This window comes from Maribacter aquivivus (assembly GCF_900142175.1).
Lineage (GTDB): Bacteria > Bacteroidota > Bacteroidia > Flavobacteriales > Flavobacteriaceae > Maribacter > Maribacter aquivivus.
In genome coordinates, this window is the sequence record NZ_FQZX01000005.1 from 1 (window position 1) to 57671 (window position 57671).

The 57671-nt window shown below is 35.2% G+C and carries 43 protein-coding genes and 1 pseudogene (1 of these 44 running past the window's edge); 17 read left to right on the forward strand and 27 right to left on the reverse strand.

Annotation, left to right across the window (positions count from 1 at the left end; translation table 11 throughout):
* The 3 genes and pseudogenes from BUC31_RS18850 to BUC31_RS18860 all read right to left on the reverse strand — a co-directional run.
* Positions 1 to 956 (reverse strand): annotated as a pseudogene (locus BUC31_RS18850) (hypothetical protein); the annotation flags it as partial.
* A 235-nt stretch (positions 957 to 1191) separates the two neighbouring features.
* On the reverse strand, positions 1192 to 2355 hold the full coding sequence (locus BUC31_RS18855) for a T9SS type B sorting domain-containing protein (protein ID WP_073247369.1): 1164 nt from the start codon (positions 2353 to 2355) through the stop codon (positions 1192 to 1194).
* Between the two features lies 1 nt (position 2356).
* Positions 2357 to 5737 (reverse strand): hypothetical protein, encoded by a 3381-nt coding sequence (locus BUC31_RS18860; protein ID WP_073247191.1) that lies wholly within the window; start codon positions 5735 to 5737, stop codon positions 2357 to 2359.
* A 293-nt stretch (positions 5738 to 6030) separates the two neighbouring features.
* Here BUC31_RS18860 and BUC31_RS18865 point away from each other — a divergent pair, with 293 nt between their 5' ends.
* The 6 genes from BUC31_RS18865 (at position 6031) to BUC31_RS18890 (ending at position 11473) form a co-directional block, all read left to right on the forward strand.
* Complete coding sequence (locus BUC31_RS18865; RefSeq protein WP_073247193.1) at positions 6031 to 6777, forward strand: peptidase associated/transthyretin-like domain-containing protein; 747 nt, start codon at positions 6031 to 6033, stop codon at positions 6775 to 6777.
* Positions 6767 to 7540, forward strand: a complete 774-nt coding sequence (locus tag BUC31_RS18870; RefSeq protein WP_073247195.1) for a hypothetical protein — start codon at positions 6767 to 6769, stop codon at positions 7538 to 7540. Before BUC31_RS18865 ends, BUC31_RS18870 begins: the two co-directional genes overlap by 11 nt.
* A gap of 51 nt (positions 7541 to 7591) precedes the next feature.
* A complete protein-coding gene (locus BUC31_RS18875) occupies positions 7592 to 8098 on the forward strand; it encodes a DUF6702 family protein (RefSeq protein ID WP_073247371.1) in 507 nt (168 codons plus the stop codon).
* 57 nt (positions 8099 to 8155) lie between these two features.
* Positions 8156 to 10468, forward strand: a complete 2313-nt coding sequence (locus BUC31_RS18880) for a M1 family metallopeptidase (RefSeq protein WP_073247197.1) — start codon at positions 8156 to 8158, stop codon at positions 10466 to 10468.
* A gap of 92 nt (positions 10469 to 10560) precedes the next feature.
* Positions 10561 to 10890: a Sec-independent protein translocase subunit TatA/TatB gene (locus BUC31_RS18885; protein WP_243834535.1), complete on the forward strand. Its 330-nt coding sequence runs from the start codon at positions 10561 to 10563 to the stop codon at positions 10888 to 10890.
* Between the two features lie 7 nt (positions 10891 to 10897).
* Positions 10898 to 11473: a phosphatase PAP2 family protein gene (locus BUC31_RS18890; protein ID WP_073247200.1), complete on the forward strand. Its 576-nt coding sequence runs from the start codon at positions 10898 to 10900 to the stop codon at positions 11471 to 11473.
* Here BUC31_RS18890 and BUC31_RS18895 read toward each other — a convergent pair.
* Complete coding sequence (locus tag BUC31_RS18895) at positions 11436 to 12077, reverse strand: O-methyltransferase (protein WP_073247202.1); 642 nt, start codon at positions 12075 to 12077, stop codon at positions 11436 to 11438. The two genes, BUC31_RS18890 and BUC31_RS18895, sit on opposite strands and share 38 nt — an antisense overlap.
* A gap of 63 nt (positions 12078 to 12140) precedes the next feature.
* Between BUC31_RS18895 and BUC31_RS18900 the strand changes: the two genes are divergently transcribed.
* The 3 genes from BUC31_RS18900 (at position 12141) to BUC31_RS18910 (ending at position 15210) form a co-directional block, all read left to right on the forward strand.
* Positions 12141 to 12611: a GNAT family N-acetyltransferase gene (locus tag BUC31_RS18900; RefSeq protein WP_073247204.1), complete on the forward strand. Its 471-nt coding sequence runs from the start codon at positions 12141 to 12143 to the stop codon at positions 12609 to 12611.
* A 65-nt stretch (positions 12612 to 12676) separates the two neighbouring features.
* Positions 12677 to 13945 (forward strand): kynureninase, encoded by a 1269-nt coding sequence (gene kynU / locus BUC31_RS18905; RefSeq protein ID WP_073247206.1) that lies wholly within the window; start codon positions 12677 to 12679, stop codon positions 13943 to 13945.
* Between the two features lie 122 nt (positions 13946 to 14067).
* Positions 14068 to 15210 carry an MFS transporter gene (locus tag BUC31_RS18910; RefSeq protein ID WP_073247208.1) on the forward strand — a complete coding sequence of 381 codons (1143 nt, stop codon included), beginning with the start codon at positions 14068 to 14070 and terminating at the stop codon, positions 15208 to 15210.
* 18 nt (positions 15211 to 15228) lie between these two features.
* Here the strand turns inward: BUC31_RS18910 and BUC31_RS18915 are convergent, their stop codons facing one another.
* Together BUC31_RS18915 and BUC31_RS18920 are read right to left on the reverse strand one after the other, a co-directional pair.
* Positions 15229 to 16389, reverse strand: a complete 1161-nt coding sequence (locus BUC31_RS18915; RefSeq protein ID WP_073247210.1) for a peptidase associated/transthyretin-like domain-containing protein — start codon at positions 16387 to 16389, stop codon at positions 15229 to 15231.
* Between the two features lie 43 nt (positions 16390 to 16432).
* Positions 16433 to 17113 carry a hypothetical protein gene (locus tag BUC31_RS18920; protein ID WP_073247212.1) on the reverse strand — a complete coding sequence of 227 codons (681 nt, stop codon included), beginning with the start codon at positions 17111 to 17113 and terminating at the stop codon, positions 16433 to 16435.
* A gap of 78 nt (positions 17114 to 17191) precedes the next feature.
* On the opposite strand from BUC31_RS18920, the gene BUC31_RS18925 reads away from it, so the two are divergent.
* From BUC31_RS18925 to BUC31_RS18940, 4 genes are all read left to right on the forward strand, one after another.
* Positions 17192 to 17818: an RNA polymerase sigma factor gene (locus BUC31_RS18925; RefSeq protein WP_244534078.1), complete on the forward strand. Its 627-nt coding sequence runs from the start codon at positions 17192 to 17194 to the stop codon at positions 17816 to 17818.
* On the forward strand, positions 17818 to 18009 hold the full coding sequence (locus BUC31_RS18930; RefSeq protein WP_073247214.1) for a hypothetical protein: 192 nt from the start codon (positions 17818 to 17820) through the stop codon (positions 18007 to 18009). Before BUC31_RS18925 ends, BUC31_RS18930 begins: the two co-directional genes overlap by 1 nt.
* 21 nt (positions 18010 to 18030) lie before the next feature.
* The gene (locus BUC31_RS18935; RefSeq protein ID WP_073247216.1) at positions 18031 to 18864 is read left to right on the forward strand and encodes a mechanosensitive ion channel family protein; all 834 of its coding nucleotides are present in this window, start codon (positions 18031 to 18033) and stop codon (positions 18862 to 18864) included.
* A gap of 118 nt (positions 18865 to 18982) precedes the next feature.
* Complete coding sequence (locus BUC31_RS18940; RefSeq protein ID WP_073247218.1) at positions 18983 to 19531, forward strand: ClpP family protease; 549 nt, start codon at positions 18983 to 18985, stop codon at positions 19529 to 19531.
* Between the two features lie 154 nt (positions 19532 to 19685).
* Here BUC31_RS18940 and BUC31_RS18945 read toward each other — a convergent pair whose 3' ends face one another.
* The 8 genes from BUC31_RS18945 to BUC31_RS18980 form a co-directional block, all read right to left on the reverse strand.
* Positions 19686 to 21632 carry an OmpA family protein gene (locus BUC31_RS18945; protein ID WP_073247220.1) on the reverse strand — a complete coding sequence of 649 codons (1947 nt, stop codon included), beginning with the start codon at positions 21630 to 21632 and terminating at the stop codon, positions 19686 to 19688.
* Between the two features lie 18 nt (positions 21633 to 21650).
* Positions 21651 to 22553 (reverse strand): PorP/SprF family type IX secretion system membrane protein, encoded by a 903-nt coding sequence (locus BUC31_RS18950; protein WP_073247222.1) that lies wholly within the window; start codon positions 22551 to 22553, stop codon positions 21651 to 21653.
* 289 nt (positions 22554 to 22842) lie between these two features.
* Positions 22843 to 36174, reverse strand: a complete 13332-nt coding sequence (locus tag BUC31_RS20180) for a Calx-beta domain-containing protein (protein WP_073247225.1) — start codon at positions 36172 to 36174, stop codon at positions 22843 to 22845.
* The gene (locus tag BUC31_RS18960; protein WP_073247227.1) at positions 36174 to 36455 is read right to left on the reverse strand and encodes a hypothetical protein; all 282 of its coding nucleotides are present in this window, start codon (positions 36453 to 36455) and stop codon (positions 36174 to 36176) included. Before BUC31_RS18960 ends, BUC31_RS20180 begins: the two co-directional genes overlap by 1 nt.
* 724 nt (positions 36456 to 37179) lie before the next feature.
* Positions 37180 to 38712 (reverse strand): cryptochrome/photolyase family protein, encoded by a 1533-nt coding sequence (locus BUC31_RS18965; protein ID WP_073247229.1) that lies wholly within the window; start codon positions 38710 to 38712, stop codon positions 37180 to 37182.
* A 27-nt stretch (positions 38713 to 38739) separates the two neighbouring features.
* A complete protein-coding gene (locus BUC31_RS18970) occupies positions 38740 to 40035 on the reverse strand; it encodes a DASH family cryptochrome (RefSeq protein ID WP_073247231.1) in 1296 nt (431 codons plus the stop codon).
* Positions 40028 to 40183, reverse strand: coding sequence for a DUF2256 domain-containing protein (locus tag BUC31_RS18975; protein ID WP_073247233.1), 156 nt, complete (start codon positions 40181 to 40183; stop codon positions 40028 to 40030). Before BUC31_RS18975 ends, BUC31_RS18970 begins: the two co-directional genes overlap by 8 nt.
* Positions 40183 to 40818 carry a flavin reductase family protein gene (locus BUC31_RS18980; protein WP_073247235.1) on the reverse strand — a complete coding sequence of 212 codons (636 nt, stop codon included), beginning with the start codon at positions 40816 to 40818 and terminating at the stop codon, positions 40183 to 40185. The genes BUC31_RS18975 and BUC31_RS18980 overlap by 1 nt, the downstream gene beginning before the upstream one ends.
* A 153-nt stretch (positions 40819 to 40971) precedes the next feature.
* Between BUC31_RS18980 and BUC31_RS18985 the strand changes: the two genes are divergently transcribed.
* A complete protein-coding gene (locus BUC31_RS18985; protein WP_073247237.1) occupies positions 40972 to 42315 on the forward strand; it encodes an FAD-dependent oxidoreductase in 1344 nt (447 codons plus the stop codon).
* On the opposite strand, the gene BUC31_RS18990 is transcribed toward BUC31_RS18985, so the two are convergent.
* The 3 genes from BUC31_RS18990 to BUC31_RS19000 all read right to left on the reverse strand — a co-directional run bounded on the left by BUC31_RS18990 (position 42316) and on the right by BUC31_RS19000 (position 44675).
* Positions 42316 to 42729 (reverse strand): DUF4174 domain-containing protein, encoded by a 414-nt coding sequence (locus BUC31_RS18990; protein ID WP_084135098.1) that lies wholly within the window; start codon positions 42727 to 42729, stop codon positions 42316 to 42318. It abuts the gene before it with no gap.
* A 70-nt stretch (positions 42730 to 42799) separates the two neighbouring features.
* Positions 42800 to 43579 (reverse strand): zinc ribbon domain-containing protein, encoded by a 780-nt coding sequence (locus BUC31_RS18995; RefSeq protein ID WP_073247240.1) that lies wholly within the window; start codon positions 43577 to 43579, stop codon positions 42800 to 42802.
* Position 43580: 1 nt separating this feature from the next.
* Positions 43581 to 44675: a Nif3-like dinuclear metal center hexameric protein gene (locus BUC31_RS19000; RefSeq protein ID WP_073247242.1), complete on the reverse strand. Its 1095-nt coding sequence runs from the start codon at positions 44673 to 44675 to the stop codon at positions 43581 to 43583.
* Between the two features lie 50 nt (positions 44676 to 44725).
* On the opposite strand from BUC31_RS19000, the gene lpxK reads away from it, so the two are divergent.
* Positions 44726 to 45727: a tetraacyldisaccharide 4'-kinase gene (gene lpxK / locus BUC31_RS19005; RefSeq protein WP_073247244.1), complete on the forward strand. Its 1002-nt coding sequence runs from the start codon at positions 44726 to 44728 to the stop codon at positions 45725 to 45727.
* On the opposite strand, the gene BUC31_RS19010 is transcribed toward lpxK, so the two are convergent.
* From BUC31_RS19010 to BUC31_RS19050, 9 genes are all read right to left on the reverse strand, one after another.
* Positions 45708 to 47927 carry a hybrid sensor histidine kinase/response regulator gene (locus tag BUC31_RS19010; protein ID WP_084135099.1) on the reverse strand — a complete coding sequence of 740 codons (2220 nt, stop codon included), beginning with the start codon at positions 47925 to 47927 and terminating at the stop codon, positions 45708 to 45710. The genes lpxK and BUC31_RS19010 overlap by 20 nt on opposite strands.
* On the reverse strand, positions 47924 to 48934 hold the full coding sequence (gene gap, locus BUC31_RS19015) for a type I glyceraldehyde-3-phosphate dehydrogenase (RefSeq protein WP_073247245.1): 1011 nt from the start codon (positions 48932 to 48934) through the stop codon (positions 47924 to 47926). Before gap ends, BUC31_RS19010 begins: the two co-directional genes overlap by 4 nt.
* Positions 48935 to 49043: 109 nt before the next feature.
* Positions 49044 to 49919 carry a lipoyl synthase gene (gene lipA / locus BUC31_RS19020; protein WP_073247247.1) on the reverse strand — a complete coding sequence of 292 codons (876 nt, stop codon included), beginning with the start codon at positions 49917 to 49919 and terminating at the stop codon, positions 49044 to 49046.
* 108 nt (positions 49920 to 50027) lie between these two features.
* The gene (locus BUC31_RS19025; RefSeq protein WP_073247249.1) at positions 50028 to 50585 is read right to left on the reverse strand and encodes an RNA polymerase sigma factor; all 558 of its coding nucleotides are present in this window, start codon (positions 50583 to 50585) and stop codon (positions 50028 to 50030) included.
* Positions 50586 to 50628: 43 nt separating this feature from the next.
* Positions 50629 to 50832, reverse strand: coding sequence for a membrane or secreted protein (locus tag BUC31_RS19030; protein WP_073247251.1), 204 nt, complete (start codon positions 50830 to 50832; stop codon positions 50629 to 50631).
* Positions 50833 to 50907: 75 nt separating this feature from the next.
* Positions 50908 to 51666 carry an anti-sigma factor domain-containing protein gene (locus tag BUC31_RS19035; protein ID WP_073247253.1) on the reverse strand — a complete coding sequence of 253 codons (759 nt, stop codon included), beginning with the start codon at positions 51664 to 51666 and terminating at the stop codon, positions 50908 to 50910.
* Positions 51663 to 52226 (reverse strand): RNA polymerase sigma factor, encoded by a 564-nt coding sequence (locus tag BUC31_RS19040; protein ID WP_073247254.1) that lies wholly within the window; start codon positions 52224 to 52226, stop codon positions 51663 to 51665. Before BUC31_RS19040 ends, BUC31_RS19035 begins: the two co-directional genes overlap by 4 nt.
* Before the next feature lie 203 nt (positions 52227 to 52429).
* Positions 52430 to 53446 (reverse strand): UDP-N-acetylmuramate dehydrogenase, encoded by a 1017-nt coding sequence (gene murB, locus BUC31_RS19045; RefSeq protein WP_073247256.1) that lies wholly within the window; start codon positions 53444 to 53446, stop codon positions 52430 to 52432.
* Complete coding sequence (locus tag BUC31_RS19050; protein WP_073247258.1) at positions 53446 to 54636, reverse strand: pyridoxal phosphate-dependent aminotransferase; 1191 nt, start codon at positions 54634 to 54636, stop codon at positions 53446 to 53448. The genes murB and BUC31_RS19050 overlap by 1 nt, the downstream gene beginning before the upstream one ends.
* 148 nt (positions 54637 to 54784) lie before the next feature.
* Between BUC31_RS19050 and BUC31_RS19055 the strand changes: the two genes are divergently transcribed.
* Positions 54785 to 56122, forward strand: coding sequence for an aspartyl protease family protein (locus BUC31_RS19055; RefSeq protein ID WP_073247260.1), 1338 nt, complete (start codon positions 54785 to 54787; stop codon positions 56120 to 56122).
* A gap of 56 nt (positions 56123 to 56178) precedes the next feature.
* Here the strand turns inward: BUC31_RS19055 and BUC31_RS19060 are convergent, their stop codons facing one another.
* Positions 56179 to 56571 carry a DUF1573 domain-containing protein gene (locus tag BUC31_RS19060; protein ID WP_084135100.1) on the reverse strand — a complete coding sequence of 131 codons (393 nt, stop codon included), beginning with the start codon at positions 56569 to 56571 and terminating at the stop codon, positions 56179 to 56181.
* Between the two features lie 194 nt (positions 56572 to 56765).
* Between BUC31_RS19060 and BUC31_RS19065 the strand changes: the two genes are divergently transcribed.
* Positions 56766 to 57671: the 5' portion of a valine--tRNA ligase gene (locus tag BUC31_RS19065; RefSeq protein WP_073247262.1), read on the forward strand. It continues 1725 nt past the right edge of the window; the window shows 906 of its 2631 coding nt (coding positions 1–906); its start codon is at positions 56766 to 56768; its stop codon lies off the right edge, out of view.

Sequence of the window (57671 nt, forward strand, 5' to 3'; positions counted from 1 at the left end):
TCTGAAAGTTCGTTAGTTGCAGAAGTATCCTCGTCCGCAATAATATGGTTATCTATTTTGGTATCTACCGCAGCTATTGCGTTATCGGCATCAAGTTCGTTCTGATCAACATCCGCTCTAATAGCAGTATCGTCATATGCAAGTCCGCTAATATTAGTGCTTACATCGCCACCGGCATCGGATACAGTTAAATTTGTTCCGTCAAAAGAGATTCCTGTATTGAAATCATCTGTAGCATCTGTATCTAAATTTGCAGGTAGGTCACTTAAATCGTTAAAGCTTCCAGAAAAGTCATCGGCAGCATTTTGGTCAAATGCAGATAAATCTACAGTTGTTGCATTTGGGTCATTAGATAAGGTAAGTACGCCCGAAGTATAATTTAAAGTCTGAATTTCATTTTGGTCATCTGCATCTGCATCATCTACATTGATTGCAATAGCGTTACCGTTATCAATACTAATATTCCCAGGTGTATTGTCTGTCTGTAAATTTTGATTGTCTGTACTAACAATAGAAATAATTGTTTCTATTCCGTTTTCGTTGGTATATGTATATGTTCCATCACCATTATCTGCAAGTGTAGATATGGTTTGTGAAGCACCATTAAAGGTTACGTTATTTCCGTTTCCGTCAGAAAGAGTAATGGTTCCATTGCCATTATCCGCAAAAGAGAATGAAGAAGAAGAATTACCATCGCAAAGGTTTGTCCAAATCAATCCGTTATAATAATGCACACATTGGGTGTCGGTATTATAAACCACTGCTCCGTTAAGCGGATTAATTGCTTGCATTTGTGCCGTAGTAAGTCTTGTAAGCACAAGTGCTTTGTCAGAACTTTCTAGCTCAACAATAGAAGCGGAATCGATAATATTTGGGTTTTCGCCAATTTTTACTTGGGCACTTACGCAGAAAGAAAATAGAACAAGAAAAAAGAGTAATTTAATTTTTGTAGACATCTAAATATTGGGGAATATGTTAACATCTGTAAAAATAAAACTAGTCTTGTAGGAAAAATAGAATATGTTGTGTAGCTAGCCAAATATGTTGTTAAACAAGAGAGGTCTTTTGATTTCGGTGTTTAGACGTGTGTTTTAGCGATATAAATTATATATAAATTTTGTAGGAATTCAATACATTAGAAAGATTATTCTTACTTAAATTGAATAATGCTTGATTAACCCTAATGCTTGTTTATCTAGATAAATACAAAAAGCCCTGATAATTTAAGTCTCCTTCAGGAATATAGACGGTATAAAAATAAACGCCCGTTGGTAGTCCTTTTTCTTCACCGAAAGGTACATTGTTCAGATTAGAAAATCCGACAAAATCATTTACGTAGTCTGTCTTTTCGAATACTTTTAATCCGTAGCGATCATAGATTTGAAGAAAGTTACTGTCATATTCTTCTAATTCTTCAATGTAAAAGTTGTCGTTAATACCGTCTCCATTTACAGAGACAAAGAAGTTATCTATAAAAAGTACATCTCTAGATAACGGTTCAAACGGACTTTTAGATGAGCCCAGCGTAATAACTTCATAATCATCTGGGGTAAAAGATTCTGTAGTAACAAAACCTTCGGTTAAAGTACCTACAGGAACACTACCAATTAAATTTACCCAACTTTGAGAGGTTTTGCTCCAACCCACAGGTATGACTTCATCAACGTTGTCTGTTAAACTTTCTAATGAGCTACGAATATTCCAACTTAGAGTTACGGTAGAAGGTATAGAACCTTCCAATCTCCAAAATTCAAATGTATTTACCGATTCAACATCAAGGGCGGTTGTTGCCGTATCATAGCTGCCTAAAGGCGCTGGCGCGTTATTCGGATTTTCAAAATAATAGGCACATTTGGCAAATAAGTTTACGCTCTCAGAATTTATAATCAAAGGTCTTAAATATTGCACATCACCAACCGGGAAACCAAAATTTTGCTGATTGGTAATAGCCGCATACCCTTCAATTTTACTAAAGTCGTTCTCACCACTATAGAATGAATTATCTACGAAATTGTAGAAAATATCCGGTTGGGTTAGGGGAGTAAGAATACTACCAAAGATGAAATTGGTATTATTGGTATTGTCCATACCAAGGTTCAGCTGCATATTGTTCTCTAAAGCAATTTCCATATCATAGAACTGCGGAGTAACATTACCCGAAACGGTCAATAGCTCAGACCCATAAAAACCTGCCAAACCAAGATTATTATCTAAAGGCGATTCATTAATAAGGTTGGTGTGAAATCCAATTTGCCCACCTTCATGTATACGTAAGTTGCCGTTATTGTATAATGCTGTTTGGGCAGAAATAGTTGCCGCAAACAGAAAGAAAAGTATGTGAGTGTATTTTTTCATTTTAATTAATTTGATGCCATAATGCGCCATCGCTTTGAAGCTTCAAAATACCCATTGGTAAAGTTGTTTGGGCTAGATTAGAGCCATCTGCGTTAACATATGAGTCAATGTTGATTGGTGTACCTGTAATATTTTTAAGTACATAAACTCTACCTTTATTATCAGCAGCAGCGGCTGGTAATTCTACGGTAGATGCACCTGGCTCAATAATTATTGTATAATCATTATCCGAAATTGTAACGAGATTTGTGTCATCATTTCTAATATTGGTACTTAAAGATCCTTTTACTTCTAATGTTGAGTTTGGGTTAGTATTTCCGGTTGGTGTAAAGTTACCGATACCAACATTCTGATTGAAACCAATTCTTAACGCTTCGGTTCCATCAGTTGATAAACCTATTTGATCTTGATACGGACTATAAAAACCAGTATTTAAATCATCCGAAAATCTATATGAAGGTGTGCCAGAAGTGCCATCTGAATTTAATAATCCAGAAGTTCTCGTTGAGCCATCAATAGATAATTTATTTACCAAAGGTCTAGTTACTTCCCCTATACTAAGTCTATTATTAGTATTATCCCAATATAAATGAGCATTATTTTCTGTCGGTTCGAAAGTGGTGGGTGCCGCAAAAAAAATTGAACCTTCTACTGTACCTGAATGCCCAGAAATATCTGCTTCCGAAACATAAACCCAATCTGTACCGTCCCATTGTAAAAGTTGTCCCGCAGTTGTCCCGTTGGCAAGCTTTGCAAGTGTTACAGCATCGTCAATAATTTCGTTATTAGTAATTCCATTTTCTGCTACTGCTATAGTATAAGGGTCAACATTAGTTCCTGTACCTGACCTTGTCAATGTTGTGTTGGTAGCTGTCACGTCTGTAATTTCATTACCTATGATTCCATCAATCTCTGTTATTGTTGCAGTAATATCAGCCTCTAAAATATAAACCCATTCAGTCCCATCCCATTGTAGAAGTTGCCCAGTTGCCGTTCCATCTGCCATTTTAGGCAATGTTACAGCACCTGCCGCAAGTTCAGCTGTATCGATTCCCAATGCGGATACGTCCAAGGTTAATGGGTCGGCATTTGTACCTGTCCCAGTAAGTTCTAGAGTTGCATCTGCGACAGCAGAAACTTCGTTACCTATAATACCATCGATTTCCGTTACTGCAATATCTGCCTCAGTTATATATACCCATTCAGTACCGTCCCATTGTAGAAGTTGCCCAGCTGTAGTTCCGTCTGCCATTTTAGGTAATGTTACTGCACCTGCCGCAAGTTCAGCTGTATCGATTCCCAATGCGGATACGTCCAAAGTTAATGGGTCTGCATTAGTTCCTGTTCCCGTAAGTTCTAGAGTTGCATCTGCGACAGCAGAAACTTCGTTACCGACAATTCCATCAATTTCTGTAACTGTTGCTGTGATATCTGCTTCTTGAATATATACCCATTCAGTTCCGTCCCATTGAAGAAGTTGTCCGGCTGCCGTTCCATCTGCCAATTTAGGCAAAGTCACCGCTCCAGCTGCAAGTTCGTCTGTGTCAATTCCAAGTGCAGCAACGTCTAATGTCAAAGGGTCTGCTGATGTTCCTGTTCCTGAAAGTTCTAGAGTTGCATCCGTTGCAGCTGTAACCTCGTTACCGATAATTCCATCAATTTCTGTTATTCCTGCAAGTTCATCAAGTGCAGCTTGCGTAGTGGTTGCTGTTAGACCTGAAGCAGTGCCATCGTAAGGTACTTCGCTAGCATCTTGTTCATCAGTATCCACAAGCCCGCTTCCAGCAAGTTCATCAATAGCAGCCTGTGTTGTTGTAGCAGTTAAACCAGATGTTGTATTGTCATAGTCAACTTCGCTAGCATCTTGGTCAGTACCTCCGCCTCCTCCAGGAGGGAAATTTGCCCATTCAACATCTCCGGCAATTGTTGTGATCAACACTTGGTCTTCGGTTAATACACCAGGTGCAGGCTCAATTTTTATAGGCGTTACTGCTTCATCTTCAATGGCGAATTCACCAATATTATTCATGGTAACATCACCACCTACGGCAACAGGTGTTGGCTCGCTTGCTGCGTTACCAACAAAAATGAATCCATCGTCTAAACTTAGATTTCCTTCTGGTATATCTACAAATCCACCATCGGTTAGCGAAATACGGTTTCCTGCTATAGATAATTGTTGTTCATCTGTATCAACTGTTCCGGCGGGTATGTCTACCCATCCAACCACTCCAGCTGTACTTGTCGTTAAAATTTGTGTATTTGCTGGTGCAGCTGCTGCAGGGGCAATATCGAGGGTAGAAATAGTACCATTTAAAATGTTTGCCGTTCTAACCGAGTTGTCTGCCAACTTAATATTGGTAACTGCATTATTGGCTAATTCTTCAGTGTCAATACCACCTGCGTTTACGTCTAAGGTATAAGGATTTGTATCCGTACCACCCCCAAAACGTACCAAGGTACCATCCGTAGCATTTAAAATTTCATTTCCAACAATACCATCAACCTCTACAGCTGCAGCAGGTAAAGTAATTGTATTGCCATTACTTAAAGTTATTTCGTTTGTGGCAGCATTAATACTTAATTCTTGCAAGTACGTGGATAAATCTAGTGTGTTCTCACCATTCTCAATACTAAGAATATTGTTAGTAAGGTCTAATTGCTGATCGTCAGAGCCAATTAAAGCACCTAAACTAATAGTAGAAACTCCAGCAATGGTAGATTTAGCAATTGTTAGTGTAGTATCTAATTTATTGAATGTTAGATCAAAAAGTCCGTCAGAGTCTTCCCATTGTACAATTCCGTTTTCATCGGTAGTTAACACTTGCCCTGGTGTAAAATTGGCTATATCTGCCGGTGCAATACTGGCATCTCTAATTTCTTCTGATCCAACCGAGTTTTGTCTAAGTTCACTAGAACCTACAGATTCGGCTGCTAGTTTTTCTTGGGTAATAGAATTATCTTGAATATCATCTGGTCCTATACCACCATCAATAATATTATCGCCCAAAATACTATTCTTGGCAACTTCTAAATTAATACTACCTGCAGTTTCGGTAATTTCAATAGTACTTCTGCCATTTATAATAGGGTCGTTGGTAATAGAAAAGTTTACGGCATCACATAAATTAACCCATTGTGTACCATCAAAATAATTAATACACTCGGTATCGGTGTTATAGACCATACCACCACGTTGCGGCGTAATAGCCTCCATTTCTAAGGTGGTTACACGGGTTATTACCAGCACTTTAGAAGTACTTTCAAGCTCTAAAACTGATGAAGCATCTATATTTTGTGGGTTGTCTCCTATTTTAATTTGTGCGAATGCGGTAGGTATCGCTAGTAGTGTAAATAAAATAAAGAAAATTATTGCTTTCATACTTAGTGTCTTAAGACGAGAAAATAGTGATAAACAAAAATAGAATTATCTTCTTAATCCGCTTTATTTATAAGTTGAAATAATAGGGTAATGGGTTAAAGAACATCTAAGGTCGTTGAATGGGATTGTTTTTATATAGAATTTGGGGTTTTGTTAGCCATGATAATTACTATCTACTATGAAGAAATTAACAAAAATTTATTGGCGGGTTTTTTTTTATGAAGATTACAAATCTTTTCTTTATCTTTTGATAGCCCTACGCTTAGGGTATTATTAGTTTTAATAAACACTAAATGACCAAAAAATTACTTTTCTTACTCGTATTATTTACAACAGTATCAGGCTTTTCACAAGATGATATTAGGCAACCATTAAGAGGTTCTGTAATCTATATGAACATTGGCGTACCCAATGAAAATGTGATCAATGCAACTTCTGAACACGCCACGATAACCAATGATCAAGGTTTGTTTCGAATTAATGTAAAGGTGGGTGACCAAATTGTTTTTTCTGCCATTAATTACAACATTAAAGTGGTAACGATTACCGAAGAGATTTTAGCCAACAATCGTTTGGTGGTAGAGGTGAACGAAAAAGTGACGGAGTTAGACGAGGTGGTAATTACCCCAGAACAACAAGAACGTTTTTTAGCGGTAAAGAACCAAGAGTTTAAAGAGTACGAGTACGAAATTGATCGTGGTACAGAGGTAGAAAATATAGCAATGTCTGAGGCAGATAGAGGTATGCAAGACGGTTTGAATTTTGTGAATATTTTTAGGGCTATTTTCAAAGCTCAAGATGAGAAAGCGACTGAAGAAGGGCCTAAATTAAAGGTTAGCGAAGTGCTTAGACAGGTATATGATGATTCTTTCTTTGTGGTAGATTTAAATATACCTCAAGATAAAATAAATGAGTTTTTATTCTATTGTGATGATCAAATGCCAACTAGATCTTTATTAAAAAAGGAAAATGAATTTCAGTTGATCGATTCTTTGGTGGATCACAGTAAGACATTTCTTAAAAATTTAAATGAGGAGTAGAATCCTTGTATTTTTTCTTTTTTCTAGTGCATTTGTATTTGCACAAATAGGTGATTCTAAAAGATTAGAGGGTAGAGTGTATAGTGATGACGGTGACGTTGCTGCAACACATGTACTTAACTTAACTTCACAAAGAGCCACTATTACAGATGAATATGGGTATTTTTCAATACCAGTGAGTGTATTGGATACTTTAGAATTTTCTGCTATTCAATACAAAAAGAAAATTGTAGTGGTCAGCACCACAATTTTTGAAAGTAAGTTGATCTCTGTAGGGCTAGAAGATGCTTTGACCGAATTGGATGAAGTAACCGTAACACCATATAACCTTAGTGGTAATTTGTTGGCTGACCTACCTACTTTAGATTTAGATCCAATAGTTACCGCATCTACTTTGGGGCTACCAAATGCATATGTAAAAATACCGACCAAAGCAGAGCGAGAGCTTAAAGCGGCCACAGGTAACCCAATTATGAGTTTTGATCCCTTAATTAATGCAATTTCTGGGCGTACAAAAATGTTGAAAAAACGGGTAGAACGAAATAAACTTTATGATCGTACAAAGCGTGTAAGAGACTTTTATGCGGATAGTGTATATGTAAAACAGCTATTCATCCCTGAAAGTAAAATAGACGATTTTTTGTATTACTGCGAGGTAGATCCAAGATTTCAACAAGTTGTAGATAACCATAGCGAATTGGAGATTTGGGAGTATCTACGACAGAAAAGTTTACTGTATAGAGAAAATAACGCTTTAGATTAGGCTCCTTAATTTTGGTATATACTTTGTATTAAGATAATGAAACAAAACACTATGAAATTTTTTAAACCGATTTTACTATTATTTATACTTCCCCTTTTTGCATTTACAGGAGCACATAAATTTTACATTAGTGTTACCAATTTAGATTACTCAGAAAAAGATGAAGCTGTACAAATAATTACACGTGTTTTTATAGATGATATGAATGCTGTACTAAAAGAAAGGTATGAGTTTTCTTCTTCATTAGGTACAGATAAAGAATCATCAGTAGATAAGGAGTATTTAGAAAGATACTTACGTACTAAATTCTTAGTAGAGATAAATGGCAAAACAGTGAAGTATGATTTCATAGGTCATAAATACGATTCTGATATGGTCATTTGTTACTTAGAAGTGCCAAATATTCCTCTTGAAACTTTAAAGCAAATTGGTATAACCAATGAGGTTCTGACAGATATATATGATGATCAGCAGAATGTGGTACATATGAAGGTGAATGGCAAGAAAAAGAGCCATGTACTCATAAAATCACGTATTAAAGGAATGTTAAATTTGTAACAAAGATTAAGATATCCCTATAAAAACTTTAATTTTCCCACACTAAATAACTAAGAAATGATAAGAGTAAAGTACGCATTTGCGTCTATTTTATTCCTTTTTGCCGCTGTAACTTTTGCACAAGAGGCGGTTACCAAAGAAAAGGAAGCTGGGCACACCAACCAGAGTAAGTTTAAACAATTATATGAAGAGTTCGCTACGCCGAATACTTATAGGTCGGCTTCGGGTGCTCCTGGTCCTGATTATTATCAGCAGCAGGCAGACTATGTAATGGATATTCGTTTAGATGACAAGGATGCCAAAATATTCGGTACAGAAACAATTACTTACACTAATAATTCGCCAGATGATTTAGAGTACTTATGGGTGCAGTTAGATCAGAATGTTAGAACAAAAGATTCCAAAGCAGCCTTAAAGAATGGTAGTGGTATTCCACTTGGCGATTCACCAGAGAAATTTGTTGGTAATTACATGACCGAGTCTTTTGATGGCGGTTTCAATATTGATTACGTAAAAGATAATTCAGGTAAAGCATTACCATTTACAGTGAACTTCACCATGATGCGTGTAGATTTACCTACACCGCTTAAAAGTGGAGATAAATTTTCTTTTGATATAAAGTGGAACTATAACATACCTGATCATACAGTAAACAGAGCTAGATCTGGATATGAGTTTTTTGAAGAAGACGGAAACAGAGCGTATGTAATTGCTCAGTTTTTTCCAAGAATGGCAGTTTATAATGATGTAGAAGGATGGCAGAACCACCAATTTTGGGGTAATGGCGAATTTGCATTGCCATTTGGTAATTATGAAGTAAACATTACAGTACCTGCAGATCACATTTTAGATGGTACAGGTGTTCTTCAGAACAGAAAAGAAGTTTATACCAAAGCAATGATGAGTCGTTATGAGCAGGCGAAGAAGTCATATGACAAACCTGTTATTATTGTAACACAAGCAGAAGCAGAAGCAGCTGAAAAAGGATTTTCAGAGAAAACAAAAACATGGAAGCTTAAGGCAGAAAATGTTCGTGATTTCGGTTTTGCAACATCAAGAAAGTTCATTTGGGACATGCAAGCTGTTAAGTTAGGTAACAGAGATGTAATGGCGGTTTCAATGTACCCAAAAGAAGGTAACCCGTTATGGGAAGAGTATTCTACAAAAGCGGTTGCACATACTTTAAAGTCTTACTCGTCGCATACTTTTGACTACCCTTACCCTAAAGCAATATCTGTTCATGCTAAGCAACAAGGTATGGAGTACCCAATGATCTGTTGGAACTATGGTAGACCAAATAAAGATGGTAGCTACTCAGATAGAACTAAATACGGAATGATCAGTGTAATTATTCATGAAGTAGGTCATAACTTTTTTCCAATGATCGTAAACTCAGACGAACGTCAATGGGGTTGGATGGATGAAGGTTTAGATACTTTTATGCAGTATATGGCAGAGCAAGAATTTGGTGAAGCATACCCAACTGCAATAGCACCAAATGATAAGTACCCATCTAGAAGAGGTGATCCTGCGAAGATTGTACCTTACATGAGTGGAGATCAAAGTACTATTTCTCCGATTATGTCTAATCCAGAGAATGTATTTCAGTTAGGTCCAAATGCATATGGTAAGCCGGCAACAGCTTTAAATATTTTGAGAGAAACCGTAATGGGGCGTGAGTTGTTTGATCATGCTTTTAAAACATATTCTCACCGTTGGAAGTTTAAGCACCCAACACCAGAAGATTTCTTTAGAACAATGGAAGATGCTTCTGCTGTAGATTTAGATTGGTACTGGAGAGGTTGGTTCTACACCACTGACTATGTAGATTTGGCTGTTAAGGATATTAAAAAATACTATGTAAGCGATACCCCTAACAAAAAAATGAAAGCTTATTTAGCTGAGCGTGGTATTCCAGAATCTAATTTAAGAGCAATGGTTTATTTAGAGGAGTTTGATGATGCAAGTATGATTGCTCCTGAACTTAAAGATAATTTACCATCAGAAACCTCAAAAACTTTAAAGGAGTTTATGATGGATAATATGACTGCAGCAGAAAGAGCAGCGGTTAAAGAGCCAAAGTATTTTTACGAAGTAACATATAACAGTCCTGGTGGTTTACCAATGCCATTGATTGTAGAATACACGTATGCAGATGGTTCTGTAGAGAATGTAACCTATCCTCCAGAAATATGGAGAAAAAATAGCAAAGAGGTAAGTATGGTAATTTCATCTACTTCTGAGTTAAAAGGTGTAAACATAGATCCTAAAATGGAAACGGCAGATATTGATACCACAAACAATAGCTGGCCGAAGAAAGAGCAAGAGAGCGATTTCGATAAAATGAAGGATGGAATTAAAGGAGAATAATTAACAAAATAATTATTAAAAAAAGCCTCGTATAACTACGGGGCTTTTTTAATTTCGATACTAAACTTGTTTATATTTGTAGTATGATTGCTATGTATTCGTTATTTATTAGTGGCGCAGAAATTTTCTTCATTATGTTTATCGTAGTGATGGTTTTTGGTGCCGACAAAATTCCTGATATTGCTAAGGGGTTGGGTAAGGGTATGCGTCAACTAAAAGATGCTACCGAAGATATTAAACAAGAAATTCAAAAGAGTGCAGACAAGCAGGGTATTGATACTAGTTTCGTTACCGATATTAAAAAAGATATCGATGATATGAAAAAAGATATTAGCTCGGGCTTAGGTAGTGATGTTAAGAAACAAATTACCGATGTCAGCAAAAACATCAATGATGTAACAGGCAGTATCAAGAGAAAGTAAATTAGCTATGTTAGATAAGATTTTACAATGGGATCGAGATGCCTTTGTCTATCTTAACAGCTTAGGTATAGAGCAATATGATACCTTTTGGTCAACGGTAACTAAATTTCCACCTTGGATTCCCTTATTTGCTCTTATCATAATCTTATTTTTTATTAAGTTTCCGAAAAGAGAAGCTATAGCTATGATTTTGACCTTATTGGTCATGGTATTATTTGTGGGTACATTAACAGATTTGACTAAAAATGTGGTTGCCAGGCTAAGACCAAATAATGACGAAGAAATAAATACTTTAATTCGTATTCTAAGAAGTCCGTCTGGATTCAGTTTTTTCTCAGGTCACGCTTCATCCTCCTTTTCAGTAATAACCATAACGGTACTTTTTTTAAGACGGAAATTTAAATGGGTATACCTATTTTATTTCTGGCCTATATTATTTGCTATGAGTAGAGTGTACGTGGGTGTACATTTTCCTATAGATTTAATAGTAGGTGCATTGGTAGGTATGATATCGGCTTGGTTGTTCTATAGATTGTATGGGGTACTTATTTCACCCTACTTAAAGTTAAACCATCGCGTATAGGTAGTAATACTGTTTCTAAAAGCGGATGCTCGCTTAGTTTCTTGTTATAGTCTAATAATACTTTAGTAGTAACATCTTTAAGGTCTAACGGCTCAACCACTTTACCAGACCACAATACATTATCAGAAAGTATAACAGACCCAGATTTGGTTTTTGGTAAAACGGCTTCTAAGTATTTATCGTACTGTTTTTTTTCTGCATCAATAAAAATAAGGTCGAAAGTAATATCCATTTTTGGGATAATATCTAGTGCATTGCCCACATGCTGAATAATTTGAGAACCATAATCACTACGATCAAAAAAGGAACGCTGAATTTGTTCTAATTCTGCATTGACATCTATGGTGTGTAATTGTCCATTTTTTGGTAATCCTTCCGCAAGGCATAAGGCTGAATACCCCGTGTAGGTGCCAATTTCAAGAATATTGGTCGGATTCATCAATTTAGAAAGTAAGCTTAAAACACGACCTTGAAAATGCCCTGTAAGCATACGTGGTTGTATGACCTTTAAGTGCGTTTCTCGCGTAAGCTCTTGTAATAATTTAGGTTCAGCTTGTGAATTATCGGCTAAATAGCTTTCTAAAAGAGGAGATAAAAAATGCATGCGTTTCTTTTTGCAAAAATAGGGTTTTAAGCCTTAATTTAATGGACTGAAAAGAGTAGAGCGATGAATAATGAAATTACAATTAGAGAAGCGGTAAAAAGTGATATACCCGTTTTGTTACAACATGAGCAGGAAGTTGTGAAGGCAGAGCGCCCGATGGACCCAACAATTAGAGATAGCGGAGTAAAATATTACGATTTAGATGCTTTGATGGAAAACCCAAGAGCGACTGTTATGGTTGCATGTGATGGCGATAAAATTGTGGCAACTGGTTATGCATTAGAAAAACCGGCAAGAACCTATTTGGATCATAAGACTTTTGCTTACTTAGGTTTTATGTACACCGATCCAGCATATAGAGGTAAGGGTATAAATGGTAAAATTGTAAGTGCTTTGCAAGATTGGTGTACAAAAGCAGGTTTAATTGAAATACGATTGCATGTATATGATGAAAACGATCCTGCCATAAAAGCTTATGAGAAAAAAGGATTTAAAAAACATATGATAGAAATGCGTTTAAGAACAGAATTGTAGTACCCATTTATTGAATAGAGTCTATAGAATTATAGGCTTATGATTACTTTTATATAAAATTAGCTATGGAATTTAAAAATACGTTGGCGTTTGCACAGTCGTTAGATGCGCAAGACAACTTAAAAACATATAGAGATGAATTTATTTTTCCTAAAATCAACGGGAAAGAAGTCATTTATTTTACGGGGAATTCACTGGGATTACAGCCAAAAAGAACCAAGTCATTTGTAGATGAGGTGATGAAAGACTGGGGAGAGCTTGCGGTAGAAGGTCATTTTTATGCAGAAAAACCATGGTGGGATTATCATGAGCGTTTAGCAGCGCCTTTAGCAAAAGTTGTTGGCGCATTAACAGAAGAAGTTTCGGTAATGAATACCTTGACCGTAAACCTTCATTTGTTGATGGTTTCTTTCTACAACCCAACAAAGAAGAGATTTAAGATTCTGTGTGAAGAAAAGGCTTTCCCTAGCGATCAGTATATGTTTCAAAGTCAGGTTCGCTTTCATGGGTTAGACCCAGAAGAAACCATTGTTGAGATAAAGAAACGTGATGGAGAACATCATTGGAGAACAGAAGATATACTTGCAAAAATAGAAGAGCTAGGTGATGAGCTAGCACTTGTTTTAATAGGCGGAGTAAATTATTACAACGGACAGGTGATGGATATGGAAACCATTACCAAAGCTGGAAAAGCCGTTGGAGCCAACGTTGGTTGGGATCTTGCGCATGCTGTAGGTAATGTAGAATTGAAACTTCATGATTGGGATGCTGATTTTGCATCTTGGTGTAGTTATAAGTACATGAACAGTGGACCAGGTAACGCATCTGGAATTTTTGTAAATAAAAAACACTTGAACAAAAAAGATATTCAACGTTTTGAAGGTTGGTGGGGAACTAAAAAAGAGACCCGTTTTCTAATGAAGCCAGAATTTGAACCTATGGATAATGCAGATGCTTGGCAAATAAGTAATGTGCCTATTTTATCTGTAGCACCTTACTTGGCATCATTGACCATGTTTGAAGAAGTGGGTATGCAAAAGTTGATTGAAAAGAGAAAGTTAATCGTTTCGTATTTGGAATATATTTTACACGAAATAGATAAAGAAGTAGATAGTTCTTTTGAAATTATCACTCCCGAAGATAGAGGTTGTCAGCTGTCTGTGTTCTTACACGGGCAAGGAAAATCTTTGTTCAATTATTTAATGGAAAACGGCGTAGTAACCGACTGGCGCGAACCAAACGTAATTCGTTTGGCACCAGCACCTTTTTATTCTACCTATGAGGATATGTACCGTTTTGGACAAGTTCTAAAAGCAGGAGTTCTAGCAAATTAAAATTTTCTAGAGAATAGAAAATAGTAAGATGTTTTTTAATATTCAACCAACAACCAACAACCAACAACCAACAACCAACACCTGTGCTGAGCGTAGCCGAAGTGACCAACAACCAATTCTAGATGAAGTCATTACGATTAATTTTAGGGAATGCTAAATACTTCGGTCCCTCGTGGGTTTTGGCAAGTATTAATATTCTATTTGGTACATGGGCAATCTATATACCTGCAGTAAAAGAATCATTGGCGATAAGTAAATCTGAATTAGGAATTGCTATTTTCTTTTTGGCTTTGGGGGTGTTTACTGTTTTTCCATTTGCTTCTGGTATTGTTAATAGGATAGGCGTAGGTAAAACCACTTTTTATGGTGTGTTATTAAGTTGCGCAGCTGCAATGTTACCGTTGCTAGCTCCTAATTACTATGTATTAATGGGAGCTTTATTTCTCTTTGGGGCAGCAAACGGAATTACCGATATTTCGATGAATACCTTGGTGACGGAGATTGAGAAAAAAGATAAAGTGAAATTTATGGCAGCTTCACATGGTTTTTTCAGCCTAGGTGGAGTATTGGCAGGTTTGGGTAGCTTTTTAATTGGTCCGTTATCAAATCCTGTTTTGCATATGACTATGGCAGTATTGCTGGTTTTGGTAGTCAATTTAAAATTTAGGAACTATTATTTTAATGAAATAGCTGAAGAAATAGAAAATGAGCCATTTAGTTTTGGTTTGCTAAAACCATTATTGCTATTAGGACTTATTTCTTTTATGGCAATGGGCAGTGAAGGCGCTATTGTAGATTGGAGCGGATTGTATTTAAAAGAAATTGCACTAGCACCAGAAGCCCTTTGGGGATTAGGATTTTTAGGTTTTCAAGTTACCATGACTTTGGGTCGCTTTTTAGGTGATGGTATCAGTGATAAAATTGGTTCGGTTAAAATAGTCGCGCTAGGGGCTATTCTCGCAATATTAGGTTATTTTCTAGTTCTTACAGGAAATATCTATTTCAGCATCATTGGCTTCGCCCTAAACGGATTAGGATTTTCAGTAATGGTGCCCGAAGTATTTAGAATAGGAGGGAATGTAAAAGGAATAGATTCTTCTAAAGGAATTGCATTTATTGCAGGAGCAGGATATGCTGGGTTTTTATGTGCCCCACCAATTTTAGGTTTTTTGGCAGAGCATTATAGTTTAAGTAGAAGCTTTGTAGTACTGCTAGTATGCGCTTTCTTAATTCTATTATTTACATTCTTGTTAAAAAGAAAATAAACATAAAACTCTTTATGTTTAATTTTTAAGATTACTACTAATTTTGAAATCGTTTTGTGGGTCTTGTACTTTTTCTATGAAGGCGGTCATTTCATCAGTTAAAAGCAATTGATTCTGTTCGTTCCAATAGCTAGGGTTGTATGGGTAGTCTAACTTAAAAAGATCTCTACTGGCATTTGCATTCTTAGTAACTTTAAAATTCCCAAAATTATCTGAGGTCGTTAAAATTACGTTGAGGTCATGTTTTCCTTCGAATGATTTCTCTTCGTCAGTAGTAATAACTGAAAGTTTAATATTTCCGGAATTAAGATAGTATAAACCCGTTTTTGAGTCTTTTTTAAAGAACACATGCCTATTTATGTAATTGGTTTTGTAAAACAGCCATTTATTGTTATTAAACTTAGACTTTTTAAAAAACATTTCAATTTTAAATTCTTTGACAGCAAGATTGCTATTTTCTAAAATGTAGTATCCTTTAATATCTGTTGAATCTGAAGTTTTATTGAACTCAACTTTAGTATTCTCCCCATTATTATATTTATGTTCAGTGATATCATATTTTGATTCGGTGATTTTAATATCAGTCAGATCTTTTTTTAGAGATTTTATTGAAGGGAAAACCAAGTAGGCATTTTTATCATCGGTTTTTAAACCTAACTTTCTCATATTAGTTAGTTCTACAATAAAGTCTTTTTTTGATTCCTTAATTGTATCATCTGTGAACATGTTCTTGATAGATAGCTTTCCTGTAATATCTTCAATTCTATGCATCTCTCCGTTATATTTGGATATTGCACGGAGCATAAATTTTTCACTGTAGGGTTCATTGCTGTAGTTTGTGTTCAGCGATTCATATACTTCTTGTAAAATTGATTTTTGATTTGTAACCACTACCTCATCTAGTTCTAAAATACTCTTTTCTAGAAATATCGTGTCTTTTAAGTTGCTAAAACTAGCTTTGATTGTTTGATACCCAGGTCTATAAATAACAGCAGAATCTATAGTTGAGGTAAATTGAAAACGCCCGTCAGCATTTGTCATCGTATGGTCTTTACTATTGTAAATACCAACAAATTCTAATGGAGCATTATCTGCACTATCTACAACAATGGCACTGGTGCTGTGTTGGGCATAGCCAAAAAAAGAAAAAAGAAATAGTGTGAAAAGTGGAAATTTCATAATTGGTTAGTTAGTTCTGAACAATATCAAACTCCGTACCGAATTATTTCACCTCAACACCTGTAAAGAAAAGAGAGAAATCAGCATCTGGTCTTTTATGCATCCTGCTAATGTTCAATCCGTTTATCGTTTTATAGTCTTCCCAGCTGGTAGTCATGTTAGGTTCAGACTGATTTTCTTTTCTGTACACCCATTCTTTGATGATAAAATCGTCGCCAAAATAATAGTCGTAAGCATCACCGGGCGTGTAACCGCCATCATTTGAATATACCGTAGTCAATTTATGCATGGTAGTTTTACTGATTGGAGCTTCTGCACCTTCGGTATGTTTAAACGTAAAACTTTTTTGATCCCAAACCAATTGGTAAGGAGCCAGTAGCCAGAATTTATCATTTACAAATCCGCCATCTGTTGCCGTCATGGTACTATCTACCGTTTTTCTGTTATAGGTGATGGTATCTTGTCTGGTCATCATGGTAACTTCGTTAGATGATGTTTTCCACAACCAAGTGCGTTCAAAGTGCTCGTCATCTCTATCTACATTAAAGGTAAACTTGATACTTTGTACATCTTTCCAGTTTTCAAATCCGTTTGCATTTGCGATTTTTTCAAGAACTGTCAAATGCGTATCTTCGCCAAGAGCAATTTTAAGCTTTTTTTGGTCGGTTTTACATGCTGTAAGAACACTTGAAATAAGAATGGAAAGAATAATTAATTTTTTCATTTTCAGCAGATTTTCAAGTAAATATATCAATTACGGTATCTTTAACCTACTTTTATTTTTTGTAAACCATCTATCAAAGTGACATTTCTTAAAAAGCTATGTTTTATTATTATTGGAAACCAATTCAATGAAAAAACGGTTTCTAGTGGTAAAAACGAAGAATATACCGATTTAGAGTTGGTAGAACGCATTGTATCTAACAATGATTCTATGCTCTTTGGTGTGCTCTATGATAGGTACTCAAAATTAGTTTACAATAAGTGCTTGGGGTTTTCAAAATCGAATAAAGAGGCAGAAGACCTAACCCAAGATATTTTTCTAATGTTATATGTTAAGCTTGGTTCTTTTAAAGGGAATTCAAAATTCTCTACCTGGTTATATTCTTTTACCTATAATTTCTGTGTCAATTATGTCAATAGAAATAAGGAACGGAGAATCGACGATAATTCAGTGAAATTTGATGTGCATGAAGATGTGCCAGTTGAGGTAACCGATGATTTGTTATTGCAAATGCAAGTTGATAAACTTAAAGAAGCATTAGAACTTATTGCTCCAGAAGATAAGACGATATTGTTGTTGAAATATCAAGATGGAGCATCAATAAAAGAATTGGAAGATATTTTAGAGCTTAAATCAAGCGCTATTAAAATGAGGCTGAAGAGAGCTAAGGCTAAGGTTACTGAAATGTATAAAACTCTAAACTGATGTTAGAACAGAACCAAAATCCATTTAAGAATTTAGACGGGGACCTAAAAGATGTTCCGCCAGAGCTACGTAAAAAAGTTATGGACGATGTTGCTACGGCTAAATTGATTATGGAATTATCGGATCTGTTTACGGGTAGTTTTGCCTCAATAATAGAGGGAATGTTGCAGACGAAATCTAAAAGAGAATAAAAATAAAGTAGAACAAGTTATATGGATACAGTTGATAAGTGGAAAGACCTCACCTTTGAATCATTAAGTAATATATTCAAAGATATTGCCTCTGCATTGCCAGGAATTTTTGGAGCATTCATCGTTATTATTTTTGGTTGGATAATTATTAAGGTAGTCACCTTTGTTTTAAAAAGAATATTTAAAGCCATCAAATTAGATAAAGCTTCTGAAAAAATTAATGAGGCAAAACTGTTTGGTGATGCCGATATCAAAATAGATTTACCTAAGATAATTATCACTTTTATAAAGGTTTTATTGTGGTTGGTATTTATAATCGTTGCCTCAGATATTATGGGCTTAACTATTATATCAACTGAAATTGCCAACCTATTAAGATACTTGCCAATATTGTTGTCGGCGATGGTAATACTAATGTTAGGGTTGTTTTTAGCCAAAACAATCAAAGAAACAATTATTAAAGTATTTGATTCAATTGGTCTTGGCGGTGGTAAATTGTTAGGTAATGTTTTATTTTATCTAATTATCATATTTGTTAGTATTACTGCATTGAACCAAGCAGGTATAGATACACAGATTATCACTAATAACTTTACTATTGTACTAGGTGCTTTCTTATTGGCAATTGCATTGGCATTAGGCTTAGGGTCTAGAGAAATTGTAGGTGACCTATTAAGAACATTCTACTCAAGAAAGATTTATGAGGTAGGGGATAAGGTTAAAATAGGAGATTTACAGGGTACAGTAATCGGTATTGATAATATTTCAATGATACTGAAAACAAAATCAGGTAAGGTTATTATCCCTATTAAAAAGGTAGTAGAAAAAACAGTTACGGTAGAAGAACAATCCTAATAGAAAATTAACGTTTTTCATTTAGTAAGAGCAGATATAGTAATAATTGAAAATGTTATTGCTACGTATGTTTATGAATTAATTCATTAATTTTGTTAGAGATAAATAAACTTAAAATATGAGTGCTAAAAAAGGAAAAATTCAGGAAGCCATAGATGAGAAAATGCTGGAGGAAAGAAAAGTCTTTCTTTGGGGTATGGTTGATGACGATTCTGCAAAACATGTAATTGACAGGTTGTTATATCTAGATATGCAGAGCGATAAAGAAATTCAATTATATATTAATAGTCCGGGTGGTTATGTTACTTCTGGTTTTGCAATGTACGATACTATAAAAGCATTAAAGAGTCCGGTTTCAACAATCTGTACCGGTTTAGCGGCATCAATGGGTTCTATCTTATTATCAGTAGGTAAAAAGGGAAGAAGATTCATTCAGCCACATGCTCAGGTAATGATTCACCAACCAAGTGGCGGTGCAAGAGGTCAGGCTTCTAATATTGAAATACAAGCTAGAGAAATTATAAAGACCAAAGAGTTAAGTGCACAAATATTAGCAGATAACTGTGGTCAAGATTTTGACAAGGTTTTGAAAGATTTTGATAGAGATTATTGGATGAATGCAGAAGAGTCTATTAAATATGGTATCGTAGACGGTATTATGGAATAGATTACAGTAGTCTATAAAAATTAAAAAGTCCTTTGCCAAAATGGTAAAGGACTTTTTTGTGGTTGGTAGTTAATTTTGGATAATAAAGTATTATCCGGTTCTTATCTTAAAGAGATAAGGTTGTTGTTGAATTTATGAGGTATTCGTAAAAAAATTATTTAGATGCCAATACACCTTTTTTAATCTGTAATATCGGGAATTCCGTTCTTCGGTTCAGCTCTAATTCTTCAGGAGTACAATCTTCTTTACTAGTACATTTATTGATAGGTACACGCTTGCCAAAGCCTTTATAAGAAACAATTCTATCTTGAGATACTCCGTTTTCAATGAGGTACTCATATGTAGATTTCGCCCTTCTTTCAGAAAGGTCATCATTGTATTCGTGACTACCTACGGGATCGGTATGTGCTTCTAGCTTAATAATCATATCTGGGTAGGTGTTATTCATAACACGAACTACTTTATCTAATTCTCTTGCTGCATCTGGTCTTATATCACTTTTATTAAAATCGAAATATATTTTATTAAGTCCCGCTAATAATTTTAAATCAAGAACAGGTTCAAGAACAATGTCCTGTCGCATTATTTTTTGAGCCTTTGGTGTTTTTGACGTGTTAAAGTAAACGTTTTTATGAGGGTGGGTTTTTCTAACCGCCTCTATCATATAGTTTGTTTTTCTATTAACGGGGAATCTGTAGTAACCGTTTTCATCTGTCATCGTCTGCGCTACCATTGTGTTGGTAACTTGGTCAAATAATTTAATTTGAACACTATCTAGCATTTGGTTGTTTACGCCATCTACAACATAACCTTCAACATCTAATGCAGGTGTAAATTTAAATTTATAGATATCATCGCTACCTACACCACCTTCTCTATTAGAACTTACATAACCATCTAATCCGTTAGGTAAACCGTAATATGCAAAATCGTCACTAGAACTATTAATAGGTGTACCTAAGTTAATAATGTCAATAACCTTACCGTCTTCATTAGAGATCGTTGAGAAAACGTCTAATTGACCAAAACCAACATGACCATCTGAACTGAAGAATAATTTACCTTCTTCGTTTATGAACGGAAACATTTCGTTGCCTTCCGTATTTACAATAGGTCCGGCATTAATAGGTTCTTGTACACCGCCACGCTCATGAATTTCTGCATAGTAAATATCGGTACCACCATAACCACCAGGTCTATCCGATGCAAAGTAAATGCGTGTTCTCGCAAGATTTACAGACGGATGCCCGGTGGAATAGTAGTCACTATTAACCCTAAGGTTACTGTTTTCTTCCCACTTACCATCAATAAATTTGGCAGTGTATATTTTTAAATTTATTTCGTTTGATACGCCATACCCTGCTTTCTTGTCATAGAAGTTATTTCGGGTAAAATACATGATAGTATCATTCTTGTAATCTGTAGAAAAGGCTACAGAGCTTTCATGGTATTTTGTATTGATATCTCCTTTTACCCTTTTAGGTTCAGACATTGGGTTATCTTCTTGTACTACAAAAAGATCTAACCAAGGTTCATTGTTCCAACCATAACTTTCACCTGTTACAGCATCTCTTCTTGAAGAACCAAAGTACAAGTTTCCCATAAATCTGTATACACCAAAATCGCTGTCAGTAGAATTGAAGGCGACAGGTTCAACTTCGTAACGTTGTCTACTGTTAAACACTACAGAAGCTAAGTTGCCATCTTGTAAAAATCGCTTGACACGAGAATCGTTCTTATTGTATTTTTTATATTTTTTCAACCAAACTTCAGACTCCTCCATATCGCCATTGGCGTATAAAGCCATGGCATATTTAAAATAGTAATCTGTTGGTAAGGTGGCATTGTTTATTACAGCGCTAAAGTGAGGAATAGATTTTTTATAGTCGCGTATTAATAAATAACATTCTGCTAATTGCTGATGTGCATATTCAGCGTTGAAATCTGTCTCTACCATTCGTTCATACTCAGGTATGGCTAAAGAGTAGGAGAATTTACTGAAATAGTAATCAGCCTTTTTTTGTGATGCTACCTGTGCAATTGATAGCTGAGCTACTAATAAAAGCAGCATTAATACCACAATATTTTTATAATTTTTCATCTTATCGATTTTAAATTATTAGAAATATCTAGGAGACTTAACAGGTCCTAACACCTTTTTTGTAAGTTCATAGATTAATATAACTTCGTGTGTGCCACCGGTATAAGGTCTTACTGCTGAGGTAGGTAAATCATAAGCATAACCAACTCTAAAATCTCTAGACACCTGGTAGTCCATCATAGCACCAAAGTTTGATGCATCGTTTACACGGTAAGAAGTACCGATCCAAAACTTTTCATTGAATAAAAAGTTAATAGTGAAATCGTACGTTGCCGGGGCACCATTGGTAAATTTTGTGATGACTGTAGGTTTAAATTTAGTAGTCTCAGATAAGTCGAAAACCAAACCACCAATTGCGTAATAACTATTTCGTTCTATAGCTTCAAACTCCCCATCATTTAAATCTGTATTCAGTATTCTAGGTGATGATACACCAGCGTACCATCTGTTAGAGCCAATATAAAAACCAGCTCCGAAGTTAGGATTGATACTATTAAAATTTGCGTTGAAAAACTGATCGTTAGGATCAGGGTTTTCTAAGTTGTAACTGGTGAAACCACCTTTTAGTCCAAAACGCATATTAACTTTTTGACTTACTGGAACCGTATAAGAGAAATCACCATAAAAATAGTTAGTGCTTTCAAAACCTAATTTGTCATTGATATAAGATACGCCGATACCTACTCGTTCGTTTTTCATTGGTGAATGAATAGATAAGGTACTAGTTCTTGGGTTACCTTCTAAACCTGCCCATTGGTTTCTATGCAAAATAGTTGCATTCAATGTTTCTCTACTACCGGCATACGCTGGGTTAACAGAAATAGTGTTATACATATATTGCGTAAACTGAGGTAGCTGCTGTGCGCTTACAAAGGCACCTGTTAAAAGTAGAATGGCTAAAAGTAGATTAGCTTTTTTCATGGTTGTGTTTGGGTTTAGCTTTAAAGGCTATGTATTAATGTATAAGTAGGTTATCTTATTGGTTACAAATTTAATAGCTGTTCTTAAGTATTTAAAAAATAACGGCTGACACCCCAGATTATTCGTTCTGAAACAGCATTTTCGTTCAATAGATGTATTTATCGGATGAACTAAAATAGGTCTGTAAAAGGCTTGTATGTAGTAATTTATATCGGATATTTTTTGTCAATAAAAATAAAAATACCCCATCATTTTAATGATGAGGTATTATGAATTATATGTTTAAATTTTAATTAGTACCTAGGTAGATATACCCATTAATTGGTTCTAGAATGGTACCTGTATTTTTATCGGTAGCATTAATAATGTAATAGTAAGTACCAGTGGGTAACATTCCAGATTGTCCGAAAGAACCATCAGGAGATTCACCGCCCCAATCGTTTTGGTAATCTTTAACCTCAGCAATTTTAGTACCCCAACGGTTAAATATCATTACATCAAAACTAAATGCACAGTATTCTACACCCGTAATTTCAAAGAAATCATTAACACCATCACCGTTTGCGGTAACCGCCTTAGAAATAATAATATCACCTTTTCCACATGGTACACATTCCGTATCTACGATAACCGTAAAGTCAACATAGTATTTACATGTACCTTCAGTAGAACTGTACGCAATTTTATATTCACCAGGTTCATGGTTCATTGGGTCAAATATGTTTTGTTCTAAAACAACATCTCCTTCCAAGATTATAAACGTACCATTGCTGTCAAAATCTGCCGGCAGGTAATTCAATAAATCAATTGGCTCTTCTTCAATACAGATGTTAATTGTAATTTCTTGCAATTGAGGTTGAAGAACAAAAACAATTTGTTCAAAAGAAGCAGTGTTGCCACAAGAATCTGTAACATTCCAAGTTCTTATAATCATGTAATCATCAGAATCATCAGCTTGTTGCGTTTCTTCATTATAAACCACTTCAAAGTCACCACAGCCACCTGTGAATACCATTTCTGGTGCATCAGGAATATCATCACCACATATAATGGTAATTTCTTCTTCGTACGGCTGACTCATAATAGGTCCCGTGGGTTCTACAGTAATTACCTGAGTATGTTCTACCATGTTACCTGCGCAATCTGTGGCTGTCCAGGTTCTGGTGACCGTATATCCTAAAGCACAGTTTTCATCATTTGTAATCGTTTCTTCAAACGTTACATCAATGTTAGGCTCACAAGAATCTGTAGCCGTTAATGTAGTTGCATCTGGAACCATACCACATTCAACCGTCATGTCTTGAGGTAGCGTTTCATTGAAGGTCGGTGCAACCGTGTCTTCAATAGTAATTACTTGTGTATGTGTACGCACATTACCGACACAATCTGTAATAGTCCATGTTCTAGTAATGGTATATTCAGTAGCACATTCATCGTCTTGACCTTCAATTAATTCAGTATAATCTACCGTGATGGCACAATCGCTATCTGAAGTTATTACAAAAGCATCAGGTATAGCATCACATGCCTCAATAGTAATATCAGTTGGCCAGTCTTCATCACCATCATTATCGATAATGGTCACCGTAGCAATATTGTCAGATAAAATACCTACTATAGCACTTGAAATGTTCTCAAGAATTACATTGAACGTTTCTGGGTCTTCAATAAGGATATCATCAATAATAGGAATTACTATTGGTTGGGTGTTAGGGTTGGTACCACCAAATGTTAAGGTTTGCGAATTACGCGGAACACCCGTATAATCACTAGCATCTGTTGCAGAACCGTCTACGGTGTAGAATTCTACCGTAAATTCATCTTGAACATCTGCATTAAGAACCACATTTAAGGTAACCGTACCTGCATCTTCATTCACCTCAACAGAAGCAGTATCAAATTGAACACCGTATAAAGATGGGTCAGCATCATTATCTATAATATTTACGGTCGTTGTATCATTTGAAAGAATGCCTACAATAGGAGAGGAGATATCTTCAAGTACAATATTAAAGTTTTCTGTAAATTCAATTAAAGTATCATCGATAATAGAAATTACAATGGTCTGTGTATTGGAATTTGTACCACCAAATGTTAGCGTCTGCGTATCTTGAGGAACACCGGTATAATCATTACCATCTGTAGTGGTTACATCTACAGTATAATACTCTACCGTAAACTCATCTTGAACATCTGCATTAAGTACCACATCAATGGAAACTGTACCTGCATCTTCGTTTACATCAATTGAAGTAACATCGAATTCAACTCCATATATAGTAGGATCTGCATCGTCGTCTGTTATAGTACCTATAGCAGTATCATCGATCATGTTCAATAATGGATGTGATATAGTACCTAATGTAATATTAAGGTCTTCACTAAATTCTATCAATGCATCATTGATTATAGTAACCTCTACATTTTGAATGTCAGAATCAGTTGTACCAGCAGGGAATGTTACAACACCAGAAGTAGTAACAACAGAATAATCATCAGGAGAAATTGCGGTACCGTCTGTCACAGTAAATTCTACCGTAAATTCTTCTTGTATCGTTGGTCCTGTATATGAAACTTCAAAATTAGCCGTTCCGCTTGCAATATCTTCAGTAACAGTAAAATCGGCAACAGAAATTCCTTCACTTGCGTCTGGCAAGTCGTTATCTGTAATTGTACCAACTGCAGTATCATCGATCATGTTTACCAATGGATGAGATATGGCACCCAACGTAATATTTAAATCTTCGCTGTATTCCAATATTAGGTCATTGATAATGGTCACCTCTACAAGTTGGGTGTCATTATTGATAGTGCCTGCAGGAAAAGTTACATTACCTGAAGCTATAACGACCGTATAATCATCAGGGGAGATCGCAGAACCATCAGTTATCGTAAAGTCTACCGTAAATTCATCCTGTATGGTTAATCCTGTATATATGATTACAAAATCTGCGGTACCACTAGCTATATCTTCGGCAACCGTAAAGTCTGCCACAGAAATACCTTCACTAGCATCTGAAGCATCATCATTTATAATCACGCCCGTAGCGGTATTAGTGGTATCACCATCAACAAAACCGGTAACAAAACCATTATCCGTAGTTATGTTAGAAAGTACTACTGTAAAGTCTTCATCAGCTTCAATGATAGTTTCTTCGGTAATTTCAATAGTTATGGTCTGAGAGCTTACGGTATCTGTAAAGTCTAACGTACCATTAACCGGGGTAAAGTCTGCCAAATCAGCAGAACCTACGTTTGTAATATATTCTACCGTAACGGTTTCACCAGCAGGAATAACGCCTGTATAAGTTACCTCAAAAGTAATTTCAGTAGCATCTGCAGCAATATCACCTTCCTGTTCTGAGACCGTAAGTTGTGTAAACGCAATACCGTCACCTGGCAATGCATTATCATCATTAAGAATGATACCTGCCGCTGTGTTAGTAGTGTTACCATCTACAAAACCTGTAACAAAACCATTGTCAGTAGTCAGGTTAGAAAGTACAACGGTAAAGTTTTCATCTGCTTCAATAACAGTTTCCTCAGTAATGTCAACAGTAATAGTCTGTGATTTTACACCCTCTGTAAAAGTAACCGTACCAATAACCGGAGTAAAATCAGCAGCATCTGCAGAACCTAAGTTGGTTGTATATTCTACGGTTACGGTTTCACCTGCAGGTATAGTACCTGTGTATGTTACTTCAAAAGTAATTTCAGTAGCATCTGCAGCGGTATCACCTTCCAGTTCAGAAACTGTAAGCTGCGTAAATGCTACCCCGTCACCTGGTTGTGCATTATCATCGTTAAGAATAATGCCATTTGCCGTATTTGTAGGGTTGCCATCAACAAAACCGGTAACAAAACCATTATCAGTGGTAATGTTGGACAATAGAACGGTAAAGTCCTCATCGCCTTCTATAATGGTATCTTCGGTAATGTCTACCGTAATAGTTTGTGTGTTAACCGTATTTGTAAATGAGACGGTACCACTTGTAGGTGTAAAGTCGGCTGCATCAGCAGAACCTACATTAGTAATGTACTCTACAGTTACTGTCTCACCATCAGGAATAACGCCCGTATAAGTAACTTCAAAAATAATCTCGCTTGCATCTGCAGCAGTATTACCTTCTAATTCAGAAATATTAACCTGGGTAAACGCCACTCCGTCTCCTGGTAGTGCGTTATCATCGTTTATAATGATTCCTGTAGCTGTATTTGAAGTGTCTCCGTCAACAAATCCAGTAATGAATCCGTTTGCAGTAGTTAAATTAGAAAGAACTACAGAGAAATCTTCATCAGCTTCAATTACGGTATCTTCGGTCACCTCAATGGTAATTGTATGACTGTTAACACTATCTGTAAAGTCTATAGTTCCAATTACCGGTGTATAGTCAGTGATATCTGCAGAACCAACATTGGTAGTGTATTCTACCGTAACGGTTTCTCCTGCAGGAATAACCCCTGTATATGTCACCTCAAAAACTATTTCGGTTGCATCGATATTTGTATCGCCTTCAAGTTCAGAAACTGTAAGTTGCGTAAATGCTACCCCGTCGCCAGGTTGCGCATTGTCGTCATTAAGAATAACACCCGTGGCAAAACCATCTACAATATTTACTAGGGTAGTAGATATGCTCGTCAACGTAATGGTCAAATCTTCATTAGGTTCAATGATGTTGTCATTGATAATGGTCACTTGAACCTCTTGTGTGTCCGTCGTTGCGGTACCTGCCGGGAATGTTACGTTACCAGAGGCTACAACAACCGTATAGTCGTCACCTTCAATAGCAGAACCTTCTGTTATTGTGAAGTCTACCGTAAATTCATCTTGTACAGTAGGACCGGTATAGGTAATTACAAAATCGGTAGTGCCACCTGCAACATTTTCCAATACATTGAAATCTGCAACAGAAATACCGTCTCCTGCATTTGGAACATCATCATCATTGATAATACCATTGGCCGTTGAATTAGTAATAGGAACAAGAGGGTTGGTTGTGCTATTCAGTGTAACCGTATACGCTTCTTGCGGTTCCGTAATGTCATCGTTTAATATAGTAACTTCAATCTGTTTTACTTCATTGTCGTTTCCGTCAAAAGAAATAGTTCCGTTTGTAATGGCATTGAAATCCGAAGCCGTTGCAGTATCAAAATCAGTAGAGAAATCTACATCAAAACCAGTGGCGAAATCACCATTTAGGGTTACGTCAAAAATAGCTATAACTCCAGGTCCTTCAGTAACTATAACATCTGTTTGAACTATAGATATACCTGTAGTTCCTGGGATGTTATCATTGTCTGTAATGCTAATTGTACCTTGGTCGTCATTAATGTTTACCAGAGCATTTGAGAAATTAGAAAGATCTACAAATAAACTTTCTAATGTTTCTATAACCGTATCATCTGTAATAGGAACTGTTATTGGTAGTATTTCAGTATCACTGGTACCTGTGAAGTTTAATGTTCCAGAAATAGTTTGGTAATCACCAGGTTCTATTGCAGAGTCGTTATTGGTAGTGAAATCTAAGCTGATTCCGCCTTGAACTTTTCCTGTTAGCATCACATTTATAGTAGCCGTACCATCAGCTTCACTGACAATAATATCATCATTCTGGAATGAAATACCGTTACCCGCTATATTATCATTATCATTAATGGTACCTGTAGCAGTGTTTGTAGGTTGTTGATCTACAAAGCCAACTCCAATATTTGATTGTACATTGGAAAGTGTTAGATCAAAAACTTCTGTGTTCTCTATAAATGTGTCATCTATTATTGGTATGTCAATATCTATTGAACTTGTGTTTTCATCAAAAGAAATAGTACCTACGGTTTCCGTATAATCATCAGGATTATCTGCAGAATCATCAGCAGTAGCATAATCTACGCTAACGGTTTCTCCTGGTGCAATAGTACCGGTGAAAGTAACGGTGAATCTGGCAAAAGTATCGGTACCTTCTGTGACTATTACATTATTATCAGCAAAAGAAACACCTGTACCTGCAATGTTATCATTGTCGTTAATTGTACCTGTAGCTGTATTTGTTGGTTGCTCATCCAAGAACCCAACATTGATATTAGATTGTATATTGGACAATGTTATTGTAAAATCTTCTGATGGTTCAATAATAGTATCATCTAAAATTGGAACATCAATATTCACTGAATTTGTTGTGCTGTCAAATGAAACCGTACCCGTAGAAGAGATATAATCTCCTGGTTCTATGGCAGAATCATCATCTGTTGCATAGTCAACGGTAACTGTTTGCCCCGCGGCTATATTACCAGTGAAAGTAGCTGTAAATCTCGCAAATGTATCAGTCCCTTCGGTAACTATTACCACGTCGTTGGCAAAAGAAACACCCGTACTGCCAGGCACATTGTCATTATCCGTAATTTGAACGATACCCTCGCTATCGTTAATGGTAGGAGTGTTAGTACCACTGGTAAGTTGTACAAAGAATTGCTCCGTAGCTTCTATGATGTTATCATCATTGATGGTAATGGTTACCTGCTTAGTCTCATTATTTGTGCCAGCGAAGCTTACCGTACTAGTAGTAGCTACATAATCACCTGAACTCAAAGCAGAATCATCTGCAGTGTCATAGTTAATGGTAAAACCACCGGAAACGGTACCTGTATTTGTAATAATTAATGTTGCCGTACCAGCGTCTTCATTAACGGTAACATCAGAAATTTGAATTCCGATCGGGTTACCACTTTCACTAACGTAAATGTATTGTGTATGGCTAGTGCTGTTACCTGCACAATCATTGGTTGTCCAAGTTCTAATAATCGTATATGAAGTAGTAGTGTTATCACCAATATACGTTTCGCCAAAGGTAACTGTAGAATTAGAATCACAGTTGTCATTAGCAGAAAGTACTGGTGCTACAGGAATATTATCATGAGCAGCGTAAGAGTCTTGTGGTAAAGACTCATTAAAAGTTGGTGCCTCTTTATCTTCAATAGTAATTACTTGAGTGAAAGTATCACTTACTCTACCACAAGCATCGGTAAACGTCCAAGTATTGGTATATGTACCTTCTGTTGGACATGTACCTGACTGTACAAAATTACCTGCTGTTTTATGTAAGGTGAAATTACATGAAGCAGTTGCCGGTACCAAAGAGTTAGCATTGTTCAGTGCAGAAATATTATCACAAGCAACAGTTCTGTCTAATGCATTTGGTGCGGTAGACCAGTTTACTTGTGCCGGTTGTTCTACATCTATTATGGTAGGTGTATGCGTACCGATACCACAAGAATCTGTAGAAGAAGAACTACTCGTTGTAATTGGATCACCATTGATTGCACCACTGTATGTGGCTGTAGCCTGTAGTTCAAAACTAGCCGTACAAGCAGTCTCTAAAAAGTGGCAAGCCTCAATGATTTCAATATTGAAATCAAGGTCATAAGTATCACCCATATCGGTGAAACCATTTTGAGCTGTAAAAGTTAAGGTTCTAGTTGATGGGTCGTAAGAATGTGTTACCCCTGCTGGCAATGTACCTACATTCGCAAAATCAGCTTCAGTTGGTAACACCGTTGTAATCACCAAATCTTGAATATCATCATTACCAGTGTTGGTAACGTTTAGTGTTAAAGGTACTGTATCACCTGCATTGAAAGGTCCTGTTGCGTTTGTATTTAAACTTAAAGCACCTAAACTTGGTAGATAAACATCTACACTTAGGCCCATTAAATATAGACCGTAAGATTCTTGATCCGTTGTAATTTTAAAACGGGCAAAAGTCTGATCATTTTCTATATATCTATTGGAAGCATTTGCTAAAGGAAAAACAGTAGCATCAAAACCTAAGGTGTTAGTACTAGCAGCATTTCTATCCACATAATTTAGACCATCAATAGTAATTCGGCTATTAAAAAAGTTGTCTTCATCTCTTAACGTAGTAGATAATTTAGACCAGTTATTTGAAGTGTCATAAATTAATAATTGATCACCAGTAAGGTCACGGTCACCCTCTAATGCGCCTAACATTACATTTGCATTAATATTTCCGTTAGGAATAGTTTCAAAACCGCTAAAATTGAATTCTGTTTCACCTGCACCATCAGAAGCAAACGTGTGAACATAACCATCATATAGTGTGATGTTTTTAGGGTCAAGAGAAACATTTTCATATACAAAGACAATTTGCCATCCACCAGATGTACCGGTAACATTTGCAATACCGTGCGAACGTAAGTCCATTTCAGTAGCTTTTACGTTACCTACTTGATACGAACCAAAAGGAGTAGAAAGCGCATTTATATCATCGGTAATATCTTTAATACAAACATATGGGTCATTTTGAAAATGATCATTTCTTCCTCTATAAATAACCTCATCGGCAGAAACTGTTGTGTAAGAAGATTGACCAGGTAGCATTAATTTTACCTGATTGTAATTCCAAGATGGTTCAGTTGCGCTTCCACCGGTAGTGCCATCATATTCCTTATCTGCAGCAGCCCAGTATAGGTAAGCTTTTTTAATATTCAAACAGCTTAATGAAGGCTCAGGGTTAGCTAAATTGGCATTGGTAGAGTTAAATGTTGTTGGGTCAGAATCGATATCAACAAATACGTTATCATTGAAATCGTGGTTACCAGCTTCACCGTTATAATTACCAGTTGCATTTCTTGAAAGAACATTATTGGCTATCATTGTAAAATCACCATTAATACTACCAGAATAACGAATTTCAAAATCTTTTTTAAGGTTGGTGTCGTTTACAAATATGTTAACAACAGCTTCATCTTCAGATCCATTAGAATCTACTATTTTATACCTAAAAGAATCGTTACCATTGAATGAAGCACTAGGTAGGTATTCAAAATAGTCATCTGTAGCATCACCAGGAGTGCCATTGTCCATAAGTGTAACTGTACCGTTTATTGGGTTGTTTACTACTTGTAATGGATTGGTCGTAGCAGGTCCATCAAATCCATAATCATCATTATCAAGTACGGTAATATGTGCAGAGGTTTGATTTTGGAATACTACAAAAGAATCATTTACAGCAGTAGGTAAATGATTTATATCTGTAATAGTACCTATAGCTGTTGGGGTTGTTGCTGTTATTATATTAGGTGAAATTGAAGTTATTGTAAGCCTTAAAGTTTCATCACCTTCAATAAGTGCATCTTGTATAATTGTCACGGGAACTTGTATGGTTTCTGTTGCCGCACCCGTAAAATTAAGTGTACCGGTTAAGGTTGCCGAGTAGTCATTACCAGCTGTAGTGGTATTATCGGTAATTTCATAAGTTGCTGTAAAACCACCATTTACTGGGTTACCTGTGTAGGTGATATCAAAATTAGCGGTGGCATTAATTTCATCTTCTGTAAACCCTGTTACTTCAATAGTTCCGGTATCATCATTTGCAATAGTACCAATTGCATCTGCATTGGAAATTGTAATTTTAGTTGAAGAGGGATTTGAGATAGTTATCCTTAAATCTTCATTGTTTTCAATGAAATCATCACCCACAACATTAATCTGAACTGAACGTACTTCATTGTCTACTCCAGTAAATGTTAAAGTTCCTGTAGTTAATGGATCTGTAGTTAAGGTATAATCATCGGTAACAGTAGTTGAAATATCGGTAATGGCATAATCTAAAGTAAACCCACCATTAATTCTATCACCGGTATATGTAACATCGAAATTGATACCATTTGTTTGTTCTATAATACTAAAGCCAGCAACTGAAACTGCACCACCATCATCATCAGTAATAACACCTCTAGCTTGGTTGTTCAATAAGTTGATACCAACGTTTGAGCGAATGGCAACCAAGTTTACGAAGAAATCCTCTTCATTTTCAATTACATCATCACTAATGATTGGAACAACGATGTTTTGCGTTTTTGCGGTATTGGTGAAAACTAAAGTTTCTATGGTAGCATTAGGATTGAAATCTGTTGCGTTATTGGCAGTGCCATTGTTAACAAAGTAGTCAACTTCAATAGTTTCGCCCGTATCAATATCTCCGGTAAATTCTACAACAAAGGTTGCGGTTACATTGTCTGTAGGATCTCCTTCAACAACGGTTACCGTAGCATTTTGAAAATCTATACCACTTGTAGCACTATTATCATTATCTGTAATAGCACCGGTACCAGTTGGGTCTACAATGTTTATTAAAGAAGTGGACAGGTTTGAAAGTTGAATGTTTAAATCTTCGGTAGCTTCAATAAAACTATCCTCTAAAATATCAACAGTTACAGATTGATTGTTACCGTCTGTAGTATTTGCAGGAAAAGTTAATTGTCCGTTTAACAATGTTGATGGCGTCGTGGTATAATCTTTACCTTCAGAGGCAGTACCATCAGTAATGGCGTAATCTACGGTAAATTCATCTTGAACATCTGCACCTTCATATGTTACGGTAAATGTTGTAGTACCTGCATTTTCATCAACACTGAAATCTGATACACTTAAACCTGTTGTAGTTGTTTTAATATCATTATCCACAATAGTGGCAACAGCAGTACCATCTACTAAATTTATAAGTGTTGTAGATAGGTTGGATAATTCAATATTAAGAGTTTCATCATCCTCTATAACGGTATCATCTTCCACTATAAAACTAACATTGACAATGTCGCCGTCTTCTGTACCTGCGGGAAATGTAATTGTACCGTTAAGTTGTGGGTTGCCTCTGTAGTCAACTCCACTGGTTGCGGTATTTGGCGTAATGCTAAAATCTACAGTAAAAGATTCTTGAACAGTTGCACCTTGGTACATAACTACAAAATTTGCAGTACCTGCGTCTTCATCAACATTTATATCTGCAACATATAATCCTGTTGTGGTAGTCTTAATATCTTGGTCTATAATGGTACCGACCGCATCTGGGTCAACCAAATTTATTAATTGGGTAGATGAATTTGATAATTGAATAGTTAGGTTTTCATCACCTTCTATAATATCATCAGTTAAAAGTGTTATGGCTATATTTTGAAAATTACCTGAAATTGTACCGGCTGGGAAGGCAATGTTCCCTGTCATAGACGAAACAGTGTAATCTAAGTCTCTTATGGCCGAACCATTACTAATCGTATAATCTGCATTAAAAGCATCTTTTACATTACCACCACTATAAGTAACTACAAAGTTAGCTGTACCAAGATCTTCGTTTATTGAAAAATCAGCAACCGATAAACCTGTTGAAGTGTTTGTATCGTTATCTTCTATAACACCAGTGGCGTTACCATTAACAATAGATAAAGCGGTATTTGAAATCGTGGTTAATGCTATGCTAAAGCTTTCATCTCCTTCTACAATGGTATCATCTGTAATGGCAACGGTTAGATTTACGATGTCATTATTTTCAGTATTTGCAAGAAAAGTAATTTGACCGGTAGCTATGTTATAATCTGATCCAGAAGTTGCAGTATCGTCTGTAATTACATAATCAACGGTAAATGAATCTTGAACCGTAGGTCCTACATAGGTTACGGCAAAGCTTGTTGTGTTAACATCTTCTTCCACAGAAAAACCGGCAATTGAAATACCGTCACCGGCAGAAGGTGTATTTACATTCCTAATAGTTCCAATAGCGGTGTCCGAAATATCTCCTGCATTTGAAGACCCGTTGGTCATACCCAAGGTGAAATCTTCATCAACTTCAATAGTGTTATCATCTAAAGCTGGTATGGCTATGCTTGTGTTTAAGGTATTACTTGGTATTGAAAAACTGGTTAATGCCGTATAATCTGCACTTGTTGTAGAGTTATCTACGTAGGTTAGGTTAAAGCTTACCGCTTCATTAACAGCATGCGAAAGAGTTACGGCAAAATTTAGATTGTTACCTTCATCGGCAGAAGCATCTGCAATAGTAATGTTTGGTCTAATAAATAAATCTACTGGGTTAGAGTATGTATACGGAGTACACAGGTTCTCGCTATCCAAAGCGCTAAAACGATATTGATTTCCACTTTGGGTGCTAGTTATATTGGTTAGGGTAAGTGTTGTGGTGGTAGCACCTGAATACACTCCGCCATTAGCAATCGCTGACCAAGTAGCTCCATCATCTGTACTTACATCCCATTGGTAGGTAAGTCCGGTTCCACTGACAGCGGTCGTGTAAGTTACAGTGTCGCCTAAATTGGCAACTTCATCTGTAGGTTGTAATGTTATGTTTACATTTTGGAATGCAGTTGTTACTTTACTGTCGGTACCTGTATAACCACCTTGACCGATTACTAAACCTGTAGCGGTAACTGAAATAGGTGAAGAACCTAAATAATTATCATCATCAGGGTCAGTATGGCCAGCTTCTACAGCATCTGGGCAACCATCATTATCAGAATCGGAATCTAAGCTGTCTATAATAGAATCTCCATCCGCATCTCCCGATCCTTCATTAACATCGGTAATACCATCGTTATCATCATCCTCATCGACTAAATCGTTAATTCCATCAAAATCAGTATCCAAATCATCATCGGTGATTGTGATTTGACCTTCGTTGGCAGCAAAAACAATGTTTTGTGGCACATAGTTGGTCATTGTATTGGCATCTGGCGTGTATGAAGGAACTACGGTAAAAAATTCGGTAGGTTCAATAATCGTATCATCGATTACTCTGAAATTTCTTGAAAAGTTTTGAAGGTTTGAACCATTAAAATTTAAAAAAGCATCTTTTGTCTCGTCATAATCTAAATCCTTGATTGCCGAGTTGTCTGAGGTGTCGTAATAAATTCTAAAATTATCTTGAACTTCTCCGTTTAGTGTAAAGGTAATTCTAGCATTACCTACAGATTCTAATTCTGTAGTATTACTTAAATTAATAGTAGCTACATCATTGTCATGAATACGTAAGGCAGAGCGTTCTGTATTTATGCTGACTCTAGAAGGAGATGAACCATATTTTGTAGCTTCTGCTGCATTTCTAGATTTTACACCGTCAAACTCTTCAGAGGGTTCTACAATAGTATTGTTAATTGTAGGTATGGGTATAACTATTTCTGTTCCCGGTATTGAACCCGAAGGAAAAGTTACCGTCGTTGTAAAAGAGTTAAAATCGGAACCATCTGTCGCCGGACTCGTTGAGGTAGGGTCTGTTTCTGTAGAAAAATCAATGTTATAGGCATCTTCAATACCAACATATTGTTGACCGCCAGTATTTGTTCCGTTAGATAATCTTAATATATATTGTATTTCACCACCTTCTGTAATATCGTAATTGCCACCTGTTACATAAGCTACATCAGTATCTATAACGGTACCTGTAGCTGTAGCATCTGAAAATGAATACGTACCAGAAGGATCACTCAAGGTTAACGTAAAGTCTTGTTGAGTGTCTTCAACCCAGTCATCATCTAAAGCTTCAACCGTAAATGTTCTGCTTGTACTTAACAAAAAGCTAAGTGTCACCGAATTAGGTCCATTAAAGTCTGCGGCTATTGCACTTCCTGGCGTATATGCTATATCAAAAGTGTAGTTACCCGTTAGTGGTGTACTAGAAGTTACTGTAAAAGTCATATTAGACCCTTCGTCAGCACTTGCGTCAGAAACAGAAAATGTCTGTGCCATTACATCTGCAGAACCAAAAAAGAACCACAAGACAAATAACAACATTGTCGATTTTATGAAAGTAGAATTCTTCATTATTGATTCTTTGTATTAGTTGAAAATGTACTGTTTGAAAAAGTAAAGTGAGTTGAAACTGTAATAGGGATATTTGAAAATGTATTTTTTCCAAACACCGTCTCTATTGAATTATGAGAAAGGTCAACCTGATGAGCACTTTTATTGTTCTTCACCATATGGGCAAAATTGTATCCTTCGGAATAAAGAACCGAAGATGCCTGCCATCCAAATTCAGGATAGGCAGAAGTTAAATTTCTGTAAAGGGTGATGATGTTGTTAGAAGTGTCAATTGACTTCATAATAATGGTTAAGTTTAATTCTTACTATTAATCCTTAACCTTATCAAAAATGATTGCAAGTTGTTTGCAAAACATTATTGGCTAGCAGGTTAAGAAAAGTTTTTAGAACAGATTTGGGATCTAATTCTGATGTAAAATTAGCACCTAACTGTTTAAAAACTAAATTTTATAGTCCACACGGTGTCATTCGTCGATGAACATACGTTGACAAAATAACGATGATACCTAATGAATATTTAATTCTTGTTGTGAAGCCTTGTTAATCTGTGGTAATTAGTTTGTAATCTGTTTCTTTCATTTTTTATTAAATAATTTTTTGTTTAAATATTTAATAAAAATAAATAACTGATAATCAGGATGTTAAATTTATTTGGCTGTATAAAGAAGCTGAAAGTTTAAACAAAAGGTATTTTTCACACTTAATGTGTAATTGTTGTAGACTGTTAAAATTGTAGTAAAAGAAGTGGGTATAATCACTTAAAGCAGGGAGATGCATTTTATCGATAAAATCAATGTTTTCAGCTGATTAGCGATGATTGTAAAGTTAATAATTAAAATTTAAAAGTGTTTTTTTTAATGAATTTAAACTAAACAAAAACACCTTTTCATAATTATGAAAAGGTGTTTTCTTTATATAGGCGCTCTCGCGGAATGTTCTAATTATTTACGGTTCAAAAGTATGATTTAGACTATTTTGAGGTGTTAATTTTATTTTAAATTACCATTAAATTGTGTCTAGATTTTCAATGATATGAGCAGCTCTTTCTTGAATTTCGGCAAGCTTATTCCCGTCCATTTTATTTAAAAGTGCCATCATCATGTTCATACGTTGGTTGTCTTTAAAATGTTCTCTTTTTTCAGATAGAAAATTCCAATAAAGGGAATTAAAAGGACACGCTTTTTCACCAATTTTTTTAGTATGACTATAGTGGCAATTACCGCAATAATTACTCATTTTATTAATGTAATTAGCACTACTTACATAAGGTTTTGTTGCTACGATACCACCATCGGCAAACTGGCTCATACCTCTAGTATTGGTAATTTCAACCCATTCTATGGCATCTATATAAACGCCTAAATACCATTTATCTACTTCATTTGGGTCTATTTGTGTTAGTAAAGAAAAATTACCAATGACCATAAGGCGTTGTATATGATGAGCATAAGAAGCATCTAAACTTTGACCAATGGCTTTGTTTAGGCAATTCATTTTTGTATTTCCCGTCCAGAAGAAATCTGGTAATTTATTAGTGTTTTTTAAGGTGTTTAATTGTTTGTACTGAGGCATTTCTTTCCAATAAATACCCCTCATATATTCTCTCCAGCCTAATATTTGCCTGATAAATCCTTCTACTTGCGATATATTTATATCGGTAGTTTTATCATAAAAATGGTTTAAAACAGCATCTATAACTTCTTTAGGCGATAATATTTTAGCATTCATGGCGAAAGATAATCTAGAATGAAAAAGAAACTTCTCGTCATCGTGCATAGCATCTTGGTAATCGCCAAAATGCGGTAAAAGTTCTTTACAGAAAAAGTCTAAAGTGCTCAAACATTCTTCTCTAGTTACAGGCCAAGCAAATGATTCTGAATCTATTTTACCCATTGTTTGCACATTTGCATTCTTAAGAAGCTCAATGATTTCTTCTACATTTTTAATGAATTCTTTTTCTTTGGGTATAGGTGGTTGTCCTTTCCATTTATTTCTATTGCTTTGATCGTAATTCCATTTGCCGCCTTCCGGTTGATTATTTTGCACCATTATGTCGTGCTTTTTACGCATCATTCTATAAAAGCTTTCCATGACCATTTGCTTTTTACCGGTATAAAAATCTTTCAGCTCAGTTCTGGTCGTATAAAAATGCTCGGTATCGTAATAATCATTAGCGATATCTAAAGAACTACAAATTTGTTGCAGCTGTTGGTCAAGTCTATATTCGTCTGGCAGTTGATACTCGAATTTATCAGCCTTAGTTTCGGCAATTGTTCTTGAAATAATTAGCTCTAAATCTTGAGGGTTGTTTTTATCATTTAGTTGATAATAAATGAAATTATGACCTTTTGCAGAAAGGTCTTCTTTAAAACTTCGCATTGCTAGAAAGAATGCGGTCACTTTTTGAATGTGGTGTTTAACATAATCGGTCTCTTGCCTCATTTCAGCTATCACATAAGTGATGTCATCATTTACTGAGGAAAACCACGAATGATTTTGATTTAATTGGTCACCTAAAATTAAGCGTACTATTTTCATTTTCTTATTTCTTATTTGGTGTTTAGGTTAGAACAATGTCTCTTGTAACCATAACCTTTGATATTTACCTGCAGCGTCATACCTTTCAGCTTGACCTTTAATATTAAATTTTCGGTTTCTGGGATCATTACCTACTCCGCTAGCGTACATCCAATTTCCCCAATTGCTGTGCACATCATAGTCAATCAACATACTTTCAAAATAAGCAGCACCAATTCGCCAATCTTGCTCTAGTTCTTTAGACCAAAAACTAGCCACATTTTGTCTGCCTCTATTGCTCATCCATCCGGTTTCTAATAGTTCTTTCATGTTGGCATTTACAAAGGGTTCTTTAGTTAAACCATTGATCCAAGTGTGTTTATCTTTTTCATTGGTTTTTGGATTATAAGTACTAATTAGAATACCGCCCAACTTAAAAATTGCATCCTGGTGTTTTAGTGAAACATATTTAAAGTAATCTCTCCAAATCAATTCAAAAATTAACCAATAGGTATCTTGATTTTTAATTATTTCACGCTCGAACTTTTTAATTTCCCAGTAAATTGTTCTTGGCGAGATACTGCCATTTGCTAGCCAAGCAGATAATTTAGAACTGTAATCTATACCAATTAATCCGTTTCTGGTTTTCTTATAGAACCCTAGTTTTTTGGTTTCCCAAAAGTAATTTTGAACTCTCTTGATCGCCTCTAATTCTCCGCCTTCAAAAGGAAAAGCACTATTTACATGTGTAGAGAAATTAGTGAGTCCAAGTTCTTTTAATGAGGGTATTTCAGTTTTATTAAGCACTAAATTTTCATCAGGTAATTTAGGTGGTAGTTCGGCAATAGGTCTTACATGGCAAATCTCTTCACACTTTTTTCTGAAGTTTGTAAAAATATCTGGTATAGATTTAAAGTCATCAAAAGGTATGTCATTTGGGTGATATAAAAATTGATCATACACCTCATTGAATTTGACATCAGAAGGTACTTTTTTCTTTATGTCATTCAGTATCAAAAGCTCATCTCTTGTCCATTCTTTTTGCAAGAAGACAGTATCAATTGTATGATTCTCTATTAGGTTAGATAGGTAATCTGCCGAATTACCTTGGTAAACAAAAAGTGGGATATTTAGTTGTTCAAGTTCTTCTTTTAGGTGCTGTACAGTTTCTAATAGAAATTTTGCCCTGTACTTTTCTGTTCTTTTGAATCCGAATTCATCAGTTTCAAAGAAAGAAGATTCAAAACAATAGAAGCCTATAACCTTATGGCCTTTCATAGCTTTAACAAGCGATGAATTATCACGAACCCGTAAGTCGTTTCTAAACCAGATTAAATTATTCATGAATTTCGGTTTTCAATTTATTACGTCTACATTTCTCTCCGCAGTACTTTACATCGTCCCAATTACGTTCCCATTTTTTGCGCCACGAAAATGGTTTACTGCAAGTAGCGCAAATTTTTGTTTGTAGATTTACTTTTTTATGTGCCACTATAATATAAGTTTACTGGGTTCGTCTGGTTTTGCATAAGCAAATCGTGCTAAAAGTTGAGGTAGGGCATAAGCATCTAAGCCATTGATGGTAACAGTATTTACTTTATCTAACTGCAACCAACCGTCATCGTGTAAAATCTCATCCGGTATATAAACATGTTCAATAGCACCAATTATTAATAGACAACCATTCTCTTTAATTTCATATTCGTTTACATAGCTGCAACCCAATTTAATAGCGCTTTCTTTTACGTACGGAGCTTGAAAATTATCTAAATAAGATTCGGTTAAATTGGTTTTTGAAAACTCTGAAATATCTTCGTCATAACTAGCTGCAGAATGGTGTGCATCTTTAATAATAGCTTCGTTAACCTGGTTGACCGTGAAGAATCCACTTTCTTTAAAGTTGGCATAGGTATTTCTTTTAACGGTTAATGGTCTAAGAATAAACCCCAGCATAGGTGGTGTACTGCCAATATGAATCACAGAATTGAAAATTGCCAAATTACTAATGCCGCTACCAGATTTAGAACCTAATAGGTTGGCAGATTTATAACCAGTGCAACTATTAATTAAATGAGCTCTGTATCTACTAGGCATTTTACCTAGTTCTTCTTTACTAAAATGTTTCAAGATGTGTATTTTGTTTAACAAAAATAATTAAAAATTAAACAGATATGAGCTCAATAAAGAAAATGATTAGTTTAGTTTATCACTTTATACAGGAAATGAAGGCATTATTTCCTATTTTTAACATTCAATTAATGTTGGCTTAAAGCCTTAAACATGACCCAAGAAAAAAAGAACATTGCCATTATTGGCTCAGGCCTTGTAGGATCTTTGCTTGCCATTTACCTGAAAAGATACGGACATCAAATAACGGTATTCGATAGAAGACCAGATATTAGAAATATAGAATTTTCTGGACGATCCATAAACCTTGCCATGAGCAATCGTGGGTGGAACGCTTTGAGGGCAGTTGGAATAGAAGACGAGATTAAAGAAATTGCCATACCCTTAGACAAAAGGGCGATGCACGTAATAGGGAAGGAGCAATATTTTCAAAAATACGGTAAGGACGGTGAAGCTATTTGTTCTATTTCACGTGGCGTACTTAATAGGCGAATGATTGATTTGGCAGAAGAGAACGGAGTAGAGTTTCGTTTTGAAGAAAAAGTTTGGGATATAGACTTACCAGCTGCCAAAGTATTTACAGGTGATAGTGAAAAAGGGGAGTGGACAGAATACCCGTTTGATCTAGTATTTGGTTGTGACGGAGCATTTTCGCGCGTTCGTCATAAAATGCAAAGGCGTAGTAGATTTGATTATTCTCAAGATTTTATTGATGTTGGGTATAAAGAATTGACTATACCGGCAAATGCCGATGGTTCTCATAAATTAGATAAGAATTCTTTTCATATATGGCCGCGTGGTAAATTTATGTTTATCGCTATGCCAAATTTAGATGGCAGTTTTACCTGTACATTATTTATGCCCTTTGAAGGTGATGTTTCATTTGATAATATAAAGACCAAAAAAGAAGCGGTACATTTTTTCAATACCTATTTCCCGAATGTTATGGATGATATAGAGAATCTTACAGAAGATTTCTTTAAGAATCCCACGAGCGCCATGGTAACGATGAAATGCTATCCTTGGACCTATTGGGACAAAGTAGCCCTTGTAGGCGACTCAGCGCATGCCGTAGTACCATTTTACGGACAAGGAATGAACGCTGGCTTTGAAGATATTTTCGTATTAGATGAAATTATAAAAGAATACGGAGATGATTGGGAACGTATTTTTTCTACATATCAAGAAAAACGCAAACCAAATGCAGATGCCATTGCGGAATTAAGCTATCGTAACTTTGTAGAGATGAGCAGCAAAACTGCTGACACCAATTTCTTGTTACAGAAGAAAATAGAGAAGCACTTTTCGGCAAAGCATCCAGAAAAATGGATTCCCGCTTACAGCAGAGTAACATTCTCAAATAGACCGTATGCAGAAGCATTGGCAGAAGGCGATGCACAAGAAGATATTATGAGAGAGGTTATGAAACTTCCAAATATAGCGGAGAAATGGGATAGTGAAGAAGTTGAAAAACTAATGCTAAAGCTTATAGGGTAATTACTTATTATACCTCATTTCACTTTTACGCATAGGCATACTATCTATTAAATTAAACAATTGTTCTAGATTAAATGGGTATAAGGCTTTAGATTTAATTCCGCCATCTTTTCCTATTAAAATGTAACCGTCGTTGGTCTTTGGCAATATATCTGATTTTTTTATATCAGTAGCTTTTCTATTGACGCTATAAAATACATTGTCTTTGTAAACGAAAACAAGAATATCTCTTTCCGTAAATTTAGAAGTATTATTATCGATGATTTGTAGGGCAGATTTCACATCGGCAGTATTAGTATCGTTTTCATAAAGAATTACAATTCTATTTTTCCATGTATAGTTAGATAAATCTTGAGCTGCCATATTAAAACTATGCATTATAATAAAAATGAAAATGATTCTTAGAGATTTCATAGTTATGAATGTAAACAAAAAAAGCCATCTTTAAAAGATGGCTTTTTTAATATATGTAAGATGTTTGCTATTATAGTTTAGCGAACATTTTTTGCATTTTTTCGCTTTCTTCTTCAGCTAACGTTGGGTCAACTAAAATACGACCACTATGCTCATCTGTAATTATCTTCTTTCTTGAAGCAATTTCAACTTGAACTTGAGGTGGAATAGTAAAGAAAGAACCACCAGAAGCACCTCTTTCAATTGGCACAACAGCTAAACCATTCTTAACATTGTTGCGAATACGTGCATATGCCTTTACCAAACGCTCTTCAATTTTATCTTGAAATTTGATAGACTCTTCTAACAACGCTTTTTCTTCTTTCTCTGTTTCAGCAAGAATAGCGTTCAATTCGCTTTTCTTATGCTTAAGGTGAGCTTCACGTTCAGATAAACGTTCTTTAGTTTCAGAAATAACCGCTTTCTTCTGATCAATTTGAGCTTTGAATTCTTTTATATTCTTTTCAGCTAATTGAATTTCCAATTCTTGAAACTCCAATTCTTTACTAATCGAATTAAATTCTCTACTGTTACGAACATTTTTTTGTTGCTCGCCGTATTTTTTAATTAAAGTCTTTGCTTCTTCAATAAGGTTCTTCTTAGCACCGATTTCAAAATTGATATTTTCTAAATCAGATTTAAGTTTATCCATTCTCGTTTTTAGGCCAAGGACTTCATCTTCCAAATCTTCTACTTCTAAAGGAAGTTCACCACGAACATTCCTTATTTCATCAACCCTAGAATCAATTAATTGCAAATCATATAATGCTCTTAACTTTGCTTCTACAGATGAATCTTCTTTTTTTGCCATATTAAAAATAATTGATGGGATTTGTTATACTTTCCGATAAATGGATTGCAAAATTAGGAATTTTTTTCGTAAGATAATCAACTAAAAGGTTTTTTGTAAACTGCTCAGTTTCAAAGTGTCCTATATCTGCCAAAACTATTTGGTTTTCAGCCTCGTAAAATTGGTGGTATTTAAGGTCTGCGGTAACAAATACGTCTACTCCGGCAGCTTTTGCCGCGCCAATGGCAAATGAACCACTGCCGCCAAGTACTGCTACTTTTTTAATTGGTTTATTTAAAAAATTAGAGTGTCGTACCAGTTTAGCATTCATTTTAAGCTTTAAATGGTTCAAAAACGCTGTTTCTGAAAGCTCTTTATCCAATTCGCCCACCATACCCATACCAATATATTGGTTGGTGTTTTCTATAGTTTGTATGTCATAAGCTACTTCTTCATATGGGTGAGAAGACAACAAAGCGTTAACTACAGCAGATTGTTCGTTCTTGCCAAATACGCAGGTAAGCATTATTTCATTTTCTGTATGTGTAGTGCCAATACTTCCCTTCGTAGGGTTCGCATCTGCATTCGCTTTATAAGTGCCACTACCTTCAACAGTAAAACTACAATCAGAATAATTGCCGATATCACCTGCACCCGCAGCAAAAAGGGCATTTTTAACTTCTTCTAGATTATCGTTAGGTATATAGGTGGTCAATTTTTTAATCGTATTTTTTTGAGGAATCAATATCTGGGTGTTCAATAAACCTAAAACCTCACAGATTTTAGCATTAACACCATGTCGAGCGTTGTCAAGAGCCGTATGGTTAGAATATATGGCAATGTCGTTTTTAATCGCTTTAATAACCACGCGTTCCACATAATTTTTACCAGTAATTTTTTTTAATCCTCCAAAAATAATAGGGTGAAAGCTTATAATTAAATTACATTTTTTAGCAATGGCTTCATCGACAACATTTTCTAAAGTATCAAGGGTGACAAGTACTCCGCTGACTTCTGCAGAGGCGTTGCCAACTAACAATCCTACATTGTCAAAATCTTCGGCATAGCTTAAAGGAGCAAAGTCCTCTAATATTTTGGTGATGTCTTTTACAGTCATTTTATTGAAAAATAAGATATTCAAAGATAAATTATTATAATTTCGTTCTGATGCAGGTGTTACGAAAACTTCTTTTTCCTATTTCATTGATCTACGGCTTAATCGTGTTTCTTAGAAATCGCCTGTACGATATGGGTATTTTTTCTTCAAAATCGTTTTCGACAAAAACAATTTGTGTTGGTAATTTAAGTGTAGGCGGAACAGGAAAAACACCTATGATAGAGTTATTGGTGCGTTCTCTTGGTCAAGACTTTCAAGTAGCAATACTAAGTAGAGGTTACAAAAGAAAATCTGAAGGATTCTTACTTTCTAACGATGACAGCAGTGTAGAAGATTTAGGAGATGAGCCTTTTCAATTAAAAACTAAATTCCCTGAAATTACAGTAGCGGTCGATGCCGATAGAAGAAATGGGATTAGTCAGCTTGAAAATATAATAAAGCCGGAAGTAATTTTATTAGACGATGCTTTTCAGCATAGAAAAGTGAAGCCAGATTTTTCAATTCTATTAACTGCATATGATAATTTGTATGTGAATGATTGGTATTTGCCAACGGGTAACTTGCGAGATTCTAAAAGAGAGGCAAGTCGTGCAAATGTTATAGTAGTTACTAAATGTCCGTCAGATATATCCAAACAAGACAGAGCGGCAATAGCGGTAAAAATGAATCTTGCGGCTGATCAAAAGCTATTGTTTAGTTTTTTGATGTATAATACTAATTTAAAAGGCACTGAGGTAACTTTAGATTCGTTAAAAAGGAAAAAGGTAACATTGGTGACAGGTATTGCGAATCCTGCGCCATTAGAGAAATATTTACATTCAGAAGGACTCACTTTTGAACACTTAAAATATAACGATCACCATTTTTTTTCTGATCAAGAGATTGCAATATTAAGAGAAAAGGAATGTGTTCTAACCACAGAAAAAGATTATGTACGTTTACAATCTAAGCTACCTAAGTTGCACTATATAGAAGTTAAGCATGAGTTTTTAGAAGATGGTAAAGCTATTTTAGAAGCAGCGTTAAAACAGTTTATGACAAAGACTTCTTAGGTCTTTTGTCAAAAATATTCTCACCTATCTTTTGGTAAAAAACTTCAGGCTTAAAGGGTTTAGTAACTACATCATCACAACCTGCGGCGTAAAAACTCTCTAAACTATCATCTAATGAAATGGCTGTAAGTGCAATTATAGGAGTGTCTTGATTGAATTTTCTAATTTGAATGGTCGCTTCTTCACCACTAATACCAGGCATATGAATATCCATAAGTATAGCATCATATACATTCTCTTGAGCGGCTGTAACTGCTTCATGACCATTATTGGCAATATCACTGGTCATTTCTCTTTTAGAAAGCATCTTTTTGGTAATGACCTGGTTTATTTTGTTATCCTCAACAATTAGTAAATGCAGCCCTTTAAAATCATAATCTTTAGGCGTAATTTCAAACGGAATGTCTTCGGTTGTGCTATCAATGCTCTTCATTTTAATTTCAAAGAAGAAAGAACTGCCTTCGCCTAATGCACTCTCAAGCTCAATTTTACTTTCAAATAAGCTCAGTAGACTTTTTACAATAGTAAGACCTAGACCGGTACCACCATACTCACGGTTAATCTGAATAGAGCCTTGTTCAAATCCTTCAAAAATACTTTTTTGCTTCTCTTTTGAAATTCCAATACCATTATCTTTAACTTCAAAATAGATGGTAATATCATCATCGACTTTGTTCAATAATTTGGCAATAACCTTTACCTCACCACCTTTGGTGAATTTGATGGAGTTACCAATCAAATTCATAAATACTTGAGAGAGTTTTAGAGGGTCACTCAGTAAATTACCTGGTATTTCAGAATCGTATTCTAAAACTAAGTTTGTCTTATTTGCCTTTGCACTTTGTCCTAAAGAATTAATAACTTCATTAATTACCTTATTAAGGTTGAACTCCATGTTTAGGGGTTCTAATTTGTTCGCATCAATTTTGTTGATGTGTAAAATGTCATTAATAAAGTTAAGTAAGTAATCTCCAGAAAATTTTAGCGCTTTTAAATGTTCTTTTTGATGTTCTTCTGGGTTTTCTTCTAATAGAAGATGGGTTAAACCAGTAACAGCGTAAAGCGGAGTTCTAAGTTCGTGACTAACTGTAGAAAGGAAATTTGTTTTCGCTTCCATTGCTTGTACCGCGCCATCTCTAGCAATTTGTAGTTCTTTATTTTTAGTCTGTAAAAGATCGTTGGTTTTTAACTTTATCTGGTTATTTCTATACAGTGTAACTGCCAATAATGAAATAATAATTAAAAATGCAGAAGTTAAAATTGCCGTAAGTTCAGATCTGTTTTGAGACTCGGTAAGCTCTTCTATTTTTTTCTCTTGGCGTGCAATTTCTTCAGTCTTATAATCATCTCTGATCTTATCTGCTGTTTTGGCTTCAATTATATTTTTATCAATATTGAAAATAGAATCTTTTAATTGCACCAAATTTTGCGAGTTTACAAGAGACTTTTGGTATAAACCAAGTCTTTCATATACAGAAGATAATAAGGTGTTTGAATTTTTAATGTCTTCTAAAAAACCGTTGGCAGTAGCAAGTGTTAGTGCGTTCTCACCATTTTTTGCAGCCTCAGATAAATTATCGATTTTTAAATTTAACTCAGCAAGCGTTAGATACGCTTGGGTAGTAAGATATTCTTTTTCGTAAAGATCTGTGTTTACAATAAGTGAGTTTAAGTTTTTAGAGGCACTATCATATTTCTCTAAACTGAGATATACCTTTGCTTCGGTTAATAACAGATTGTTATAGAAATTACGGTCGTTATTTAATTGTTTAGCTTCATTGAGCATAAACAACGCTTGAAAGTTTCTGTTGCTTCTGTGTAAAAGAATAGCTTCAATATATTTGTGCATACCATCACCATAGGGGTATGCGATATCTTTTAATAGAACACTCGCGCGATCCCAGTAAAATTCAGTATCACCCTCTTTGTCAATCTTTAAGTAAAGTAGCGCTAATTCGTGTAAACTATCAATAAGACCTTTAATATCTTCACCTTTTTCAGCTTCATTTGCAGCTGTATTAAGTGTTTCAAGCGCAAGATCGATTTTATCTTGATTCTTAAATTTTCTTGCTTGATCAAAATAAGGCTGTATATCTGTTTTTTGTATTTGATCTTGTGAGAATAGGGCAGTGGTAGTCGCCAAAATTACAATGGGGACTAGTAAAATTTTAAGTGCTTTATTTAAAAATAAAATCTTCAAATATAATTTTTAGTACTAATAAAATTAATTAAATCTATGATTCTGCTGCTATATCCAGTTTCATTATCGTACCAGCCAATAATTTTAACCATTTTACCTATTACGGAAGTCATCAAAGAATCAAACGTACAAGAATAGCAACTATTGTTTATATCAATAGAAACTATTGGATCACTGGTATAGTGAACTATATTTTTAAACTGATTTTTTGACGCTTTCTCAAATGTAGAGTTTATTTCTTCAATACTTGTAGCACGTTTTACATTCAAGGTAATATCGGTCAACGAGCCATTAGGTACTGGTACTCTAATACCGCAACCCCCAATAGTATCTGCCAACTCTGGGAATATTTTGGTCAATGCTTTTGCTGCACCAGTGGTTGTTGGTACTATAGATTGTGATGCCGCGCGAGCCCTTCTTAGATCTCTATGTGGTTGATCATGTAAACTTTGGTCTGTTGTGTAAGAATGTATAGTTGTAATATAAGCTTGCTCAATACCACATAAATCATTGATAATTTTTATCATGGGCGCAGCATTGTTCGTAGTACAAGAGGCATTAGATATAATATCATCAGATTTTGACAATGTGTTTTCATTAATACCAAAGACAATCATTTTAATATCATCTTCGGTTGGTGGTACTGATAAAATAACTTTTTTAGCACCATTTTTAATATGAAAAGATAATGTTTCTCTGTCTTTAAATTTACCGGTACATTCTACGACTATGTCTACCGCTGCAAATGACCAATTTATTTTAGAAGGATGAGATTCGTTATGTAAAGCAATAGCGCTACCATTAACAATGATATGCTTTTCATCATGCGATATGTCAAGAGGTGAGGTACCATGAATACTATCGTATTTTAATAAATGCGAAAGAGTACGGGTGTCTGCCAAATCGTTAATGGCAACCACATTTAAATTCTCATGTGCTTGCATAAGGCGAAATAGGGTTCTACCTATTCTTCCAAAACCATTAATGCCTATGTTCAGTTTATGCATTGGTTACCGATAGATGTGTTTAGTTAATACAAATAGTTCTATTTGATTAGAACTAGCAATTTGGCTTAGATTAGTTTCTAAGCAAATTAAGTAGTACGCTCTTGTAGATTTATAGAATATGCTTGTGTGCTTTGTAAGAAGATCTAACTAAGGCACCACTTTCAACATGTCTAAATCCCATTTCAAGACCTATATCTTCATATTTTTTAAACTGCTCAGGTGTAATAAATTCCTTAACAGGAAGGTGTTTTTTCGAGGGCTGTAAGTACTGACCGATAGTAACAACATCTACATCTGCATTACGCAAATCTGCCAAAGTGGTAATAACTTCATCTTCATGTTCACCAAGACCAAGCATAATACCAGATTTAGTTCTATTGATGCCTTGCTTTTTTAGGTAGTTAAGCGCTTCAAGACTACGTTCATATTTTGCTTGTATACGTACTTCTCTAGTAAGCCTTTTAACAGTTTCCATATTATGTGAAACAACTTCTGGAGAAACGGCAATAATTCTATCTAAATGCTTTTCTATACCTTGAAAATCAGGTATTAAAGTTTCTAAAGTTGTAGTAGGGTTCATTCTGCGTATCGCCTTCACTGTTTCAGCCCAAATGATAGAGCCCATGTCTTTAAGGTCATCTCTATCAACAGATGTAATTACAGCGTGCTTAATACTCATGATCTTTATAGATCTTGCAACCTTCTCAGGTTCTGCCCAATCTACATTTTCAGGTCTACCGGTTTTAACACCGCAGAATCCGCATGATCTGGTACAAACATTACCTAGGATCATAAAAGTTGCGGTACCTTCACCCCAGCATTCACCCATGTTAGGGCAGCTACCACTAGTGCAAATAGTGTGTAGGTCATACTTATCCACTAAACCTCTAAGCTGCGTGTATTTCTTACCCGTAGGTAATTTTACTCTAAGCCATTTCGGTTTACCTTTTGGTGGGGCAACATTTTCTTTTAAAACTGTAGACATGCTCTAAATTTTATACAAATATACGAACTAAAAAAGTGAGGGTAATGCAGAATTACGTGTTACACAAATGAGTTCTAAATTATGAGAAATTTCTAATTGAATTATATTTTATTTTCTGTCCTTGATAATTTCAGAAAGTAATTTTTTAGCCCTTAGAAGTTTTACTTTGACACTGTTTATAGGCTCGTTCAAGTGAGCGGCAATATCAGCATAACTTAGCTCATTAAAATACCTAAGATTGATAACGGCTTGGTAATGAGGTTTCAGTTTTTTAATATCTCTAAGTAAATCGGCTAAATTTTGTTCTTGAATCAATTGGTCTTCCATAGAAGGTGAAACATCTAAGGCGCTCGTTATTACTTCAGAATTACTTCTAGAATCTAATAAGCTCTTTTTTCGCTTTCTAACTAAATCGATATGTATGTTTTTAGAAATAGCAATTAACCAAGTTTTAAAAACGTACGACTCGTTATAAGTCTTTATCTTATCAAAAGCTTTAGAAAAAGTTTGAATGGTAATGTCCTCAGAATCATTCTCATTTTCGGTACGCTTTAATTGAAAGCCGTAAACATCGTTCCAAAACATGTCTAATAAGCGACTAAAAGCAATTTGCTTGCCTTCTTTCGCTTTGCGTATTGTTTCTTCTAAAGTGTCTGTTTTATTCAAAAACTGATTTTGGTATGCGTAATGTTAAGATAAGGAATTTTGATTACTCGGTAATCATATCCTTTTTGCAATCTTGTTCACTTGGCATTTTGCCACACATACCACAAGCTTGTCCGTCTTGATTCAAAAAAGGACTTTGACTTGCGCAAGTTCCTGCAAATTCTCCATCTTTTTTAGACCATATTTTAATTGCGATACCCGCAAATGCCAATGCTAACAACCCAATGGTTAATAATACTAGTTTCATGTGCTAAATTTTAAACAAAGATAAAAAATAAAGCCCCAAAAATGGGGCTTTAAGAATACTTTATATGTGTTAGGCTTAGTAAGCTATATTCGCTACTATATTTTCTACACTAGGTGCATGATTACCACCTTTTTGCTCAATTGTAATATAACCAACCGCATTTTCTGCATATGGTAATGCCAATAATTTTTGTTGGTCACCGGCTTCTTCGATAATACCAAGGTTTATCATTTTGCCATTTACTTCAGCCCACATTTGAAAACATTGACTTTCAGGTATATGAGGTAGCTTGCTAACGTTAATATAAGATAACTTCTTAACAGGGTTTATGTAAGCAACAGCTTTTAAGTCTTTTGCTTTCTGATTTCCTTTAACGTTATATTTTTTAGTTTGAGGATTGTTTAGAACGATAAACTGGTTACGTACATCTTCTAACTGTTCTTTCATGTTTTCTTCAAGCAATTTTATCTTATTGCTAACAACACTGTTCTCTTCTTGTAAACTCAGGTTTTGATTCCAGAAAAAGGTAGAGATGCCAATAAATAGTATAGCTGTAATACTGGCGGCAATAGCATAACTGTAAAATCTTTTTCTACCCTTATGCTCAGCTTTTATTCTTGAGTTAATTTTATCTTTTAAGCCTTGTGGAGCTTCAATAGCGTGAAGCTTAGCGAAAATTTCAAGATTATCCTGTAATTCGCTGTATGTTTCCCTCACCTCTGGGTACATAGCAATATAACGCTCTACCTGTAGGCTTTCCAACTCGGTAGTTGTTCCCAGTAGATACTTTTCTAGTAAATCAGAATCAAGGAAAATTCTTATTTTGTCTTTCATAATACGAAATTTAATAACATAGCAACTACGGCAGGACCATAGATTTTGCCTAATTCGCGTAATCCAATTTTAAGTCTAGATTTAATAGTTCCTAAAGGAATATCCAACTCATCACTTGCTTCTTGTTGGGTCATACCTTGAAAGAAAAGAGCTTCTAAAACAATTTGATATTTATCTTCAATTTTGTCTAGATGTTCTCTTACATCCATTAACTCAGGTCTTGTACTTTCTACGCCTAAAGTATATACGTCAGAAACGTCTATTTGGATTTCTTTATCAGATTTTGTGTTGACACTTCTCAATTTGTCAATAGCGGTGTTTCGCGTAATTCTAAAGAGCCAGGTAAAAAGTTTTGCTTTTTTAGGATCGTATGAATCTGCTTTTTTCCAAATCTTCACAAAAGATTCTTGAACTACATCTTGGGCAAGTTCAGGATCACGCACAACCTTGTTCGCCACACCTAGTAGGGTGTCGGCGTAATTATCGTACAAGAGAGAAATCGCTTTTTCGTTTCTTTCTTGTAATAATTCAACAATATGTTTTTCTAATAGAGTGCTCATAATTTAAAAGATGTACATATTTTTTTATAATGGACATCCAAATGCTAAGATTGAACCGTATATGCTTAAACGCTAAATTATAAAATTGATTGTTAAGGATGCGTTTTATGAAAATATATATTGAATAAGTGGTCGGCTGGTAACTGCCCACTTTGTTTTGGTTGGTTTGGTTTGGTAATAACCCCTGTAATTTTTTACAGGGGTTATTTTATTAAATTAACTTCTGGACTTATCTCTATATTGAATTTCAACTTCACGGCATCAATAATATTTGCTGCTAAATCTAGAATGTCTTTACCTGTTGCATTTTCATAATTTACAAGTACTAAAGCTTGGTTCTTATGAACACCGGCGTCACCAAAGCGTTTTCCTTTAAATCCGCATTGCTCAATCAACCAACCTGCCGGAATTTTATATAAATCATTAGTTACCTTATAAAAAGGAGCATCAGGATTCTTTAAAGCAAAATCTTCGAATATTTCTTTTTCTACTATCGGGTTTTTAAAAAAGCTACCACTATTACCTAATATTTTCGGGTCAGGTAATTTTTGTTGTCTAATAGCAATAACTGCATTAGATATATCTTTAATGGTTGGGTTTACAATTGATTCTTTTTCTAATTGTCCTTCAATTGCACCGTAACCAGAATTTATTTTGTGATTTATTTTGGTAAATGAGAAAGTTACCGATGTGATAACGAATTGATCTTTTCCATCATTCTTAAAAAACGAATCTCGGTAACCAAATTTACATTCTTCTTTAGTTAAGGTAATTAATTGTTGGTCTTCAATTCTTATAGCTTCACAACTTACAAAGCAATCTTTTAATTCAACACCATATGCGCCAATATTTTGTATAGGTGCAGTACCTGTGTTGCCAGGTATTAAAGACATGTTTTCTAATCCTCCAAAATTATGATCAAGAGTCCACATGACCATTTCATGCCAATTCTCACCTGCCATTATCTTTACCTTCACGGTGTCTGCAGATTCTGATATAATTTTCTTTCCTTTTAAGGCTACATGAATAAACAATGCCTCAATATAATCTGACAACAACATATTACTACCACCGCCAATTATAATTTTTCTATCATAATCTTGGTTGCCTAACACATCTTGTAATTCTTCGACAGAGCTTACTTCAACAAAGAATCTTGCTGTAGCATCAATACCAAAAGTATTATAGTTTTTTAGAGAAAAGTGTTCATGTACAATCATTAGCCCTTGTAACTTTTAAGCGCCTCTTTTAATATTTGAACAGCTCTTTTTAAACTTTCTTGATCAAGAACATAGGCAATTCTTATTTGGTTTTTACCTAAACCTTCAGTGGCATAAAATCCTGCTGCAGGGGCTACCATAACAGTTTCATTATTCAAATTAAAATCTTCTAATAGCCATTGTGCAAAATGATCTGCATCTTTAATTGGTAATTCGGCAATACAATAGAATGCACCTTGAGGTCTTGCTATTTTAATTCCTTCAATTTTCTCTAACTCCGCAATGAGTAGATTCCTTCTCGCAACATATTCCGTCTTTACTTCGGCAAAATAGCTATCTGGGGTATCTAAAGCTGCCTCGCTTGCTATTTGTGCATATGTAGGTGGTGATAGTCTTGCTTGTGCAAATTTCATTGCCGTTGCAATAAATTCTTTATTCTTTGATACTAGGTAACCAATACGTGCGCCACACATGCTATATCTTTTAGAAACCGAATCAATAACAATGGCGTGTTCCTCTAAACCTTCTTCTTTTAATATTGATGCATGAGTTTTATTATCATATGTAAATTCTCTATAAACTTCATCGGCAACTAGATAAATATTGTGCTTTTTAACTAATGCAGCTAATTTTTGAATTTCTTCTTTGCTATATAAGTATCCCGTTGGGTTACCAGGGTTACATATTAAGATAGCTTTGGTTCTAGGTGTAATTAATTTTTCAAAATCTTCTATTGGAGGAAGAGCAAAATTATCTTCAATTTTTGAAACTACAGGAACAACCGTTACACCACAAGCAGTGGCAAACCCATTATAGTTGGCATAAAAAGGTTCGGGAATTATAATCTCGTCATTGGTATCTGCAATGGTATTCATTGCAAAAGACAATGCTTCAGAGCCACCAGTAGTAACGATAATATCTGTTGCACTTACGGATATATCATTTTTAAGGTAATACTTTGCAATTTTTGTTCGAAACTCCTCTGAGCCTTCAGTACGACTGTACTCCAATACATTAATGTTATTGTTTTTTACAGCGTCTAAAGCTTGTTGTGGTGTTTTTATATCTGGCTGCCCAATGTTCAAATGAATGACATTAATTCCTCTTTTTTTTGCGCTTTCGGCAAACGGAACTAACTTTCTTATGGGCGATTGAGGCATGGTAAGCCCCTTGTTTGAAACAGATGGCATATAAATTAAATTTTACACAAAAGTGATAAATGATTATGGTACTTACAAAGTAATTAGGCTTTTATTTGGTTTTGCCTATCGTGTTAAAATTAGGTGTCGTATCAAATTATTATGTATATTAAAAGGAGTTAACTAATTCATACAGATTATGTTACGAAAATACACCGTTCTTTTGTTTGTTTTGTTATGTTGTTTTTATTTTTCAGGAATAGCACAAACGTATCAATTACCTGCTGGTAAGAAATTTCATAAAGTCAAGTTTGAACTCATTAATAACCTGATGGTCATACCTATTGATGTTAATGGTACGGAGTTGTCTTTTGTATTAGATTCTGGCGTTGGTACACCCATATTGTTCAATTTGGCTGATCAAGATTCTATTCAGTTAAATAACGTGACTGAAATTACAATTAATGGATTAGGAGAAGGAGACCCTATTAACGCATTAAAATCAACCGGAAATTTTGTTCAGTTAGGCAATGTTAAGAACGTCTCACAAAACATTTATGTTGTAATGGATGCCGGTATAAATTTTTCACCAAGTTTAGGTGTGCCTATACATGGTATAATAGGTTACGATTTGTTTCGCGATTTTGTTGTTGACATTAATTACACAAAGCAAACCATTAAATTTCATGACCCAGAGTTATATAAATATAAAAAGTCTAGAAATACTAGGATTGTAGATATGTCGGTTATCAGAAAGAAGGCATATTTAGATGCATTTGTCATGATAAGTAAGAATGAGGAAATACCAGTGAAAATGTTATTGGATACTGGTAGTAGCGATGCGGTTTGGTTATTTGAAGATGAGAGAATTCAATTGCCCGAAAAGCATTATCAAGATTTTTTAGGCAAAGGACTTGCTGGTGATATTTTTGGGAAGAGAACAAAAATAAGTCATTTAAAGATTGCAGATTTTATACTGAGTGATGCTAAAGCTGCTTTCCCTGATATGGAGACGTTTACAACAATTTCAGATTTTGGAGGTAGAAATGGAAGCTTGGGCGGTGAGGTTATAAAACGTTTTAATGTTGTATTCGATTATAGAAATGAAAAATTGATAATGACCAAAAATGCCAATTTCGGTAAGCTCTTTCAATATAATATTAGCGGAATTGATCTGCAACATGCAGGTGTGCGTTATGTGTCAGAACGAATTACCGATTCAAATGGTGTGTTAAATAGTAGTGCCAAGACCTATGGTAATGTACAAATTATACTTCAGGGCGCTACAAGGTTAAGTTTGGTGCCAGAAATAATTGTTTCGGGAATACGTCAAGGGAGTCCCGCACATTCAGCAGGCTTACGAGAAGGTGATATTATTTTGGCAGTTAATGGCAAACGCATACACAGGTACAAACTGCAAGAGATTATGCATATGCTTAATTTTAAAAAAGACAAGAAGATAAAGGTATTGGTAGAGCGTTATGATAATGATCTGCTTTTTAGTTTTGTTCTAAAACCTTTGTTTGATGAACAATAGCGCATAAAAAAAAGCCCAACTTCTCAGTTGGGCTTTTAATTTTCTAAAAAGTTCTTTTATTTGGTACCAGTAGTAGCTTGAACTTCTCCTTTGATTTTTAAAACCTTGGTAGGAGTGTCAGCGTTAGAGATAACCGTAATTGCTTTACGGATAGGACCAACTCTATTGGTATCATATTTCACTTGAATCTCACCTGTTTTACCTGGTAAAATTGGATCTTCTGGTTTTTTTGGAATTGTACAACCACAACTAGAACTTACTTTGCTCACAATAAGCGGCGCAGTTCCTGTGTTTGTAAATTCAAAAACTCTTACTCCGTCAGATCCTTTAGCGATTTCGCCGTAATCAACGGTTTCAGATTTAAACTCTATTTTGGCAGCAGCATCTTGTGCTGTTAAGCTAAATCCTAGTAAGCCTACAAATAATACAAGTACTATTTTTTTCATCATTTCTAATTTTGGGTGGATGTCAAAATTAAATCTTTTCAGATCAACCTCAAAATCCTTTTGTTATACTCTAACGTTACTTATTTTTGTTTCGTATTTATCTTTGGGTAAAATTCAGCTGAAATGACCGTTAGAATGTCAATTCGGCTTTATTTTTAATAGCCCATTTTATTATTATTCAAAAACTGTTCCAAAAAATGGAAATTCCTTCAAAATATAATCCGCAGTCCACAGAATCTCATTGGTATGATTACTGGATGAAAAACGGTTACTTTCATTCTGTACCAGATGACAGAGAACCTTATAGTATTGTAATACCACCACCAAACGTAACTGGTATATTGCACATGGGGCACATGCTGAACAATACAATACAAGATGTATTGATCAGAAGAGCCCGTCTTTTAGGCAAAAATGCATGTTGGGTACCTGGTACAGATCATGCCTCTATTGCTACAGAAGCGAAAGTTGTAGCTAAATTAAAAGAACAAGGCATCAATAAAAACGATCTTACAAGAGATGAGTTTTTAAAACATGCTTGGGATTGGACCAATGAATATGGCGGAATCATTCTAGAGCAGTTGAAAAAATTGGGTTGTTCTTGCGATTGGGACCGTACTGCGTTCACCATGGATCAAGAGCGCTATGATAGTGTCATTAAGGTGTTTATAAATCTTTATAACAAAGGCTTAATCTACCGTGGGTATAGAATGGTTAATTGGGATCCAGAAGCACAAACAACCTTGTCAGATGAAGAGGTTATCTATGAAGAAAAACAAGGTCTTTTATACTATTTGTCATATGCTATTGAGGGTTCTGACGAAAAGGTAACGATTGCAACTACAAGACCAGAAACAATATTAGGTGATACTGCTATATGTATTAACCCGAACGATGAACGATTTACACATCTAAAAGGTAAAAAGGTAATTGTTCCTATTTGTAATAGAGTAATACCAATAATTGAAGATGAGTATGTTGATATTGAATTTGGTACAGGATGTTTAAAAGTAACGCCTGCACATGATATAAACGATAAAGCACTTGGTGAAAAACACAATTTAGAAACTATCGATATTTTCAATGATGATGCGAGCTTAAAT

Excerpts from the sequence above, each read along its gene's own strand:
- BUC31_RS19035 (WP_073247253.1), bottom strand. The coding sequence starts at position 51,666 with ATGAAAGACAAAATAAGAATTTTCCTTGATTCTGATTTACTAGAAAAG.
- BUC31_RS19055 (WP_073247260.1), top strand. The coding sequence starts at position 54,785 with ATGTTACGAAAATACACCGTTCTTTTGTTTGTTTTGTTATGTTGTTTT.
- BUC31_RS19000 (WP_073247242.1), bottom strand. The coding sequence starts at position 44,675 with ATGACTGTAAAAGACATCACCAAAATATTAGAGGACTTTGCTCCTTTA.
- BUC31_RS18995 (WP_073247240.1), bottom strand. The coding sequence starts at position 43,579 with ATGGCAAAAAAAGAAGATTCATCTGTAGAAGCAAAGTTAAGAGCATTA.
- BUC31_RS18895 (WP_073247202.1), bottom strand. The coding sequence starts at position 12,077 with ATGCATTTTTTATCTCCTCTTTTAGAAAGCTATTTAGCCGATAATTCA.
- BUC31_RS18860 (WP_073247191.1), bottom strand. The coding sequence starts at position 5,737 with ATGAAAGCAATAATTTTCTTTATTTTATTTACACTACTAGCGATACCT.
- BUC31_RS18960 (WP_073247227.1), bottom strand. The coding sequence starts at position 36,455 with ATGAAGTCAATTGACACTTCTAACAACATCATCACCCTTTACAGAAAT.
- BUC31_RS19050 (WP_073247258.1), bottom strand. The coding sequence starts at position 54,636 with ATGCCATCTGTTTCAAACAAGGGGCTTACCATGCCTCAATCGCCCATA.
- BUC31_RS18945 (WP_073247220.1), bottom strand. The coding sequence starts at position 21,632 with ATGAAAAATTATAAAAATATTGTGGTATTAATGCTGCTTTTATTAGTA.
- kynU (WP_073247206.1), top strand. The coding sequence starts at position 12,677 with ATGGAATTTAAAAATACGTTGGCGTTTGCACAGTCGTTAGATGCGCAA.
- BUC31_RS18915 (WP_073247210.1), bottom strand. The coding sequence starts at position 16,389 with ATGAAATTTCCACTTTTCACACTATTTCTTTTTTCTTTTTTTGGCTAT.
- BUC31_RS18855 (WP_073247369.1), bottom strand. The coding sequence starts at position 2,355 with ATGAAAAAATACACTCACATACTTTTCTTTCTGTTTGCGGCAACTATT.
- BUC31_RS18970 (WP_073247231.1), bottom strand. The coding sequence starts at position 40,035 with ATGAATAATTTAATCTGGTTTAGAAACGACTTACGGGTTCGTGATAAT.
- BUC31_RS18930 (WP_073247214.1), top strand. The coding sequence starts at position 17,818 with ATGTTAGAACAGAACCAAAATCCATTTAAGAATTTAGACGGGGACCTA.
- lipA (WP_073247247.1), bottom strand. The coding sequence starts at position 49,919 with ATGTCTACAGTTTTAAAAGAAAATGTTGCCCCACCAAAAGGTAAACCG.
- BUC31_RS18935 (WP_073247216.1), top strand. The coding sequence starts at position 18,031 with ATGGATACAGTTGATAAGTGGAAAGACCTCACCTTTGAATCATTAAGT.
- BUC31_RS20180 (WP_073247225.1), bottom strand. The coding sequence starts at position 36,174 with ATGAAGAATTCTACTTTCATAAAATCGACAATGTTGTTATTTGTCTTG.
- BUC31_RS18870 (WP_073247195.1), top strand. The coding sequence starts at position 6,767 with ATGAGGAGTAGAATCCTTGTATTTTTTCTTTTTTCTAGTGCATTTGTA.
- BUC31_RS18885 (WP_243834535.1), top strand. The coding sequence starts at position 10,561 with ATGTATTCGTTATTTATTAGTGGCGCAGAAATTTTCTTCATTATGTTT.
- BUC31_RS18940 (WP_073247218.1), top strand. The coding sequence starts at position 18,983 with ATGAGTGCTAAAAAAGGAAAAATTCAGGAAGCCATAGATGAGAAAATG.
- BUC31_RS19040 (WP_073247254.1), bottom strand. The coding sequence starts at position 52,226 with ATGAGCACTCTATTAGAAAAACATATTGTTGAATTATTACAAGAAAGA.
- lpxK (WP_073247244.1), top strand. The coding sequence starts at position 44,726 with ATGCAGGTGTTACGAAAACTTCTTTTTCCTATTTCATTGATCTACGGC.
- BUC31_RS18890 (WP_073247200.1), top strand. The coding sequence starts at position 10,898 with ATGTTAGATAAGATTTTACAATGGGATCGAGATGCCTTTGTCTATCTT.
- gap (WP_073247245.1), bottom strand. The coding sequence starts at position 48,934 with ATGCATAAACTGAACATAGGCATTAATGGTTTTGGAAGAATAGGTAGA.
- BUC31_RS18865 (WP_073247193.1), top strand. The coding sequence starts at position 6,031 with ATGACCAAAAAATTACTTTTCTTACTCGTATTATTTACAACAGTATCA.
- BUC31_RS18965 (WP_073247229.1), bottom strand. The coding sequence starts at position 38,712 with ATGAAAATAGTACGCTTAATTTTAGGTGACCAATTAAATCAAAATCAT.
- BUC31_RS18950 (WP_073247222.1), bottom strand. The coding sequence starts at position 22,553 with ATGAAAAAAGCTAATCTACTTTTAGCCATTCTACTTTTAACAGGTGCC.
- BUC31_RS18990 (WP_084135098.1), bottom strand. The coding sequence starts at position 42,729 with ATGAAATCTCTAAGAATCATTTTCATTTTTATTATAATGCATAGTTTT.
- murB (WP_073247256.1), bottom strand. The coding sequence starts at position 53,446 with ATGATTGTACATGAACACTTTTCTCTAAAAAACTATAATACTTTTGGT.
- BUC31_RS18910 (WP_073247208.1), top strand. The coding sequence starts at position 14,068 with ATGAAGTCATTACGATTAATTTTAGGGAATGCTAAATACTTCGGTCCC.
- BUC31_RS18920 (WP_073247212.1), bottom strand. The coding sequence starts at position 17,113 with ATGAAAAAATTAATTATTCTTTCCATTCTTATTTCAAGTGTTCTTACA.
- BUC31_RS18875 (WP_073247371.1), top strand. The coding sequence starts at position 7,592 with ATGAAATTTTTTAAACCGATTTTACTATTATTTATACTTCCCCTTTTT.
- BUC31_RS19030 (WP_073247251.1), bottom strand. The coding sequence starts at position 50,832 with ATGAAACTAGTATTATTAACCATTGGGTTGTTAGCATTGGCATTTGCG.
- BUC31_RS18900 (WP_073247204.1), top strand. The coding sequence starts at position 12,141 with ATGAATAATGAAATTACAATTAGAGAAGCGGTAAAAAGTGATATACCC.
- BUC31_RS18985 (WP_073247237.1), top strand. The coding sequence starts at position 40,972 with ATGACCCAAGAAAAAAAGAACATTGCCATTATTGGCTCAGGCCTTGTA.
- BUC31_RS19060 (WP_084135100.1), bottom strand. The coding sequence starts at position 56,571 with ATGATGAAAAAAATAGTACTTGTATTATTTGTAGGCTTACTAGGATTT.
- BUC31_RS18880 (WP_073247197.1), top strand. The coding sequence starts at position 8,156 with ATGATAAGAGTAAAGTACGCATTTGCGTCTATTTTATTCCTTTTTGCC.